Annotated in this window: 51 protein-coding genes, 5 tRNA genes and 1 pseudogene (1 of these 57 cut by a window edge); 46 read left to right on the top strand and 11 right to left on the bottom strand. The window is 72.6% G+C overall.

From position 1 onward, the window contains the following. Together IF83_RS32070 and IF83_RS0114330 are read right to left on the bottom strand one after the other, a co-directional pair. Positions 1–91: pseudogene (locus tag IF83_RS32070) on the bottom strand (roadblock/LC7 domain-containing protein); the annotation flags it as partial. Between the two features lie 9 nt (positions 92–100). Next, entirely contained in the window at positions 101–3,688 is a 3,588-nt protein-coding gene (locus IF83_RS0114330; RefSeq protein WP_030544543.1) for a sensor histidine kinase, read from the bottom strand. Positions 3,689–4,257: 569 nt separating this feature from the next. On the opposite strand from IF83_RS0114330, the gene IF83_RS0114325 reads away from it, so the two are divergent. From IF83_RS0114325 to IF83_RS0114290, 8 genes are all read left to right on the top strand, one after another. After that, positions 4,258–4,443, top strand: a complete 186-nt coding sequence (locus tag IF83_RS0114325; RefSeq protein ID WP_030544542.1) for a hypothetical protein — start codon at positions 4,258–4,260, stop codon at positions 4,441–4,443. Positions 4,444–4,558: 115 nt separating this feature from the next. Next, entirely contained in the window at positions 4,559–5,341 is a 783-nt protein-coding gene (locus tag IF83_RS0114320) for a fumarylacetoacetate hydrolase family protein (RefSeq protein ID WP_030544541.1), read from the top strand. Continuing rightward, positions 5,334–6,827 carry a glutamate--tRNA ligase gene (gene gltX / locus IF83_RS0114315; RefSeq protein ID WP_030544540.1) on the top strand — a complete coding sequence of 498 codons (1,494 nt, stop codon included), beginning with the start codon at positions 5,334–5,336 and terminating at the stop codon, positions 6,825–6,827. The genes IF83_RS0114320 and gltX overlap by 8 nt, the downstream gene beginning before the upstream one ends. Before the next feature lie 265 nt (positions 6,828–7,092). Next, positions 7,093–7,164: transfer RNA gene (locus IF83_RS0114310), tRNA-Gln, on the top strand. Positions 7,165–7,238: 74 nt separating this feature from the next. Continuing rightward, a tRNA-Glu gene (locus IF83_RS0114305) sits at positions 7,239–7,311 on the top strand. 62 nt (positions 7,312–7,373) lie between these two features. Continuing rightward, positions 7,374–7,446: transfer RNA gene (locus tag IF83_RS0114300), tRNA-Glu, on the top strand. A gap of 13 nt (positions 7,447–7,459) precedes the next feature. Beyond that, positions 7,460–7,531 (top strand) — tRNA-Gln (locus IF83_RS0114295). Positions 7,532–7,594: 63 nt separating this feature from the next. After that, positions 7,595–7,667 (top strand) — tRNA-Glu (locus IF83_RS0114290). A 159-nt stretch (positions 7,668–7,826) separates the two neighbouring features. On the opposite strand, the gene ndgR is transcribed toward IF83_RS0114290, so the two are convergent. Beyond that, a complete protein-coding gene (gene ndgR / locus IF83_RS0114285; RefSeq protein ID WP_019709872.1) occupies positions 7,827–8,555 on the bottom strand; it encodes an IclR family transcriptional regulator NdgR in 729 nt (242 codons plus the stop codon). A 232-nt stretch (positions 8,556–8,787) separates the two neighbouring features. Here ndgR and leuC point away from each other — a divergent pair, with 232 nt between their 5' ends. The 4 genes from leuC (at position 8,788) to IF83_RS0114265 (ending at position 11,986) form a co-directional block, all read left to right on the top strand. Beyond that, positions 8,788–10,212, top strand: coding sequence for a 3-isopropylmalate dehydratase large subunit (gene leuC / locus IF83_RS0114280; RefSeq protein WP_030544539.1), 1,425 nt, complete (start codon positions 8,788–8,790; stop codon positions 10,210–10,212). A 6-nt stretch (positions 10,213–10,218) separates the two neighbouring features. After that, positions 10,219–10,827: a 3-isopropylmalate dehydratase small subunit gene (leuD, locus tag IF83_RS0114275; protein WP_030544538.1), complete on the top strand. Its 609-nt coding sequence runs from the start codon at positions 10,219–10,221 to the stop codon at positions 10,825–10,827. Positions 10,828–10,987: 160 nt separating this feature from the next. After that, the gene (locus IF83_RS0114270; protein WP_030544537.1) at positions 10,988–11,221 is read left to right on the top strand and encodes an SCO5555 family protein; all 234 of its coding nucleotides are present in this window, start codon (positions 10,988–10,990) and stop codon (positions 11,219–11,221) included. Between the two features lie 126 nt (positions 11,222–11,347). Next, the gene (locus IF83_RS0114265; protein ID WP_030544536.1) at positions 11,348–11,986 is read left to right on the top strand and encodes an HU family DNA-binding protein; all 639 of its coding nucleotides are present in this window, start codon (positions 11,348–11,350) and stop codon (positions 11,984–11,986) included. A gap of 89 nt (positions 11,987–12,075) precedes the next feature. On the opposite strand, the gene IF83_RS0114260 is transcribed toward IF83_RS0114265, so the two are convergent. Together IF83_RS0114260 and cofC are read right to left on the bottom strand one after the other, a co-directional pair. Beyond that, complete coding sequence (locus tag IF83_RS0114260) at positions 12,076–12,333, bottom strand: hypothetical protein (RefSeq protein ID WP_030544535.1); 258 nt, start codon at positions 12,331–12,333, stop codon at positions 12,076–12,078. 25 nt (positions 12,334–12,358) lie between these two features. Beyond that, complete coding sequence (gene cofC, locus IF83_RS0114255) at positions 12,359–13,000, bottom strand: 2-phospho-L-lactate guanylyltransferase (RefSeq protein WP_037679969.1); 642 nt, start codon at positions 12,998–13,000, stop codon at positions 12,359–12,361. Positions 13,001–13,163: 163 nt separating this feature from the next. Here cofC and IF83_RS0114250 point away from each other — a divergent pair, with 163 nt between their 5' ends. The 3 genes from IF83_RS0114250 to IF83_RS0114240 all read left to right on the top strand — a co-directional run bounded on the left by IF83_RS0114250 (position 13,164) and on the right by IF83_RS0114240 (position 16,244). Continuing rightward, positions 13,164–13,928: a lysophospholipid acyltransferase family protein gene (locus tag IF83_RS0114250; RefSeq protein ID WP_030544533.1), complete on the top strand. Its 765-nt coding sequence runs from the start codon at positions 13,164–13,166 to the stop codon at positions 13,926–13,928. Next, a complete protein-coding gene (locus IF83_RS0114245) occupies positions 13,925–14,926 on the top strand; it encodes an NAD(P)H-dependent glycerol-3-phosphate dehydrogenase (RefSeq protein ID WP_030544532.1) in 1,002 nt (333 codons plus the stop codon). The genes IF83_RS0114250 and IF83_RS0114245 overlap by 4 nt, the downstream gene beginning before the upstream one ends. A 106-nt stretch (positions 14,927–15,032) precedes the next feature. Further along, positions 15,033–16,244: a D-alanine--D-alanine ligase family protein gene (locus tag IF83_RS0114240; RefSeq protein WP_030544531.1), complete on the top strand. Its 1,212-nt coding sequence runs from the start codon at positions 15,033–15,035 to the stop codon at positions 16,242–16,244. Between the two features lie 215 nt (positions 16,245–16,459). On the opposite strand, the gene IF83_RS0114235 is transcribed toward IF83_RS0114240, so the two are convergent. Next, the gene (locus tag IF83_RS0114235) at positions 16,460–16,972 is read right to left on the bottom strand and encodes a DUF3515 domain-containing protein (RefSeq protein ID WP_244177067.1); all 513 of its coding nucleotides are present in this window, start codon (positions 16,970–16,972) and stop codon (positions 16,460–16,462) included. Positions 16,973–17,023: 51 nt separating this feature from the next. Continuing rightward, positions 17,024–17,257, bottom strand: a complete 234-nt coding sequence (locus tag IF83_RS0114230; RefSeq protein WP_019709861.1) for an Lrp/AsnC family transcriptional regulator — start codon at positions 17,255–17,257, stop codon at positions 17,024–17,026. A gap of 217 nt (positions 17,258–17,474) precedes the next feature. On the opposite strand from IF83_RS0114230, the gene IF83_RS0114225 reads away from it, so the two are divergent. After that, positions 17,475–18,443 (top strand): thiamine-phosphate kinase, encoded by a 969-nt coding sequence (locus IF83_RS0114225; protein WP_030544529.1) that lies wholly within the window; start codon positions 17,475–17,477, stop codon positions 18,441–18,443. Positions 18,444–18,460: 17 nt separating this feature from the next. Further along, a complete protein-coding gene (gene thiD, locus IF83_RS0114220; RefSeq protein ID WP_030544528.1) occupies positions 18,461–19,273 on the top strand; it encodes a bifunctional hydroxymethylpyrimidine kinase/phosphomethylpyrimidine kinase in 813 nt (270 codons plus the stop codon). A gap of 93 nt (positions 19,274–19,366) precedes the next feature. Here the strand turns inward: thiD and rpmB are convergent, their stop codons facing one another. Next, positions 19,367–19,552, bottom strand: coding sequence for a 50S ribosomal protein L28 (gene rpmB / locus IF83_RS32065; protein WP_009714771.1), 186 nt, complete (start codon positions 19,550–19,552; stop codon positions 19,367–19,369). Positions 19,553–19,814: 262 nt separating this feature from the next. Here rpmB and IF83_RS0114210 point away from each other — a divergent pair, with 262 nt between their 5' ends. From IF83_RS0114210 to mutM, 10 genes are all read left to right on the top strand, one after another. Beyond that, positions 19,815–21,611 (top strand): DAK2 domain-containing protein, encoded by a 1,797-nt coding sequence (locus IF83_RS0114210; protein WP_030544527.1) that lies wholly within the window; start codon positions 19,815–19,817, stop codon positions 21,609–21,611. An 82-nt stretch (positions 21,612–21,693) separates the two neighbouring features. Then, positions 21,694–23,907: an ATP-dependent DNA helicase RecG gene (gene recG / locus IF83_RS0114205; protein WP_030544526.1), complete on the top strand. Its 2,214-nt coding sequence runs from the start codon at positions 21,694–21,696 to the stop codon at positions 23,905–23,907. A 206-nt stretch (positions 23,908–24,113) separates the two neighbouring features. Continuing rightward, on the top strand, positions 24,114–24,653 hold the full coding sequence (locus IF83_RS0114200; protein ID WP_030544525.1) for a hypothetical protein: 540 nt from the start codon (positions 24,114–24,116) through the stop codon (positions 24,651–24,653). 83 nt (positions 24,654–24,736) lie between these two features. After that, complete coding sequence (gene rsmD / locus IF83_RS0114195; RefSeq protein WP_030544524.1) at positions 24,737–25,348, top strand: 16S rRNA (guanine(966)-N(2))-methyltransferase RsmD; 612 nt, start codon at positions 24,737–24,739, stop codon at positions 25,346–25,348. After that, positions 25,345–25,854 (top strand): pantetheine-phosphate adenylyltransferase, encoded by a 510-nt coding sequence (gene coaD / locus IF83_RS0114190; protein WP_030544523.1) that lies wholly within the window; start codon positions 25,345–25,347, stop codon positions 25,852–25,854. The genes rsmD and coaD overlap by 4 nt, the downstream gene beginning before the upstream one ends. 97 nt (positions 25,855–25,951) lie before the next feature. Continuing rightward, a complete protein-coding gene (locus IF83_RS0114185) occupies positions 25,952–27,037 on the top strand; it encodes an ATP synthase F0 subunit B (protein ID WP_030544522.1) in 1,086 nt (361 codons plus the stop codon). 171 nt (positions 27,038–27,208) lie between these two features. Next, positions 27,209–27,838 (top strand): YceD family protein, encoded by a 630-nt coding sequence (locus IF83_RS0114180; RefSeq protein WP_030544521.1) that lies wholly within the window; start codon positions 27,209–27,211, stop codon positions 27,836–27,838. A 2-nt stretch (positions 27,839–27,840) separates the two neighbouring features. Then, positions 27,841–28,014 carry a 50S ribosomal protein L32 gene (rpmF, locus tag IF83_RS0114175; protein ID WP_030544520.1) on the top strand — a complete coding sequence of 58 codons (174 nt, stop codon included), beginning with the start codon at positions 27,841–27,843 and terminating at the stop codon, positions 28,012–28,014. 19 nt (positions 28,015–28,033) lie between these two features. Continuing rightward, positions 28,034–28,918, top strand: coding sequence for a ribonuclease III (rnc, locus tag IF83_RS0114170; RefSeq protein WP_030544519.1), 885 nt, complete (start codon positions 28,034–28,036; stop codon positions 28,916–28,918). Positions 28,919–29,126: 208 nt separating this feature from the next. Then, positions 29,127–30,041, top strand: a complete 915-nt coding sequence (gene mutM, locus IF83_RS0114165; RefSeq protein ID WP_030544518.1) for a bifunctional DNA-formamidopyrimidine glycosylase/DNA-(apurinic or apyrimidinic site) lyase — start codon at positions 29,127–29,129, stop codon at positions 30,039–30,041. Here the strand turns inward: mutM and IF83_RS0114160 are convergent. Continuing rightward, entirely contained in the window at positions 30,035–30,796 is a 762-nt protein-coding gene (locus tag IF83_RS0114160) for a CAP domain-containing protein (protein ID WP_244177065.1), read from the bottom strand. The two genes, mutM and IF83_RS0114160, sit on opposite strands and share 7 nt — an antisense overlap. A gap of 248 nt (positions 30,797–31,044) precedes the next feature. Between IF83_RS0114160 and IF83_RS0114155 the strand changes: the two genes are divergently transcribed. The 5 genes from IF83_RS0114155 to ftsY all read left to right on the top strand — a co-directional run bounded on the left by IF83_RS0114155 (position 31,045) and on the right by ftsY (position 38,728). After that, the gene (locus tag IF83_RS0114155) at positions 31,045–31,326 is read left to right on the top strand and encodes an acylphosphatase (protein ID WP_030544516.1); all 282 of its coding nucleotides are present in this window, start codon (positions 31,045–31,047) and stop codon (positions 31,324–31,326) included. Between the two features lie 367 nt (positions 31,327–31,693). Then, a complete protein-coding gene (locus IF83_RS0114150; protein ID WP_030544515.1) occupies positions 31,694–31,900 on the top strand; it encodes a hypothetical protein in 207 nt (68 codons plus the stop codon). Positions 31,901–32,115: 215 nt separating this feature from the next. Beyond that, positions 32,116–35,691 carry a chromosome segregation protein SMC gene (gene smc / locus IF83_RS0114145; RefSeq protein ID WP_030544514.1) on the top strand — a complete coding sequence of 1,192 codons (3,576 nt, stop codon included), beginning with the start codon at positions 32,116–32,118 and terminating at the stop codon, positions 35,689–35,691. Positions 35,692–35,916: 225 nt separating this feature from the next. After that, positions 35,917–37,335, top strand: a complete 1,419-nt coding sequence (locus IF83_RS0114140) for a sugar porter family MFS transporter (RefSeq protein WP_030544513.1) — start codon at positions 35,917–35,919, stop codon at positions 37,333–37,335. A 184-nt stretch (positions 37,336–37,519) separates the two neighbouring features. Then, positions 37,520–38,728 (top strand): signal recognition particle-docking protein FtsY, encoded by a 1,209-nt coding sequence (gene ftsY, locus IF83_RS0114135; protein WP_030544512.1) that lies wholly within the window; start codon positions 37,520–37,522, stop codon positions 38,726–38,728. 109 nt (positions 38,729–38,837) lie between these two features. Here the strand turns inward: ftsY and IF83_RS0114130 are convergent, their stop codons facing one another. Then, entirely contained in the window at positions 38,838–39,512 is a 675-nt protein-coding gene (locus tag IF83_RS0114130; protein ID WP_030544511.1) for a bifunctional DNA primase/polymerase, read from the bottom strand. 595 nt (positions 39,513–40,107) lie between these two features. On the opposite strand from IF83_RS0114130, the gene nsdA reads away from it, so the two are divergent. From nsdA to ffh, 5 genes are all read left to right on the top strand, one after another. Then, the gene (nsdA, locus tag IF83_RS0114125; RefSeq protein WP_030544510.1) at positions 40,108–41,595 is read left to right on the top strand and encodes a transcriptional repressor NsdA; all 1,488 of its coding nucleotides are present in this window, start codon (positions 40,108–40,110) and stop codon (positions 41,593–41,595) included. 250 nt (positions 41,596–41,845) lie between these two features. Next, the gene (locus IF83_RS0114120) at positions 41,846–43,132 is read left to right on the top strand and encodes an ammonium transporter (RefSeq protein ID WP_030544509.1); all 1,287 of its coding nucleotides are present in this window, start codon (positions 41,846–41,848) and stop codon (positions 43,130–43,132) included. After that, positions 43,129–43,467, top strand: coding sequence for a P-II family nitrogen regulator (locus IF83_RS0114115; RefSeq protein WP_030544508.1), 339 nt, complete (start codon positions 43,129–43,131; stop codon positions 43,465–43,467). Before IF83_RS0114120 ends, IF83_RS0114115 begins: the two co-directional genes overlap by 4 nt. 98 nt (positions 43,468–43,565) lie before the next feature. Further along, positions 43,566–46,145 carry a [protein-PII] uridylyltransferase gene (locus IF83_RS0114110; protein WP_030544507.1) on the top strand — a complete coding sequence of 860 codons (2,580 nt, stop codon included), beginning with the start codon at positions 43,566–43,568 and terminating at the stop codon, positions 46,143–46,145. Between the two features lie 83 nt (positions 46,146–46,228). Further along, positions 46,229–47,776, top strand: a complete 1,548-nt coding sequence (gene ffh, locus IF83_RS0114105) for a signal recognition particle protein (protein ID WP_030544506.1) — start codon at positions 46,229–46,231, stop codon at positions 47,774–47,776. Positions 47,777–47,899: 123 nt separating this feature from the next. Here the strand turns inward: ffh and IF83_RS0114100 are convergent, their stop codons facing one another. Beyond that, positions 47,900–48,760, bottom strand: a complete 861-nt coding sequence (locus IF83_RS0114100; protein WP_030544505.1) for a class I SAM-dependent methyltransferase — start codon at positions 48,758–48,760, stop codon at positions 47,900–47,902. Positions 48,761–49,413: 653 nt separating this feature from the next. Between IF83_RS0114100 and IF83_RS0114095 the strand changes: the two genes are divergently transcribed. The 9 genes from IF83_RS0114095 to lepB (IF83_RS0114055) form a co-directional block, all read left to right on the top strand. Beyond that, positions 49,414–50,004 carry a hypothetical protein gene (locus IF83_RS0114095; protein WP_030544504.1) on the top strand — a complete coding sequence of 197 codons (591 nt, stop codon included), beginning with the start codon at positions 49,414–49,416 and terminating at the stop codon, positions 50,002–50,004. 253 nt (positions 50,005–50,257) lie between these two features. Next, positions 50,258–50,707 (top strand): 30S ribosomal protein S16, encoded by a 450-nt coding sequence (rpsP, locus tag IF83_RS0114090; protein WP_030544503.1) that lies wholly within the window; start codon positions 50,258–50,260, stop codon positions 50,705–50,707. A 2-nt stretch (positions 50,708–50,709) separates the two neighbouring features. Continuing rightward, on the top strand, positions 50,710–50,949 hold the full coding sequence (locus IF83_RS0114085; RefSeq protein WP_030544502.1) for an RNA-binding protein: 240 nt from the start codon (positions 50,710–50,712) through the stop codon (positions 50,947–50,949). Between the two features lie 204 nt (positions 50,950–51,153). Further along, positions 51,154–51,729 carry a ribosome maturation factor RimM gene (rimM, locus tag IF83_RS0114080; protein WP_030544501.1) on the top strand — a complete coding sequence of 192 codons (576 nt, stop codon included), beginning with the start codon at positions 51,154–51,156 and terminating at the stop codon, positions 51,727–51,729. Further along, positions 51,726–52,541 (top strand): tRNA (guanosine(37)-N1)-methyltransferase TrmD, encoded by an 816-nt coding sequence (gene trmD, locus IF83_RS0114075; protein WP_030544500.1) that lies wholly within the window; start codon positions 51,726–51,728, stop codon positions 52,539–52,541. Before rimM ends, trmD begins: the two co-directional genes overlap by 4 nt. A gap of 148 nt (positions 52,542–52,689) precedes the next feature. Beyond that, entirely contained in the window at positions 52,690–53,034 is a 345-nt protein-coding gene (gene rplS, locus IF83_RS0114070) for a 50S ribosomal protein L19 (protein WP_019709833.1), read from the top strand. Positions 53,035–53,082: 48 nt separating this feature from the next. Further along, positions 53,083–53,880, top strand: coding sequence for a signal peptidase I (lepB, locus tag IF83_RS0114065; RefSeq protein ID WP_030544499.1), 798 nt, complete (start codon positions 53,083–53,085; stop codon positions 53,878–53,880). Then, complete coding sequence (gene lepB / locus IF83_RS0114060) at positions 53,873–54,973, top strand: signal peptidase I (RefSeq protein WP_030544498.1); 1,101 nt, start codon at positions 53,873–53,875, stop codon at positions 54,971–54,973. The genes lepB (IF83_RS0114065) and lepB (IF83_RS0114060) overlap by 8 nt, the downstream gene beginning before the upstream one ends. Then, positions 54,888–55,236 carry the 5' end (the start) of a signal peptidase I gene (gene lepB / locus IF83_RS0114055; RefSeq protein WP_078843477.1) on the top strand. It continues 611 nt past the right edge of the window, so only the first 349 of its 960 coding nucleotides appear in the window; the start codon lies at positions 54,888–54,890; the stop codon falls past the right edge of the window. The genes lepB (IF83_RS0114060) and lepB (IF83_RS0114055) overlap by 86 nt, the downstream gene beginning before the upstream one ends.

Genomic DNA, 55,236 nt, shown 5'->3' with positions numbered 1-55,236 from the left:
CGGCGGATACCACCACGGTGTGGGACACCCCGGGGGTGTTGTCCACGAAGTTGGTGATCAACCAGTTCAGGTTCTGCGCCGCCTGGCTCATCGGGCTCAACTAACGCTCCTGATGGTAAGTGGGACCAATGCCGTGCTCGCCGGGGCCCGGGTTGTGCCCGGCCTGGCGGCCCTGCTGGATACCCCGGCGGAGGTTGGTCAGACGCCCGCGCACGTCGGCGGGCGCCCGGGAAACCTGCGGACCGGGCTGGATCGTCTCCGGCTGCTGTGCCGTGCCCGCCACGAGGTTCGCCCGGGGGACCCGGCGCGGCAGTCCGGAGGTGGTGAGACCGCCGGCGGCGGGCTGGCGCACGCGCTCGGCCTGCCGGCCCAGCTCGTCGTTCGGGGACGAACGCCATACCGCGCCGTTGCCGCCCGGGCTCTCCGCACGGGACGCCTCCCGCCGCTGCGGGGGCGGCGGGACGGAGGCCGGAGCCGGCTGTTCCCGGCGGGGCTGCGGCTCCTGGCGGGGCTGCGGCTCCTCCCCGTCCTCCCCCGGCCGGCCGCCGCGGATCCCGCGGAACCAGTCGGACTCCAGCGCCTCGAAGAGCGGCGTACGGCCGTCACCCGGTCCGGACGCCGGGGGCAGTGCCTCCGGCTCCGCACGCCGCTGCTGCGGCGCCCGCTGCGGCGGCTGCTGCGCCGCTCCGGGCTGCTGCGCTCCGGGCTGCGGCGCGTTGTGGCCGGGTCGCGGGAACTGAGCGGTGTCGCCCGGGTCCCGGTCGCTGCGGACGGGGGGCCGGCCCTGGCCGTGGGGTGCCGGGTACTGGCCCGTGTCCTGCCACTGCTGCGGCGCCGGAGGCCGCTGCTGCTGCGGGGCACCGGGAGGCTGGGTGAAGTCGGGACGCGGGAACTGCGCCGTCGACTCCGCTTCCTCGTGGCCGCGCGGGGGCTCGGACCGGGAGCCCGGCCAGTCGTCACCGGAGGACCTGCGGGCCCCCCAGCTCGTCCCGGCGGGCTCGGCCGGCCGCTGCTCGCTCTGCGGGCGGGGCGGCCCGCCCGGCAGCTCGCCGGCGGGACCGCGCGGCGGTATCTGGGCCCGCGGGCCCTGCCCCGCGGGCCCGCGGCCCGGTGCCTGCCGCGGCGCGCCGGTGGGCGGCGCGACGGGCGGCTGGGAGGCGCCGGGGCCCGCGCCCTGCTGCGGAAGCGCGGGGCGGGGACGGTCGGGACGGTCGTCCGGAGCGGCCTGGCGCGCGGGGGCGCCGGCGCCCGGGGCCGGGGCCCCGAAGATGTTGTTCCCGCCGGGCCCGCCCGGTCCGCCGCGGCCCTGGCCCTGCGAGGGGTCGCCGTAGGCCGGGCCGCCGCCCTGCTGGGGGCGCTGCGGCGGCGGGCCGCTGTCGGGGCGTCCACCGGGACCACCGGACGGAGCACCGTCCCGGCCCGGAAGGGCGGGGCGGCCGCCGCCGGGCATCTGGCCGCGGGGCGCCATGCCGGCGAGCCGGTTGCCCTGGGGACCGCCGGTTCCGGCGCCGGAACCCTGGGAGGCCGGGTTCGCGTTCGGCTTGTTGCCGGGGGTCTTGCGGCTGCTCTGCGCGACGTCGACCGGCAGCATGACGAGGGCGGTGGTGCCGCCCGAGTCGGAGGGCCGGAGCTGGATGCGGATGCCGTGCCGCTGGGAGAGCCGGCCGACCACGAAGAGACCCATGCGGCGGGAGACGGAGACGTCCACGGTCGGCGGGCTGGCCAGCCGCTCGTTGATGTCCGCGAGGTCCTCGGGGGAGAGGCCGATCCCGGTGTCGTGGATCTCGACCAGCACCCGGCCGTCGGGCAGCGCGTGACCGGTGACCTTGACCTTGGTCTGCGGGGAGGAGAACGAGGTGGCGTTCTCCAGCAGCTCGGCGAGGAGGTGCACGAGGTCATTGACGACCCGGCCCGCGACCTCGGTCGAGGGCACGGAGCTCAGCTCGATCCGCTCGTACTGCTCCACCTCGGAGGCCGCCGCGCGGAGCACGTCGACCAGCGGGACGGGGCGGGTCCACCGGCGGCCCGGCTCCTCGCCCGCGAGGACGAGGAGGTTCTCGCCGTTACGGCGCATACGGGTCGCGAGGTGGTCCAGTTTGAAGAGCGAGGACAGCTGGTCGGGGTCGGCCTCGCGGCTCTCCAGCTCGGAGATGAGCGAGAGCTGCCGCTGGATGAGGCCCTGGCTGCGGCGCGAGAGGTTGGTGAACATCGCGTTGACGTTGCCCCGCAGCAGCGCCTGCTCGGCGGCGAGGCGGACCGCCTCGCGGTGCACGTCGTCGAACGCCGCGGCCACCCGGCCGATCTCGTCCTTGCTGTGCACACCGACGGAGGTGACGGAGGTGTCCACGTCCTGCGGGTCGGCATCGGAGAGCTGCTTGACCAGCTCGGGCAGCCGCTTCTGCGAGACCTCCTGGGCGGTGTCCTGCAGCCGGCGGAGCGAGCGGACCATGGAGCGGGCCACGACGAACGCGCCGACCAGCGAGACACCGAGGACCAGCAGGATGACCAGACCGTTGAGCAGGGCGTCCCGCTGGGCCTCCGACCGCAGCTCGCGCGCCTTGTCCTCCATCTCGGAGAGCAGCGTCGCCTCGATCTTGGACATCTCCTCGATCTTGGCGGTGTCCTGGTCGTACCAGTCCTTGTACGACCGGGTCTCGTTCGCGATCGGGCTGTCCGGCTTGAGCATCCGGGCCGCGTACTTGTCGGCCAGGATGATGTTGGCGCTGCCGCCGTCCTCCAGGGCTTGGAGGAGTTCCTCGGTGGTCTGCTTGCCGTCGTAGATCTGGCTGAATTGCGCGAGGGTGGACTCCTCGCTCAGCAGCGCGCTCTCACCGTAGAGGCGGTCGCTCGCGACCAGCTTCGGCTTGGGCTCGTTGGCGAGGGCCGCGGTGATCATCGCACGCTGGATGGACGCGTACTCCTTGGCGGAGGAGAACGCCGCGAGCGCGCGGGTGGCGCGGATCATCTCGGTGTTGCTGGTCGCCTGCGCCATGTCCTGCGAGAGGGAGAGCAGCGAGGTGATCAGCTGGTTGTACTGGTAGACGGTCAGCGCGATGTACTCGCTGTCCGCGTAGGCGTTGGAGCGGATCTGCTTGATCTGCTCCAGCTGCTTGAGGATGTTGACGAGCGAGGAGTTGACGCCCACCAGGGAGTCGTCGTCCGAGGACTCGATCTCCTGGGTCGCCTCGCGGAACGCCTGCTTGGCCCGGTCGGTCTGCTGCCGCGGGTAGACGACGTCGTCGTTCTTCTTGTCACCGGCCGCCAGCGGGCCGGCCGAGTGGTCGCGCTCCTCCTGGAGGGCGGACGCCAGCTCGGTGGCCTGCTTGGTCATCTCGGTCAGCAGCTGCATGTTCTCCAGCTGGTCGAGATCGTCCATCGAGGTGTCGATCCGCAGCGCGCCCAGGGTCGTCGCCGCGACCACGGGCAGGGCCAGCAGGGAGACGAGACGGGTGCTGATGCGCCAGTTGCGCAGAGCGAGCCGTGTGCCGGCGCTCGGATGGGGGACGTCCGGCGTGCCGGACCCGTCGCCCCCGCCCTGGCCCTGTGTCGGGGCGCCCCGGTCGGAACCGTGGTCGCCGGGTGTGGCTCCGGGGCCCTGGGCACGCTCGGACGAGAGGCCGCGGTCGGCCCCGCCATGCAGCTCCGGGTCCGCCGCAGCGCTGCTATCCCTCTTGAAACGTCCCTGCACTAGCGTCGCAACCTCTGGACCAGGCGTTCCCCCGTGTGAGCGGTGGAACGGTGTCGAGTCGTGGGAACCGGAGCCCCCATGGTGGTCGTGAGTGACCGGCGCGTCTCCCCCGGTTCTGGTTCGTACTGGTGAGACACCGCCGCGCGGCGCTTCTCTGCGCCAGTGGTGCGCGCCGGCTGGATGGTGCGGCGGTCCGTGAGATTCCAGCACAGAGAGGGATCTCCAACAAGGGCGGAGAACGGCTCCGTCGGGCGGGTGACGCTATGTGCGGGCCGGGTTACCCCACGTGGAAAGCAATGACATGGATAGCGGACAATTGCTGGCCAATCGGCCGAGAACGCCCTCTGTCCCGGTGGCCCCGATGAGGTGCGGAATGAGAGGTTCCGTCCACTGATGTCCTGATTCGCTGCCCGTAGAAATCCGTCCGATATGCCGCTTATGTTTTGGTGTAAGTGAGCAAAATCACATGGCATTCCTGGCTTTGTTCTACCGGCAGATGGGAACCGCGCGTCTAGCCTGCGTGTTGACAGGCAGGCCCGGAACGACAAGCACGAGGGACAGAGCGACCGGTGAAGACGACCATGATGTTCCGCAACATAGCGAACCCGCGACGCACCACGCTGGCGCACCTCGAGGACGCCGACGAACTGCGTCCCGCAGTCGTCGAGGAGCCGCAGCCGCAGAGCGCGTCCGAGCTCCCCGCCCGGACCGCCAACCCGCGCCGCACCGTCCTCGTGGACGCTCCGAACGGCTGATACCCCCGCGCGACCGCGCGCGTGACCCGGTCTCTCCGGTGAGCCCGCCGCCGCCGGGCGGGCGTTAGCCTGGGGCGTCAGTCTCCGGCCAGTGAGTGAGGGGCAGCGGCTTCCCGTGCGCATCGCCAGATTCTCCATCGACGGCAACGTCGCCTTCGGCATCGTGGAGGGGGAGCCGTCCGATCCGGACGGCCCCGTCCTCGACATCATCAAGGGCCACCCCTTCGCCGAGTTCGAGCGGTCGGGGAGGAAGGTGCCGCTGGCCCAGGTGCGGCTGCTGCCCCCGGTGCTCCCCAGCAAGGTGGTGGCGGTCGGGCGCAACTACGCCGAGCACGCCGCCGAAATGGGCGGCGAGGTCCCCGGGGTGCCCATCACCTTCTTCAAGCCCTCGACCTCCGTGACCGGCCCCGGCGATCCCATCCCGTACCCCTCCTTCTCCCAGGAGGTGCACCACGAGGCCGAACTGGCCGTGGTCATCGGGCGCATGTGCCGGGAGGTCCCCCGGGAGCGGGTCCAGGACGTCATCCTCGGCTACACCTGTGCCAATGACGTCACCGCCCGGGACGTCCAGCGCACCGAGGAGCAGTGGGCGCGGGCCAAGGGATTCGACGGCTCCTGCCCCCTCGGCCCCTGGGTGGAGACCGAACTCGACCCCGCCGACCTGGGCATCATGTGCACCGTCAACGGCGAGCAGCGGCAGCTGGGCCGCACGGGCGAGATGGTCCGGTCCGTCGCCGACCTCATCACGCACATCACCGAGGCGATGACGCTGCTCCCGGGCGACGTCGTCCTCACCGGCACCCCGGCCGGGGTCGGCCCCCTCAGCGTCGGCGACGAGGTCGCCGTCACCATCGAAGGCATCGGCACTCTCACCAATAAGGTGATCAAGCGTGGCTAGCGCACCCCTCCCGTACCCCGTACGCGTCCGTTTCTGCCCCTCGCCGACCGGCAACCCGCATGTGGGCCTGGTCCGCACCGCCCTCTTCAACTGGGCCTTCGCCCGGCACCACGGCGGCACCCTGGTCTTCCGCATCGAGGACACCGACGCCGCCCGCGACTCCGAGGAGTCCTACGCGCAGCTGCTGGACGCGATGCGCTGGCTCGGCCTGGACTGGGACGAGGGCCCCGAGACCGGCGGCCCGCACGCTCCCTACCGGCAGTCGCAGCGCATGGACATCTACGCCGATGTCGCCCGCCGCCTGGAGGAGGCCGGCCACGCCTACAAGTGCTACTGCTCCACCGAGGAGCTCGACGCCCGCCGCAACGAGGCCCGGGCCGCCGGCCGGCCCTCCGGCTACGACGGCAAGTGCCGCGCCCTCAGCCAGGAGGAGATCGCCGCCTACCGGGCCGAGGAGCGCACCCCGGTCCTCCGCTTCCGGATGCCGGACGAGCCGATCACCTTCACCGACCTGGTCCGCGGCGAGCTGACCTTCACCCCGGAGAACGTGCCCGACTTCGGCATCGTCCGGGCCAACGGCGCCCCGCTCTACACGCTCGTCAACCCCGTCGACGACGCGCTGATGGAGATCACCCACGTGCTGCGCGGGGAGGACCTCCTCTCCTCCACCCCGCGCCAGATCGCCCTCTACCGGGCGCTGGCCGAGATCGGCGTCGGCAACGGCACCGTCCCGCAGTTCGGCCACCTGCCGTATGTGATGGGTGAGGGCAACAAGAAGCTCTCCAAGCGCGACCCGCAGTCCTCGCTCAACCTCTACCGCGAGCGCGGCTTCCTCCCCGAGGGCCTGCTCAACTACCTCTCACTGCTGGGCTGGTCGCTCGCCGAGGACCGGGACGTCTTCTCCATGGACGAGATGGTCGCGGCCTTCGACATCGCGGACGTCAACGCCAATCCGGCCCGCTTCGACCTCAAGAAGTGCGAGGCGATCAACGCCACGCATCTGCGCGCCCTCCGCGCGGACGAGTTCGCGGACCGGCTGCTGCCCTTCCTCTTCCCGGAGGAGGAGCCCACCGCCGAGCAGCTGGAGCTGCTGGCCCGGGCCGCGCCGCTCACCCAGGAGCGGATGGTCGTCCTCGGCGAGGTCACCGGGATGCTCGGCTTCCTCTTCGTGGACCCGGACGAGTTCCGGGTGGACGAGGCCGACGCGGCCAAGGTGCTCACCCCCGAGGCGCGGCCCGTGCTGGAGGCGAGCGTCGAGGTGTTGCGCGACCTGAAGCAGTTCACCCCCGAGCCGATCCAGGCGGCGCTCCGCACGGCGCTGGTCGACGGCCTCGGGATCAAGCCGAAGCACGCCTTCACGCCGCTGCGGGTGGCCGTCACGGGCCGCAGGGTGTCGCCGCCGCTGTTCGAGTCCATGGAGCTGCTGGGGCACGACGAGACGCTGCGCCGGCTCACCGCCGCGCTGGAGCGGGTCAGCGCCTCCTGAGGCGCCCGCGGATTCCCGGGAGCCCGCCCGTACGGCAGACGCCGCGCGGGCGGGCTCCCGGCGTCCGGGCGGCGTTCCGCCGCTGACCCGCCGCGGTGCCGCGGCCGTGCCGGTCCCGGCCCACCGGCGGTGGGCGCGGCGGGAGATACCCGTTTTGGAGCGCTGTCCACGATCGGGTAATGTTCTTCCTGCGCCGCCCACCCGGGCCGATGGACCGGAGAGGCAGCGCGACAGAACAAAACCCCGGTCAGGGGTTGCGTTTTGGTGGGCTATGGTGTAATTGGCAGCACGAGTGATTCTGGTTCACTTAGTCTAGGTTCGAGTCCTGGTAGCCCAGCAAGAGATCCCCTGTGAACTCTCTTGTGCTTGCGGATGCTTTTCGCAGGCTTGTGCATGTGTGTGCAGTGACTAGCCCCCGTTGTGTAGCGGCCTAGCACGCCGCCCTCTCAAGGCGGTAGCGCCGGTTCGAATCCGGTCGGGGGTACAGATCCTTGCAGCCGGCCCCGTCAGGTAGCTTCTGGCGGAGCCGCGCCTCGGATCGCTGGGGCCCCCGTTGTGTAGCGGCCTAGCACGCCGCCCTCTCAAGGCGGTAGCGCCGGTTCGAATCCGGTCGGGGGTACTGGTCTATACCATGGGCTATGGTGTAATTGGCAGCACGAGTGATTCTGGTTCATTTAGTCTAGGTTCGAGTCCTGGTAGCCCAGCGCGTCACGCGCGTGTGTCTCCCGTCTCGGTGAATACCCCGACGATGAACACAGCGTCCGCAGGCCCCCGTTGTGTAGCGGCCTAGCACGCCGCCCTCTCAAGGCGGTAGCGCCGGTTCGAATCCGGTCGGGGGTACGCACAGCAGAAGGCCCTCCGCTTCGGCGGGGGGCCTTCTCGCATGCCTGGCCTCCACCCGGCCGTCCGGGGTGCCCGGCCTTTCCGGCAGTGCCGCGGGCCGGGGCCGCGCCGGTACGGCCGTCGCCATCGCCGTACCGGCTCCCCGCCCGCCGGTGGTCAGCCGCCGTTGCGCCGCAGGGCCTCGGTGAGCCGGCCCGCGGCGTCGATGACCGCCTGGGCGTGCATCCGCCCCGGGTGGCGGGTCAGCCGCTCGATCGGACCGGAGACCGAGACGGCGGCCACCACCCGGTTCGACGGTCCGCGCACCGGGGCGGAGACGGAGGCCACCCCCGGCTCCCGCTCGCCGATGGACTGGGCCCAGCCCCGGCGCCGCACCCCGGAGAGAGCGGTGGCCGTGAACCGGGCGCCCTGCAGCCCGCGGTGCAGCCGCTCCGGCTCCTCCCAGGCCATGAGGATCTGCGCCGCCGAGCCCGCCTTCATCGGTAGGGTGGAGCCGACCGGCACGGTGTCCCGCAGTCCGGACAGCCGTTCCGCCGCGGCGACGCAGATGCGCATGTCCCCCTGGCGCCGGTAGAGCTGCGCGCTCTCCCCGGTGACGTCCCGCAGATGCGTGAGCACGGGGCCGGCCGTCGCCAGCAGCCGGTCCTCGCCCGCCGCGGCGGCCAGTTCGGCCAGCCGCGGACCGAGGATGAACCGGCCCTGCATGTCCCTCGCCACTATCCGGTGATGCTCCAGGGCCACCGCCAGCCGGTGAGCCGTGGGGCGGGCGAGACCGGTCGCGGCGACCAGCCCGGCGAGGGTGGCCGGACCGGACTCCAGAGCGCTCAGAACCAGAGCTGCCTTGTCGAGAACGCCGACCCCGCTGGAGCCGCTAGAGTTGTCCATGCGTCGATATTCGCGTCTCAGAGTATGAAACGCAAGTTCACATTTCCCCGGAAGCCGCCAATCTGTAGGAGCGGCCCGTGGTGGAACGGCGGTTGGACATCCGGCGGACACCCGGCTCCGGGCAGGACCAGCGCCCGGGGGCACCGGTACGCGCACCCGCCCCGCGGATCACCGCAGGGACGGAACGACAAGCCGAGATGGGCCGGCAGAGCCGCCGGCCGGAGGGAAAGCGATGGGACGGACACTCGCGGAGAAGGTCTGGGACGACCATGTCGTCCGGCGCGCGGAAGGCGAGCCCGACCTTCTCTTCATCGATCTGCACCTGCTGCACGAGGTGACCAGCCCGCAGGCGTTCGACGGACTGCGCAAGAACGGCCGGCAGGTGCGGCGGCTGGACCTCACCATCGCGACCGAGGACCACAACACCCCCACCCTCGACATCGACAAGCCGATCGCGGACCCGGTCTCCCGGGTCCAGCTGGAGACGCTGCGCAAGAACTGCGCCGACTTCGGGGTGCGGCTGCACCCGCTGGGCGACGTCGAACAGGGCGTCGTCCACGTGGTGGGACCGCAGCTGGGACTCACCCAGCCCGGTATGACGGTGGTCTGCGGTGACAGCCACACCTCCACCCACGGCGCCTTCGGCGCGCTGGCGTTCGGCATCGGCACCAGCCAGGTCGAGCACGTCCTGGCCACCCAGACCCTGCCGCTGGCCCCGTTCAAGACCATGGCGATCACCGTCGAGGGCGAACTGCCCGCGGACGTCACGGCCAAGGACCTGATCCTGGCCGTGATCACGAAGATCGGCACCGGCGGCGGCCAGGGCTACGTCATCGAATACCGCGGCGAGGCCATCGAGAAGCTCTCGATGGAGGCCCGGATGACGATCTGCAACATGTCGATCGAGGCCGGCGCGCGCGCGGGCATGATCGCCCCGGACGAGACCACGTTCGCCTACCTCCAGGGCCGGCCCCACGCCCCGCAGGGGGAGGACTGGGACGCGGCCGTCGCCTACTGGAAGACGCTGCGCACGGACGAGGACGCGGTGTTCGACCACGAGGTCGTCATCGACGCCTCCTCCCTGGCGCCGTTCGTCACCTGGGGCACCAACCCCGGCCAGGGCGCGCCGCTGTCGGCCTCGGTACCGGACCCCGCCTCCTTCACCGACGCCAGTGAGCGGCATGCCGCGCAGAAGGCCCTGGAGTACATGGGCCTGAGCGCGGGACAGCCGCTGCGCGAGGTGGACGTGGACACGGTCTTCGTCGGCTCCTGCACCAACGGCCGGATCGAGGACCTGCGCGCGGCCGCCGCGATCCTCCAGGGGCGCAAGGTGGCCGACGGCGTGCGGATGCTGGTCGTCCCCGGGTCGGTGCGCGTGGCCCTGCAGGCGGTCGAGGAGGGCCTGGACAAGGTCTTCACCGCCGCCGGCGCCGAGTGGCGCCACGCGGGCTGTTCGATGTGCCTGGGCATGAACCCCGACCAGCTCCAGCCCGGAGAGCGGGCGGCGTCCACCTCCAACCGCAACTTCGAGGGACGGCAGGGCAAGGGCGGGCGGACCCACCTGGTCTCCCCGCAGGTCGCCGCGGCCACCGCGGTCCTGGGGCATCTGGCCTCCCCGGCCGACCTGTCCGACATCCCGGCTCTCGTGGAGGCCTGAGACATCATGGAAGCGTTCACCACCCACACCGGCCGGGCCGTACCGCTGCGGCGCAGCAACGTCGACACCGACCAGATCATCCCGGCGCACTGGCTGAAGAAGGTCACCCGCGACGGTTTCGAGGACGGGCTCTTCGAGGCCTGGCGCAGGGACCCGCAGTTCGTCCTGAACCAGGCCGAGTACCAGGGCGCGAGCGTGCTGGTGGCCGGGCCGGACTTCGGTACCGGCTCCTCGCGCGAGCACGCGGTCTGGGCTCTGCAGAACTACGGCTTCAGGGCCGTGCTCTCCTCCCGCTTCGCCGACATCTTCCGCGGCAACTCGCTGAAGAACGGGCTGCTGACGGTGGTCCTGCCGCAGGAGACCGTCGACACCCTGTGGGAGCTGGCCGAGGCCGACCCGCGGACTCCGGTCACCGTCGACCTCGTCGCCCGTGAGGTCCGCGCCCCGCGCCCGGACGGCACCGTCCTCACCGCCTCCTTCGATCTCGACGAGAACGCCCGCTGGCGGCTCCTGGAAGGGCTGGACGACATCAGCCTCACCCTGAAGAACGAGGCCGACATCGCCGCCTACGAGGCTTCCCGCCCCGCCTTCAAACCCGCCACCACCGTGGCCTGACCGGCCAGTTCGCGTCCTTCCCCGGTACGGCCCAGGCGCCGTACGGACCACAGCGCCCCCCGCCCCGCAGGCGGGGGGCGCCGGCGTGTGCGAGGCTCTTTCCCGAAACGGGTTGACACCCGGTGGGGCGACAACTCGCCGCAGATGGCACAATCTGTGCATGGAACGCGGCCCTCAACTCCCACTTCACGAGCTCGTCGCGGGCCGCCTCAAGGAAGCGCACGCACAGGTGCGTTCCCTGCAAGTCCCGGAGGACGAGCGGATGGCGCTCTCCCGGAAGCTGCTTGCCATCACGGCCGCGGCCAAACACGATCTCCCCGGCGCGGCACGGCGTCTGGAGCGCTTCATGCAGGACCTCGACGGCAGCCGATTACGCCCCGGCACACCTGCGTAACGGTCGAGATCCATTGCGGCACAAGGGTGATTAGACCGTTTCGTCTTTGATTTGCGGTATATATCTGCCTAACGTGCGAAATCGCCCGAACTGATTCGTTCAGGCAATGTCTCCGAAGGGGAAGACGTGAACAAGGCGCAGCTCGTAGAAGCGATCGCGGACAAGCTCGGTGGCCGCCAGAACGCCGCCGACGCCGTGGACGCGGTGCTGGACGCGATCGTCCGCGCGGTGGTCGCCGGGGACCGGGTCTCGGTCACCGGATTCGGCTCGTTCGAGAAGGTCGACCGTCCGGCCCGGTACGCCCGCAACCCGCAGACGGGGGAGCGGGTCCGGGTCAAGAAGACCTCCGTGCCCCGCTTCCGCGCCGGCCAGGGCTTCAAGGACCTGGTGAGCGGGAGCAAGAAGCTTCCCAAGGGAGGCGAGGTGGCGGTGAAGAAGGCGCCCAAGGGCAGCCTCACCGGCGGGGTTTCCGCGCGCGCCACCACCAAGGCCGCGGCGAAGAAGGCCGCCGCGAAGAAGGGGGCGGCGAAGAAGACCGCCGCCACCGCGCGCAAGACCGCCGCGAAGAAGGCGGCGCCCGCGAAGAAGGCGGCGACCGCCAAGACCGCCGCGGCCAAGAAGACCACCGCCAAGAAGTCGGCCACCGCCAAGAAGGCGACGTCCAAGACGGCTCCGGCCAAGAAGACCACCGCCAAGAAGGCGCCGGCCCGCAAGGCCACCGCGCGCAACACCGCCGCGAAGAAGACGGCCGTCCGCAGGAAGTAGGCGAGCCGTACGGCAGCCGTCCACCCCCACGCTGGGCCGGGCTCCTCGGGGAGCCCGGCCCGCGGCATGTCCGGGGCGCGCCTCGGCCGTCAGAACGTCTGCAGGGTCACCAGGGCGATCCGGGGTGCCCCGCCGGTGCGGTCCGCCCCCGCGGTCCCGGCCCCGGTGCCGCCCTCCTCCGCCGGTCCGTCCTCCGCCAGTTCGATCCGCACCCGCTGGCCCGGCCGCAGCAGCCGCAGCCCGCCGGCGTCGAAGGCGGCCGCGTCGAATTCCACGGGCGTGCCGTCGTCCAGCAGCACGCTCCCGCAGCGGGTTCCGGCGTCATAGGTGTAAGCGGTGGCCTGCATAAGGGCAGCGTAGCCGCCGGCGGCCCTACTCGGCGATCAGCGGGCGGCCGGTGAGAGCGGCCGTACGGAATCCCACGCCGAGCCGGAGAGCGGCCCGCAGATCCTCTCCGGTGTCCACGTCGCGCCGGACCGAATCGACCCCGGGCACGGTGATTTCCACGGCTCCGGACCGGCGGTGCCGATTCCGGGAAGGGCCGCCGAAAGCCGGGCCGAGTTCCGCCCCGGGAGCCGCGGAGAGAAAAGTCGTCCCCACTCCCTCGGCGTCCGCGAGAAATGCCCGGGGAAAGAGAGCGGCGGCCGAGAGGACCCGTGCCAGTTCCGGGGCGCGGAGCGCGGGGAGATCCGCGTTGAGCGCCGCCACGGGGGCGTCCGGGCGCCGGTCCCGCGCGGCCCGCGCCCCGTACGCCAGCGCGGCGTTGAGCCCCGCGCGCGGAGCGTCCGGGAGCACCCGCGCGCCGAGCTCCGCCAGTTCGGCCCCGGCCAGCGGATCGTCCGTGACGACCACCACATCGCCGACCCCCGGCGTGGCCGCCGCGGCCGCCACCGTGTCCTGCGCGAAGGCCAGCGCGAGCCCCGGACGCAGCTCCTCTCCCGCCGCCTCCGCCAGCCTGCTCTTGGCCACGGCCAGCGGCTTCAGCGGTATCACCAGTGACCAGGCCGTGCCCATGCCGCCTCCGTCCTCCGCCGGGCCTTCCCCCGCATTGTCACCCGCCACCGGAACGGGAGTGCGGAGACGGGGATACCGTGTGCTCGACAGAGCGGGGCCCTGGGGCGACACTTGTGCGGCTGCCCACCCGCAGCCCGACAGGTCCCACGAGGAGGATGTCCGAGTGTCCCGCCGCAGAATCGGCTTCTGGTACCGCTTGGCCGCGGCCATTGCGAAACCGCCGCTGCTCCTCTTCTTCAAGCGGGACTGGCACGGAATGGAGCACCTTCCGGCCGACGGCGGATATATCACCGCCATCAATCACAATTCCGCCCTGGATCCGCTCTCGTACGCGCACTTTCAGTACAACACCGGACGGGTGCCGCGATTCCTCGCCAAGGCACCGCTTTTCCGGGTCCCGTTCGTCGGCATGATCCTCCGCGGCACCGGCCAGATCCCCGTCTACCGGGAGTCGACCGATGCCGCCAACGCCTTCCGCGCCGCCGTCGACGCCGTCAACCGGGGCGAGTGCGTGGCCTTCTACCCGGAGGGCACCCTCACCCGCGATCCGGACCACTGGCCGATGCAGGGCAAGACCGGGGCCGCCCGGGTCGCGCTGCTCACCAAGGCGCCGGTGATCCCGGTGGCCCAGTGGGGCGCCAACGAGGCCGTGCCGCCGTACGCCCGGACGAAGAAGGTCCGGCTCTTCCCGCGCAAGACACTGCGGGTACAGGCCGGTCCGCCGGTGGACCTCTCCGAGTTCTACGGACAGGAGCCGACCGCCGAGGTGCTGCGCGCCGCCACCGAGACCATCATGGCCGCGATCACCGCGCTCCTCGCCGAGCTGCGGGGCGAGCCCGCGCCGGAACAGCTCTACGATCACAGCAGGGCCCGCGCCGAGCAGCGCGGGAGGCGGCAGGAACGGCACGGACGGGGGGATGGCGCGTGACGCGCTGCGCGGTCTACGGAACGGGATCATGGGGGACCGCTTTTGCCATGGTGCTCGGCGACGCCGGCTGCGAGGTGACCCTCTGGGGCCGCCGCGCGGAGGTCGTCGACGCCGTCAACTCCGGCCGCAGCAACCCCGGCTATCTGCCCGGCGTCGAACTGCCGCCGACCGTACGGGCCACGACCGATCCCGCCGAGGCCGCCCGGGGCGCCGAGTTCACGGTGCTCGCCGTACCCTCGCAGACCCTGCGCGGCAACCTGGCCGCGTGGGCGCCGCTGCTGCCGTCCGACACCGTGCTCGTCAGCCTGATGAAGGGCGTCGAACTCGGCACGGCCAAGCGGATGAGCGAGGTGATCGAGGAAGTCGCCGGTGTGCCGGCGGAACGCGTCGCCGTGCTCACCGGTCCCAACCTCGCTCCGGAGATCGCCGCCCGGCAGCCCGCCGCCTCGGTGGTCGCCTGCGCCGACGAGTCCGTCGCACGGCGGCTCCAGGCCGCCTGCCACACCCCGTACTTCCGCCCGTACACCAACACCGATGTCGTCGGCTGCGAGCTGGGCGGCGCCGTCAAGAACGTCATCGCGCTGGCCGTGGGCATCGCGGACGGCATGGGGCTGGGCGACAACACCAAGGCGTCGCTGATGACCCGCGGCCTGGCCGAGACCAGCCGGCTCGGGGCCGCCATGGGCGCGGACGCGCACACCTTCGCCGGGCTCGCCGGCATGGGCGATCTCATCGCCACCTGCTCCTCGCCGCTCTCCCGCAACCACACCTTCGGCACCAACCTGGGCCGCGGGATGACGCTGGAGCAGACCATCGCGGCCACCAAGCAGACCGCCGAGGGCGTGAAGTCCTGCGAGTCCGTACTGGAACTGGCCCGGCGGCACGGCGTCGACATGCCGCTGACCGAGACGGTGGTGGAGATCGTCCATGACGGCAAGCCGCCGATGGTGGCCCTCAAGGACCTGATGTCGCGCAGCGCCAAGGCCGAACGCCACTGACGGTTCCTCACCTCGTCCGGGCCGGTGCGGTCCCCGGATCCGTCCACGCCGATGCGGTACCGGTGGCTGCCGCGGCGCGGGGTGCGCAGGGTAGTCTCAAGCCGATATGAGCAGCGAGTCATCCACCCAGAACCCCGCGCCCGCCTCCTCCGGTGTCCCGGCCCGTGTCCCGGCCGGTGCCGCCGGCCGGAAGCCGCGCGTCGCCGTCGTGTTCGGCGGCCGCAGCTCCGAACATGCCATCTCGGTGGTCACCGCGGGCGCCGTGATGCGCGCCATCGACCGGAGCAAGTACGAGGTATTGCCGATCGGCATCACCACGGACGGCCGCTGGGCGCTGACCGCGGACGAGCCCGAGCGGATGGCGATCAACGGCCGCGTCCTGCCGAGCGTCGACGATCTCGCGGAGTCCGCCGAGGGCGGTGTGCTGCTCCCGGTCGACCCGGCCGGCCGCGAGGTCGTCTACACCGAGCCCGGGCAGGTGCCCAAGTCGCTCGGTGAGGTGGACGTCGTCTTCCCCGTGCTGCACGGTCCGTACGGCGAGGACGGCACCCTGCAGGGGCTGCTGGAACTCTCGGGGGTGCCCTATGTCGGCGCCGGAGTGCTGGCGTCCGCCGTCGGCATGGACAAGGAGTACATGAAGCGGGTCTTCACCTCCTTCGGCCTGCCAGTGGGCCCGTACACGGTGATCCGGCCGCGCGAGTGGGAGCAGGGCAGCGGCGCGGAGCGCGGCGCCGCCGCCCGTCAGAAGATCATCGACTTCGCCGCCGACCACGGCTGGCCGGTCTTCGTCAAGCCCGCGCGTGCCGGCTCCTCGATGGGCATCAGCCGGGTGAGCGGCCCCGAAGAGCTGGACGAGGCAGTCGCCGAGGCCCGCCGGCACGACCCCAAGATCCTGGTCGAGTCGCTGCTCCGCGGCCGGGAGATCGAGTGCGGGGTGCTGGAGTTCGAGGACGGTCCGCGTGCCAGCGTGCCCGCCGAGATCCCGCCCGTCACCGCGCACGACTTCTACGACTTCGAGGCCAAGTACATCGACTCGGCGGCCGGGGTGGTCCCCGCGCCGCTCACCCCCGAGGAGACCGCCCGGGTCAGGGAACTGGCCGTGCTCGCCTTCGACGCGGCGGCCTGCGAGGGCCTGGTCCGCGCCGACTTCTTCCTGCAGGAGAACGGCGAGTTCGTGATCAACGAGATCAACACCATGCCGGGCTTCACCCCCATCTCCATGTATCCGCGGATGTGGCAGGAGAGCGGCGTGAGCTATCCCGAGCTGGTGGACCGGCTGATCCAGGCCGCCCTGCGGCGGCCGACCGGGCTCCGCTGAGCCGCCCGCCGCGGCGGGGCGCCAGTGCTGTGACCGGGAAGGCCCACCGGCCCGCGACGCCCGGCACCCGTCCGCGAGCTCTCGGCACGGGGGACAACCCGGCGCGCCGCGTGGCCGCACCGCTCCTGTACGTCCGGTGCGCGGGCGGCGCTCCGCCCTGCGACGCTCCCCGGTTGCCCGGAGGACGCGGGAGGTGCCTCCGGCGCCGGACGCCGCTAGTCTCCCGTCGAACCCGCCCCGTCATCGGACTGGAGCGCGTCCGGGATGGTCTTCTTGACGGCGTCGGCGAGGTCCGTCAGCGGGTTGACCTCGGGCCGGTACTCCCGGGGGACGGTCACCTCGACGTAGGCCTTGCGCAGGGTGGTGGTGAAGCGGTACCCGTTCTCCTGCTTCTCGGGGAGCCAGAGCACGCCGTTCACCTCGATCCCCTCGGCCGTGGGGTTGTACCGCTCGGTCCCCGGTGTGAGGACCTCGGGACGGGACACCCCGCAGCGCAGCTGGACGGCGGGGTCGCCCCAGTCGGCGGCGAACTCGGAAGGGGGCTCGTCGGCGCTCCGTTCCAGTCCGTCCACCTTCTCCGGAAGTTCCTGGTACAGGGCCCGGCAGAGCTTCGCGGTCTTCGGCGAGGGGGTGGGCACCGGACGGCCGCTGTCGGCGGCGGAACAGCCCGCCGCGGTCACGGAGATGACGACGGGCAGCCAGAGGAAACGGCGGAAGAGGGTGGTCACCCGATCGAGACTACCCAGCCGGTCCGGGCGCATGCCGGGCGCCCCGGGGCCTCAGAAGTGGACGACGGGGCAGGTCAGGGTGCGGGTGATGCCGTCGATCTGCTGCACCTTGGCCACCACGAGGCGGCCCAGCTCGTCGACGGTGTCGGACTGGGCACGCACGATGACGTCGTACGGACCGGTGACGTCCTCTGCCTGGATGACCCCGGGAAGCTTGGAGACCAGTTCGGCGACCGACGAGGCCTTGCCGACCTCGGTCTGGATCAGGATGTACGCCTGTACCACGGAACCTCCAGGGCGGCTACGAGGATCATGTGGGAAGAAGGGACGCCACGGTACCGCGCCGCCGGGCGGCGCGGGGAGACCCCGCACGGCCTGTGGCGCCCCCCGCCGCCCGGCGGAACACACCAAGGACCGACACCGCCGGCGCCGCGGCCGGCAGGGGAGACCGAGCACCGGACCGGGGCCGCAGCGCCCGCCGGGCGGAGATAGGGGCACAGGAATGAAGGGCACCGTGGGGGAGTTGGGCGAGTTCGGCCTCATCAGGGAGCTGACCTCGCGGCTCACCACCACCCCGGCCGTGCGGCTGGGGCCCGGCGACGACGCGGCGGTCGTCGCGGCACCGGACCGGCGGGTCGTCGCCAGCACGGACATCCTGCTGGAGGGGCGGCACTTCCGCCGCGACTGGTCCACGGCCTACGACGTCGGCCGCAAGGCAGCGGCGCAGAACATGGCGGACATCGCGGCCATGGGCGCGGTGCCCACGGCGCTGCTGCTCGGGCTCGTCGTCCCCGCGGAACTGCCCGCGACCTGGCCGGCCGAGCTGATGGACGGACTGCGCGACGAGTGCCAGGTGGCGGGGGCCGCGGTGGTCGGCGGCGATGTGGTGCGCGGCGAGACGATCACGGTCTCCATCACGGCCCTCGGCGACCTGCGCAACGCCGAGCCGGTGCTGCGCTCCGGCGCGCGGCCCGGCGACGTCGTGGCCGTCACCGGCTGGCTGGGCTGGTCCGCCGCGGGGCACGCGGTGCTCTCCCGCGGTTTCCGCTCGCCGCGCGCCTTCGTCGAGGCGCACCGGCGGCCGGAACCCCCGTACCACGCCGGTCCCGCGGCGGCGGCGCTCGGCGCCACGGCCATGACCGACGTCAGCGACGGCCTGATCGCCGACCTCGGGCACATCGCGGAGGCCAGCGGGGTCCGGATCGACGTGCGCTCCGGTGCCGTCGACATCCCCTCGCAGATGTCCGACATCGGACAGGCCGTGGGCGTCGATCCGCTGCACTGGGTGCTGAGCGGAGGCGAGGACCACGCCCTCGCGGCCGTCTTCCCGCCGGAGACCAAACTGCCCGCCCGCTGGCGGGTGATCGGCGAGGTGCTGGGCCGCTCGGCGCTGCCCCAGGTCACCGTGGACGGGGCGCCCTGGGAGAAGGCGGGCTGGGACCACTTCGGCGAGGACGGGGACGCCGGGTAGATTCCCTGACCGTGGACATATCACCGCGGCCGCTTCCGGCCTCGCAGACACCCCCGCTCGTACTCACCGTCGCCGGGTCGGACTCCGGCGGCGGGGCGGGCATCCAGGCCGACCTGAAGACGATGCTCGCCCTCGGCACCCACGGCATGAGCGTGATCACGGCCGTGACGGCCCAGAACTCGCGCGGTGTGCAGGGCGCCTGGGACCTGCCCGTCGAGGCGGTACGGGCCCAGTTCCGCAGTGTGGTGGACGACATCGGTGTGCACGCCGTGAAGACCGGGATGCTCTCCTCGGCCGAGCTCGTGGAGGCCGTCGCGGAGCTCCTCGGCGGCACCGGGGCGCCGGTGGTCGTGGACCCGGTCGGGGTCTCCAAGCACGGCGATCCGCTGCTGGCCGCCTCGGCGCTGGAGTCCGTACGGACCCGGCTGCTGCCGGCCGCGACCGTCGCCACCCCGAATCTGCCCGAGGTCGAGCAACTCACCGGAGTCCGCGTGGAGCGCGAGGAGGATCTGCGCCGGGCCGCCGACGCGGTGCTCGCCCTCGGCCCGCGCTGGGCGCTGATCAAGGGCGGTCATCTGCCGGGCGAGGCGGTGGATTTGCTCACCGACGGCCGGGAGGAGCACCGGCTGCGCGCGGCCCGGCACGACAACCGGCACACCCACGGCACCGGCTGCACCCTCGCCGCCGCCATCGCGGCGGAGCTGGCGAAGGGGGCGGAGGTCCCCGCAGCGGTCGCGGCGGCCAAGAAGTACGTCACCGGGGCGATCGCCGCGGGCTTCCCCCTGGGATCGGAGATCGGCCCCGTGGACCACGGCTGGCGGTTCCGCTGAACCGGGCGCGGCCCCGGGCATGCGAAAAGCCGGTCCGCCCAGGAGGCGGACCGGCTTCGGCAACCGGCCAAGGGCTGCGCTGCGACGGAAACGTCAGCGCGAGACCTTGCCGGCCTTGATGCACGAGGTGCAGACGTTGAGCCGCTTCGGCGTCCGACCGACCACAGCGCGCACCGTCTGGATGTTGGGGTTCCAACGACGGCGAGTGCGGCGGTGCGAGTGCGAAATGTTGTTGCCGAAGCCCGGCCCCTTGCCGCAGACGTCGCAGTTGGCAGCCACGGGTCACTCCAAAGACTTCAGATGCACGTACGGTGAATTCCCGGCTTACCGGGGATCGAAGTCGATGACCGGTGCCGCCGGGGGGAATGTCCCGACTCGGGTCGGGCAACCGGAGCAGCATACAACGACCGCTCCCGTACAACGAAACTACCATGGGCGCCCGGCCCCCCTCCCGGGCGGAGCCCGTTCCGCGGCTACGCTGCCGACGGCTCCCCGCCCCGGCCTGAGGAGGACATCGGTGCCCGACACCCTCGACGCCACCATGGTGCGCACCTGGTGCGGACTGGCCCTGGAGGCGCTGGGGAAGGCCCGGGAGAGCATCGACGCGATCAATGTCTATCCGGTCGCCGACGGGGACACCGGGACCAACCTGTACTTCACCGTCGAGTCCGCGGCCCAGGCGGTCGAGGCGGTCTTCGCCGCCCACGCGGAGCCGGCGGCTGTCCCGGCCGGGCCCGGCACCGCGGTGCCGGCGCTGCCGGACGCGCTGCGCGCCATGACGCACGGCGCCCTGATCGGCGCCCGCGGCAACTCCGGCACGATTCTGTCGCAGATGCTGCGCGGACTGGCCGAGGTGCTGGCCGTGCCCCGGGAGGCGACCGGGGAGACGGCCGGGGAGGTGGCCGCGGAGCCCGGCGGCCGGGCCGGTGGCGAACGGCTGCGCCGGGCCCTGCGGCAGGCCGGCGAGGCGGCGTACCGGGCCGTCGCCCACCCGGTCGAGGGAACGATGCTCACGGTGGCCGCGGCCGCGGCGGAGGCCGCCGAGCGCGCCGGGGGAGGCGCCGCCGAGGTGGTGCGGGCGGCGTACGAGGGGGCGCGTGCGGCGCTGGAGGAGACCCCCGGGCAACTGGAGGTCCTCGGCCGCGCCGGTGTGGTCGACGCGGGCGGATACGGGCTGGTGACCGTCCTCGGCGCGCTGATGGAGGCCGTGACGGGGGAGAGTCCCCGGCCGAAGGGGCGACGGGGCCGGTCCGGCCGCGCTCCGGGCCCGCCGGCCGGACAGCCCCCGGCGGCCGCCCCGGCGGGCTCGGACATCCCGTACGCCGGAGCAGGGGAGGACGGCGGTCCGGCGCCCGCGGAGACGACCCTCCCGGAGACGCCCCGCGGCGGTGCCGGCGCCGGTGCGGAGCCCGCCGTCTGCGACGGCGCGGGACCGGCCTTCGAGGTCATGTACCTCCTGGAGGCCGGCGACGAGGCCGTGGAGACCCTGCGGGAACGGCTGGACCCGCTCGGCGACTCGCTGGTCGTGGTCGGCGGCGACGGGCTGTGGAACGTCCATGTGCACGTCGACGACGCCGGAGCCGCCGTCGAGGCCGGGATCGAGGCCGGACGGCCGTACCGGATCCGCGTCACCCACTTCGGTTCCGACGCCCACCGCGCCCAGCAGCCGCCGCGCGCCCAGCGCGCCGTCGTCATGGTGGTCCCGGGCGACGGGCTGGCGGAGCTGTGCCGCGAGTCGGGCGCGACGGTGGTCACCGTGCGCCCCGGGGAGCCGCCCGCGGCCGGTGAACTGGTGGAGGCCCTCCGCCGGGCGCACGCCCGCGAGGTCGTGCTGCTGCCCAACGACACCGCCCTGCGGCACACGGCCGCCGCGGCCGCGGAGCAGGCGCGGGTGGAGGGCATACGGGTCGCCGTCATCCCCACCCGTTCGCCGGTCCAGGGCATCGCCGCCCTGGCGGTGCACGGGCCGGACCGCCGCTTCGACGAGGACGTCGTCGCCATGACCTCCGCCGCCGGGGCCACCCGCCACGCCGAGCTGGTCGTGGCCGAACACCGGTCCTGGACCATGGCCGGCGTCTGCCAGGCCGGTGACGTCCTGGGACTCATCGACGGCGATGTCGCCGTGATCGGGCAGGACCTCGCCGTGACGGCGGAAGCCGTCCTGGAACGGATGCTGGCCGCGGGCGGCGAGATGGTCACCCTGGTGCTCGGCGCCGAGGCGCCCGACGCCCTGGCGGACCACCTGGAGGACCGGGTGCGCCGGGGACACCTGGCCGTCGACACCGTCGTCCACCGGGGCGGCCAGCCCTCCGTTCCGCTGATCATCGGCGTCGAGTGACCCCGGCCCCGCCCGGCCCGCCCGGCCGTTCCGGGCGGGAGACGGCTGCGGCTGACCCCGGCTGTCGCACCCATGGTGTGCAATGGACGGCGTGCCCGCCCTGGACGAACCCCTGAGGAAGACGGTCGGCGGCAACACCGCGAAGGTGTTGGCCGAGCAGCTGAACCTGCGTACCGTCGGCGACCTGCTGCACCACTACCCGCGCCGCTACGCCGAGCGCGGGGAGCTCACCCGTCTCGCCGACCTCCCGCTCGACGAACACGTGACCGTCGTCGCCGAAGTCGCCGACGCCCGGCTGCTGACCTTCAACAAGGGCAAGGGCGTGCGTCTGGAGGTCACCCTCACCGACGGCAGCGGCCGGCTCCGGCTGGTCTTCTTCGGCAGAGGGGCCCACCACCACCAGCGGGAGCTGGTGCCCGGCCGGCGCGGCATGTTCTCCGGCAAGGTAGGGGTCTTCAACCGCGCCCGGCAACTGGCACACCCGGCGTACCAGTTGCTGGCCCGCGACAGCGACCCGCGGGACGCCGAGGCCTGGGCCAACGAGCTGATCCCGCTCTACCCGGCCTGCGCCAAGATGGAGTCCTGGAAGATCTCCCAGTCCGTCGGCACCCTGCTCGACACCCTGGAGGCCTCCGGCTGGGACCGTATCGTGGACCCGCTGCCGGAGAGCCTGCGCCGTGAGCGCGGCCTCGCACCGCTTCCCGAGGCCTTCCGCCAAGTGCACCGGCCCGCCACCAAGGCCGACATCGCGCGCGCCCGGGAACGCCTCAAGTGGGACGAGGCCTTCGTGCTGCAGACCGCGCTGGCCCGCCGCCGGCACGCCGAGTCCCAGCTGCCCGCCGTCCCCCGGGTCCCCCGCCCGGACGGTCTGCTCACCGCCTTCGACGCCCGGCTGCCGTTCACCCTCACCGAAGGCCAGCGGCGGGTCTCCGCCGAGATCTTCGCCGACCTGGCCGCCGAACACCCCATGCACCGGCTGCTCCAGGGCGAGGTGGGCTCCGGCAAGACCCTGGTCGCGCTGCGCGCCATGCTGGCCGTCGTCGACACCGGCGGGCAAGCCGCGCTGCTCGCGCCGACCGAGGTGCTGGCCCAGCAGCACCACCGTTCCATCACGGAGATGATGGGCGAGCTGGCGGAGGGGGGCATGCTCGGGGGCGCCGAACACGCCACCAAGGTCGTCCTGCTCACCGGCTCCATGGGCGCCGCCGCCCGCCGTGCCGCGCTGCTCGACCTGGCCACCGGCGAGGCGGGCGTCGTCATCGGCACCCACGCCCTGATCGAGGACAAGGTGCAGTTCCACGATCTGGGGCTCGTCGTGGTGGACGAACAGCACCGCTTCGGCGTCGAACAGCGCGACGCCCTGCGCTCCAAGGGCAAGCAGCCCCCGCACCTGCTCGTCATGACGGCCACGCCCATCCCGCGCACCGTCGCCATGACGGTCTTCGGCGACCTGGAGACCTCGGTCCTCGACCAGCTGCCCGCGGGCCGGTCCCCGATCGCCAGCCATGTCGTCCCCGCCGGGGAGAAACCGCACTTCCTCGCCCGCGCCTGGGAACGGCTGCGCGAGGAGGCGGAGGCGGGGCACCAGGCGTACGTGGTCTGCCCCCGCATCGGTGACGAGGAGGACGGCCCCGCCCCCGCGCGCCGCAAGGCCGCACCGGCGGAGGAGGACGAGGAGCGCCGCCCGCCGCTCGCCGTCCTGGACATCGCCGAACAGCTCGGGCGCGGACCGCTGGCCGGGCTGCGGGTGGAGGTCCTGCACGGCCGGATGCCGCCCGAGGCCAAGGACGACGTGATGCGCCGCTTCTCCGCGGGCGAGGTGGACGTCCTGGTGGCCACCACGGTCGTCGAGGTCGGTGTGAACGTCCCCAACGCCACGGTGATGGTCATCATGGACGCGGACCGGTTCGGGGTCTCCCAACTGCACCAGCTCCGCGGCCGGGTGGGCCGCGGCAGCGCGCCCGGCCTCTGCCTGCTGGTCACCGAGATGCCCGAGGCCGCCCCCGCCCGGGCCCGGCTGGGGGCGGTCGCCGCCACCCTCGACGGCTTCGAGCTGTCCCGGATCGACCTGGAGCAGCGCCGGGAGGGCGATGTGCTCGGCCAGGCCCAGTCCGGGGTCCGGTCCAGTCTGCGGATGCTGGCCGTCATCGAGGACGAGGACGTCATCGCGCAGGCCCGGGAGGAGGCGTCCGCGCTCGTCGCCGCCGACCCGGAGCTGGAGCGCCACCCGGAGCTCAGGACCGCCCTCGACGCCCTGCTGGACGCCGAGCGCGAGCAGTTCCTGGACAAGGGGTGAGCGGGGCCCGGGACAAGGGCTGAGCGGGGCCCGGGAAGAGCCGGCACCGAGGCTGCCGGGGGCCGCGGTCCCGGCGAACAGCCGCCGCTCCGGGCCCCGTTGCATCCGCCCAGTACCCGGCGTTGTCAGTGCCCGATGGGAGAATGGACCCAGTCCGGACCGGTCCCGACGGGGATCGGCGGATTCGGATCCCTGGGGGCTGATTCATGGCATTCCGGCATCTCAACGAACTGCCGCTCGGTGACAAGATCTTCCGCATCGAGCTCGCCAGCGACGACGACTCCACCGTGACCCTCACGCTCACCGGCTGGCAGGAGGACGCCCCGGAGACGCTCCTCGCCTCCGGCGCCCTCACCCTCCCGCTCACCGACGTCCCCGCGCTGCGCATCGCGCTCAACCGGGCGCTGCGCGCCCTCGCGCTCGTCGCCGACGTGGCCGAGCCGATCCCCGACCGCGACGTCCTGCGCGAACTGTTCCCCGGCCACGGCGCCCCCTGGGTGCCCCAGCACGAGGAGGACCTCACCCAGCGCTTCCACGCCGGCGAGACCATCGCCCGGATAGCCGCCCGCTTCGGTCGCACCCCCGACTCGGTGCGGACCAAGCTCCGCGAGCTGGGCCACGATCCCCGCCGCCCCGACCACTGCCCGCCCGACGGCTGCCTGTCCTGGTCCCGGTACGCCTCCCCGGCCCTGGTGGGAGCCGGTGCGCCCGCCGCGCCGGAGGCGGAGGCGGCGCAGGAGGGCTGACGCCCTATCGTGGGATCAAACCAGCGCACCGGGGCGGCGGCCGGCAGCGGCCGCCGCCCCGGTCCACCACGAAGGGCCCCACGATGACCCGCGTGATCGCCGGAGCGGCCGGCGGCCGCCGCCTGGCCGTACCCCCGGGCACCGGCACCCGCCCCACCTCCGACCGGGCGCGCGAAGGGCTCTTCTCCACCTGGCAGTCGCTGCTGGGCGGCCTCGACGGCCTCCGCGTGCTCGACCTCTACGGCGGTTCCGGCGCCGTCGGCCTGGAGGCCCTGTCCCGCGGCGCCGCCCATGTGCTGCTCGTGGAGTCCGACCCGCGGGCCGCGCGCACGATCCGGGAGAACGCCCGCGCGGTCGGTCTGCCGGGGGCGGAGATCCGCGCCGCCCGGGCCGAGCAGATCGCGGCCGGACCGCCGCCGGAGCAGCCGTACGACGTGCTCTTCCTGGACCCGCCCTACGCCGTCACCGACGACGATCTCCGGGAGATCCTGCTCACACTCGGTGCCGGGGGGTGGATCGCCGAAGAAGCCCTGGTCACGGTGGAACGGAGCACCAGGGGCGGGGAGTTCGGCTGGCCGGAGGGGTTCGAGGCGCTGCGGGCGCGCCGCTATGGAGAGGGAACCCTTTGGTACGGTCGCGCCGCCTCGATACGCACGGTCGTCCGCACGGACGTTCCGTCGGCGAGTGAGTCATGACCGGACCGGAGAGTGAGGGACCTGTGTTGCGCCGTGCCGTCTGTCCGGGGTCCTTCGACCCCGTCACCAACGGGCATCTCGACATCATCGGCCGGGCGTCCAAGCTGTACGACGTCGTGCACGTGGCCGTGATGATCAACAAGTCCAAGCAGGGCGTCTTCACCATCGACGAGCGGCTGGACCTGCTCCGCCGGACCACCGCCGAGTACGGCAACGTCGAGGTCGAGTCCTTCCACGGCCTGCTGGTCGACTTCTGCAAGCAGCGCGACATCCCCGCGATCGTCAAGGGACTGCGCGCGGTCAGCGACTTCGACTACGAGCTCCAGATGGCCCAGATGAACCACGGCCTCTCCGGGGTCGAGACGCTCTTCGTCCCCACCAACCCCACCTACAGCTTCCTCTCCTCCAGCCTGGTGAAGGAGGTCGCGGCCTGGGGCGGCGACGTCTCGCACCTGGTGCCGCCGATCGTGCTGACGGCCCTCACGGAGCGGCTCGGCAGGCGTTGACGGACCGGCGGCCTGCGCCGCTGTCGGCAGACGGCCGGATGGACGTACAGTCGTCCCATCCGTGAACCCGTCCCGGTCCAGAGAGTTGCGAGCATCCATGGACGTGCAGAAGAAGCTCGACGAGGTCGTCGACACCGTCAGAGGCGCCCGGTCCATGCCCATGTCGGCGTCCTGCGTGGTCAACCGCACCGAACTGCTCGCCCTGCTGGAGGAGATCCGCGAGGCCCTCCCCGGCTCCCTGGCCCAGGCGCAGGAGGTGCTGGGCGGCCGCGAACAGGTGGTCGAGGAGGCCCGGCGCGAGGCGGAGCGCGTCATCGAGTCCGCGCACGCCGAACGCGCCTCGCTGATCTCCGGCACCGAGATCGCACAGCAGGCGCGGCTCGAGGCCGACCGCATCCTCGGGGAGGCCCGCCGCGAGGCCGAGGAGATCCGCGCCGAGGCGGACGACTACGTCGACAGCAAGCTCGCCAACTTCGAGGTCGTCCTGACGAAGACCCTCGGATCCGTCGACCGGGGCCGCGAGAAGCTCCTGGGCCGCGGCCCGGGCCTCGACGAGCAGGGCTACGCCGACGAGGAGGCCCCGGAGCGCAGCGCGGACCCGGCCACCCTGCGGGACCGCGCGGACGCCTATGTCGACGCCAAGTTCGGCGCCTTCGAGGCCGTCCTCGCCAAGACCCTCGAAGCGGTCGGCCGGGGCCGGCAGAAGCTCCAGGGCCGGCAGGCGATCGACGACCTGGGCGCGCACATGGCCGCGCAGGACGGCGTCGACCACCAGCGGACCAGCGACGCCGACTTCCTGGCGGGCCTGGCGGGCCCGCAGCCGGACGGACAGCCCGGGCAGCCCGCGCAGGAGCCCGCGCCCGCGGACCAGCGCGACTACTACGCCCCCGCCGCCGGCTACCAGCAGGACCCGTACGGCTACCAGGGCGGCTACCAGCAGGAGCAGCCGCAGCAGCCCGCCCCGGCCGACGCCTATGGCTACCCGCAGCAGGACCCCTACGCGCAGCCGGCCTACGGACACCAGCAGCAGGGCTACGGCGGCCAGGAGACGTACGGGCAGCAGTACCAGCAGCAGAGCGGCGGCCGCCCGCAGCAGGACCCCACCGCGCTGGACGAGACCAGTCTCTTCGACACCAGCATGATCGACCTCGACCGGCTGCGGCAGTACGAGCAGGGCCGCTGACCCACCCCGCGCCCACCGCCCGGCCCGCCGCCCCGCGGCCCGTCCGGAGCCGATTGGGTCTGCGGCGAGCCGTCCAGTATCCTGGCTGTTCGGTCGCGTACGTCCGCGATCCCGGCTGCCCGCACATCCGCGGCGGGCCGCCCGTACCGCCACCGTGGAAAGCAGGAAGCCCTGAACGCCCGCCCCGACCACCGCAACCCGCTCGTGTTCGACACACATGAGCTGGGCCGTCGTCCCGGTGCGATGCAGCGGCTCTCCCGCTCCGTCGAAGCACCCGCGGACCTCGGCATCGAGGTCATCGGGGTACCCGCCGGGGCGACGGTGGAGCTCGATCTCCGTCTGGAGTCGGTCATGGAGGGGGTACTGGTCACCGGTACCGCCCGTGCGCCGCTCTCGGGGGAGTGCGTAAGGTGTCTGGAGCCGGTCGAGCGTGAGCTCGAAACGGATTTCCAGGAAATGTTCTCCTACTCCGACGCCGACAGCCGGACCCGCCACGAGGCGGAACCGGAGGACGACGCCGAGGAGGAGACGTTCTTCGTCGAGGACGGCTTGATCGACCTCGAACCCGTGCTGCGGGACGCGGTGGTGCTCGCACTGCCGCTGCAGCCGGTGTGCCGGGAGGACTGCCCCGGTCTGTGCCCCCAGTGCGGAGCACGGCTCGAGGACGACCCGGACCACCACCACGACGCCGTCGACATCCGTTGGGCGGCACTGCAGGGACTCGCCGACACCGTCAAGGGCGGCGGGAAGGACAACGTGAGCGGCGCCGAAGCGGGCGCCGACGAGAAGCAGGAGAAGTAGCCGTGGCTGTTCCGAAGCGGAAGATGTCGCGCAGCAACACGCGCCACCGCCGGTCGCAGTGGAAGGCTGCGGTCCCCACCCTGGTGTCGTGCGAGCGCTGCCATGAGCCCAAGCTGCAGCACATCGCGTGCCCCAGCTGCGGGACCTACAACCGTCGTCAGGTCCTCGAGGTCTGATCGGCGGGTGAGAGGCTCTATGTCGGACGCCGGCGCATCCCCCCGCAAACGCGGGGGCGAATCGGCTCAGGCGGACACGGCCTCGTCGCACACGCTGCTGGAAGGGCGGCTCGGCTATCGGCTCGAGTCCGCCCTTCTGGTGCGTGCGCTGACGCACCGCTCGTTCGCGTACGAGAATGGCGGGCTGCCCACCAACGAGCGGCTGGAGTTCCTCGGGGACTCCGTGCTCGGCCTGGTGGTCACCGACACGCTGTACCGCATCCATCCGGACCTGCCGGAGGGCCAGTTGGCCAAGCTCCGGGCCGCGGTGGTCAACTCGCGCGCGCTGGCGGAGGTCAGCCGCGGCCTCGATCTGGGCTCCTTCATCCGGCTCGGCCGGGGTGAGGAGGGCACCGGGGGCCGGGACAAGGCATCCATCCTCGCCGACACCCTGGAAGCGGTGATCGGCGCGGTCTATCTCGACCGGGGACTCGACGCGGCCGCGGAGCTGGTGCACCGGCTCTTCGACCCGCTGATCGAGAAGTCCTCGAACCTGGGCGCCGGCCTGGACTGGAAGACCAGCCTCCAGGAACTGACGGCGACTGAGGGCCTGGGCGTCCCGGAGTATCTGGTCAGCGAGACCGGACCGGATCACGAGAAGACCTTCACGGCTGCTGCCCGCGTCGGTGGTGTCGCGTACGGCACCGGCACCGGCCGCAGCAAGAAGGAAGCGGAGCAGCAGGCGGCCGAGGCCGCCTGGCGCGCGATCAGCGAGGCCGCGGAGGCCGCCGAGACCGCGGCCGCGGCGACGGCGTCCGAGGTCGCCGGCGCCCGTGCCGCCGCGGGAGGGGATGGCGAGGCCGCCACCGCCGACGGCGCCCCGGCCGACGGCACCGCGGAGGGTGCCGAGCGCGCCGCCCGCTGAACCACCCGCAGCACACGCGCGGCGACCGCCGCGGGGAGTGAACGTCACGGGCCCACCGGCAGGCGCCGGTGGGCCCGTGACGTACCCGCCCGTACCAACCGCAGACCGCAGACCGCAGACCGTAACCGCAGACCGCCCGCCCCGCCCGCACCCGCCGCCACCCCGCGGCGTGCGGCGCGCACCGGCCGGGCCCGGAGGAGGAGAAGCCGTGCCCGAGCTGCCCGAGGTCGAGGTGGTCCGGCGCGGCCTGGAGCGCTGGGTGAGCGGCCGCACCGTGGCCGCCGTCGAGGTGCGCCACCCGAGGGCCGTGCGCCGCCACATCCCCGGGGCGGAGGATTTCGCCGCCCGCCTGCGCGGTGCCCGGTTCGGGCCGGCGTACCGCCGCGGCAAGTACCTCTGGCTGCCGCTGGGGACCGTGCCCGCCCAGGACCCGGACGCCCCCGCGGCCGGCACCTCGCTCCTCGGCCATCTCGGCATGAGCGGCCAGTTGCTCGTGCAGCCGGCCGGCGCCCCGGACGAGACGCATCTGCGGGTCCGCGTCCGTTTCGCCGACGCCCTCGGCACCGAACTGCGCTTCGTCGACCAGCGCACCTTCGGCGGCCTCTCCCTGCACTCCTGGGTGCCCGGCGATCCGGAAGGGCTGCCGGACGCCATTGCCCACATCGCGCGCGACCCGCTCGACCCGGCCTTCGACGAGGCGGCCTTCCACGCCGCGCTCCGCCGCCGCAGGACGACCGTCAAACGGGCGCTGCTGGACCAGACCCTGATCAGCGGGGTCGGCAACATCTACGCCGACGAGGCGCTGTGGCGCGCGCGGCTGCACTACGACCGTCCCACGGCGTCCCTCACCCGCTACCAGAGCACCGAACTCCTCGGCCACGTGCGGGACGTCATGCACGCGGCGCTCGCGGCCGGCGGCACCAGCTTCGACAGCCTCTACGTCAATGTGAACGGCGAGTCGGGCTACTTCGACCGTTCCCTGGACGCCTACGGCCGTGAGGACGAGCCGTGCCGCCGCTGCGGCACTCCGATGCGCCGCCGTCCGTGGATGAACCGGTCCAGCTACTACTGCCCGCGCTGCCAGCGCCCGCCGGCCCGGCGCCGGGCCGGAAGCTCTCAGTAACCGAAGTCCTGCGTCCACCAGGGGCCGCCGTCCCCGAAGTGCGCGCCGACGCCGAGGGTGCGGTAGTCGCAGTTGAGGATGTTCGCCCGGTGGCGGGGGGTCTCCATCCAGGCGTCCATCACCGCCTCCGCGGTCGCCTGCCCGCGGGCGATGTTCTCGCCGCCCAGGGCGCCGATGCCGAGCTTCCCGGCGCGGTCCCAGGGGGTGGCGCCGTCCGGGTCGGTGTTCGCGAAGAAGTCCCGCTCGGCCATGTCCCGGCTGAACGCCCGGGCCAGATCGGCCAGTGCGGGATCGGCGGCCACGGGGGAGCAGCCGGCCTGCCGCCGCTCCCGGTTCACCAGGGCGAGCACCCGGGCCTCGGCCGCACGCTCCGCGCCGGACTCCGCGGAGCCGGCCCGCCGGGTGTCCGCCTCGGCCGGCGCGCCGCCTGCCCCACGGGACGGGACGGCCCCGTCCGCAGGGGAAGCGGCGGGGCCCTCGGCGGGCGGCCGGGGAGAGGGCGCGGCCGGCGGCGCGCCCGACGCGGGAGAGGTCCCGTCCGCGGGAGCCCGCGTGCGTCCGGTGTCCGGTTCCGCGGGGGCGCGGTCCGGCACGGCGGGATCCGCGGTATCCGCCGACCCGGGCTCCGGGTCCGCCGGAGCGCCGGACCGCACGGGCCCGGCCGGCTCCTCGGAGCCGCCGAAGACATAGGCGCCCCCGCCGGGCAGCAGCCCGGAGGTCACCGCGACCACCCCGACCGCGACAGCCGTCGACATCCCCAGCAGCCCTGTCCGGACCGGCGCCCGGTTCCGCCGCCCCGGCCGGTCCGGGGCCGCGGCCACCCGGTCCGGACCGGGCTCCGGAGCCGCGGACTCGCTGCGTCGCCGGCGGCCCATGACCCACCCCCCGCTGTACGCGTCACCCATCTCACTCGTATGAGTGAGGTCTTGTTGACCGGCGACTGTACGCCATGGTGTGGGGACGGGATGTGCCCTCCCGGCATCCGCCGGGTTAGCGTGCGGCCATGGAGGAAGACGTCCGTCTCACCGTCTGGGTCCGCGGCCACGTCCAGGGTGTCGGTTTCCGCTGGTCCACCCGGGCCAGGGCCCTGGAGATCGGCCGCCTCACCGGATTCGCCTCGAATCTCGGCGACGGCCGGGTGCAGATCGTCGCCGAAGGGCCCAGAGATCACTGCGAGCGTCTGCTCGACTGGCTGCGCACCGGGGACACGCCCGGCCGGGTCGACGGTGTCACCGAGATATGGGACACATTCCGGGGCGGCTATCCGGACTTCGGTATCCGCTGAGTCGCCCGCCCGCGATCCCGCGGCCGCTGACGGAAAAGGGCCGGGGATCACGGTGAGAGACGGCGATGACCTGGTGGTTGCCAAGAACGCGCCGCCATGCAAGGCTGCGGCCATAAGGATGATCTCCGCTCCCCGCGGGTCTTCCGGAGAGAGCAGCGCCGCATGTCGGTAACGGCGCGCCCCCGGGACGCCCGGCGATACGGGGTGTGATCGTGTTGACCGTCAAACCATTTGGTGAGACTCTGGAATCCCCGCGCACCCCACCTGTTCAGCACCAGAAATGACGGTGGTGGCAGGCCCCGCGGGTGCGACTAGCTCACGACCCACACCGCATCGGTCGGTCACTCAGTGTGGAGGACCATCCATCATGGCAAAGGCGCTTCTCGGTTACGTCGGCGGTTCCGACCCGCGACTCATCGCCGAGATGCGACGGCTGCAGCAGCGAGTTCAGGACCTGGAATCCGAGATCGTACGGATGCAGGCCGAGAACGACGCGCTGTCCGCCGCCGCTCATCACGGTGAATCGCTGCTCGAAAGCTTCGATGTATCCAAGGCGGAGCCCGCTCTTACCTGACGCCGGGCTTCCGGCCGGTCCGGCGGCCGGACACCGTTGAGAATCTGCAAGGGACGCTTCGGCGTCCCTTCTTCTTTTCCGTCCGTTCGCTGTGTTCTCCACCCTGGTGTGCCCGGCGTACTCCCGTGTGAAACCGAAAGGAGCGCCGCGGGACGGCGAAGTGGGGCGCACGGGAGTGGGTGACGCGGGCGCGCCGGAAGGTAGAGTCCAGCGGCGTGCACCTCAAGAGTCTGACCCTGCGCGGGTTCAAATCCTTCGCGTCGGCCACGACACTCCGTTTCGAGCCGGGCATCACCTGTGTGGTGGGCCCGAACGGCTCCGGGAAGTCCAATGTCGTGGACGCCCTGTCCTGGGTGATGGGTGAACAGGGCGCGAAATCACTGCGCGGCGGAAAGATGGAGGACGTGATCTTCGCCGGCACCACCGGCCGCCCGCCGCTGGGGCGGGCCGAAGTGTCCCTCACCATCGACAATGCCGACGGGGCACTTCCCATCGACTACGCCGAGGTGACGATCACGCGGATCATGTTCCGCAACGGCGGCAGCGAATACCAGATCAACGGGGACACCTGCCGGCTTCTCGACATCCAGGAATTGCTGTCCGACTCCGGTATCGGCCGCGAAATGCATGTGATCGTCGGCCAGGGGCAGTTGGACTCCGTTCTGCACGCCGATCCCATGGGGCGCAGGGCCTTCATCGAGGAGGCGGCCGGAGTTCTCAAGCACCGCAAGCGCAAGGAGAAGGCGCTGCGGAAGCTGGACGCGATGCAGGCCAACCTCGCGCGGGTCCAGGACCTCACCGACGAACTGCGGCGGCAGCTCAAACCCCTCGGCCGGCAGGCGGCCGTGGCCCGGCGGGCCGCCGTCATCCAGGCCGACCTGCGGGACGCCCGGCTCCGTCTGCTCGCCGACGACCTGGTCACCCTGCGCGAGGCGCTGCGCGCCGAGGTCGCCGACGAGGCGGCCCTGAAACAGCGCAAGGACGCGGCGGAGGCCGAACTGCGCGCCGCCCAGCGGCGTGAGGCCGAACTGGAGGACCAGGTACGGCGCCTGGCGCCCAGGCTGCAGCGGGCCCAGCAGAACTGGTACGAGCTGTCACAGCTCGCCGAGCGGGTACGCGGCACCATCAGCCTCGCCGACGCCCGGGTCAAGAGCGCCACCACCGCCCCCGCGGAGGAGCGGCGCGGCCGGGACCCGGAGGACATGGAGCGGGAGGCGGCCCGGATCCGTGAACAGGAGGCGGAGCTGGAGGCAGCGCTGGAGGCCGCGGAGCGGGCCCTGGAGGACACCGTCGCCCACCGGGCCGATCTGGAGCGCGAACTGGCGCGCGAGGAGCGCCGGCTGAAGGACGCGGCCCGCGCCATCGCCGACCGGCGGGAGGGCCTTGCTCGGCTGCACGGACAGGTCAACGCGGCGCGGAGCCGGGCGGCTTCCGCCCAGGCGGAGATCGGGCGGCTGGCCGAGTCCCGGGACGACGCCCTGCGCCGGGCCACCGCCGCCCAGGAGGAGTACGAACAGCTCCGGGCCGAGGTGGACGGGCTGGACGCGGACGATGCCGAGCTGGCCGGCCGCCACGAGAACGCCAAGCGTGAACTGGCCGCCGCCGAGGACGCGCTGAACGGCGCGCGGGAGGCCGTCACCGCCGCCGAGCGCAAGCGCGCCGCGACAGCCGCCCGGCACGAGGCCCTGTCCATGGGGCTGCGCCGCAAGGACGGTACCGGGGCCCTGCTCGCCGCGGTGGACCGGCTGCCCGGCCTGCTCGGCCCGGCCGCCGAACTCCTCACCGTCGAACCCGGATACGAGGTGCCGGTGGCCGCGGCGCTGGGTGCCGCGGCCGACGCCGTGGCCGTCGACGGCCCCTCGACGGCGGCGGACGCGCTGCGTCTGCTGCGCAAGACGGACGCCGGCCGCGCGGCCCTGCTGCCGGCCGGCGCCGCGAGCGAGCCGGACCCGCCGGCGGACGGGGCGCTCCCCGCAGGGCACCGGTACGCCGCCGGTCTCGTGACCGGACCGCCCGGACTGCTGCCCGCCGTGCGCCGGCTGCTGCGCGGGGTCGTGGTGGTCGGCACCCTGGAGGACGCGGAGGACCTGGTCGCCGCTGAACCGGGGCTGACGGCGGTCACCGCCGAGGGCGATCTGCTCGGCGCCCACCTCGCCCAGGGCGGCTCCGCCGGCGCGCCCAGCCTGCTGGAGGTGCAGGCGTCCGTGGACGAGGCGGCGGCGGAGCTGGCCGAGCTGGCCGTACGGTGCGAGGAGCTCGCCGGGGAGCAGCGGCGGGCGGGGGAGCGGCGCACCGCTTGTGCGGCCCTCGTCGAGGAATGGGCGGCCCGGCGGAGTGCCGCCGACCGGGAGAAGTCCACCGTGGCCCAGTCGCTGGGCCGTCTGGCGGGCCAGGCCCGGGCCGCGGCGGGCGAGGCGGAGCGGGCCTCCGCGGCCGTCGAGCGGGCCGAGGAGGCGCTGCGGCGCGCCACCGAGGAGGCCGAGGAGCTCACCGAGCGGTTGCTCACGGCCGAGGAGGCGGCGCTCGCGGACGGGGCCGAGGAGGAGCCCGACACCTCCGCCCGGGACCGGCTGGCCGCCGACGGCGCCAACGCCCGGCAGACCGAGATGGAGGCCCGGCTCCAGGTCCGTACCCATGAGGAGCGTGTCAAGGGGCTCGCGGGGCGGGCGGACGCGCTGGACCGGGGGGCGCGCGCCGAGCGGGAGGCGCGGGCCCGGGCGGAGCGGCTGCGGGCCCGGCTGCGGCACGAGGCGGAGGTCGCCGCCGCGGTCGCGGACGGCGCCCGGCAGTTGCTGGCGCACATCGAGGTGTCGCTCGTACGGGCCGAGGAGGAGCGGGCCGCGGCCGAGCGGGCCAAGGCCGGCCGTGAGGCGGATCTGGCCGCGGAACGCCACCGGGGCCGGGACCTCAAGAGCGAACTGGACAAGCTGACCGACTCCGTGCACCGGGGCGAGGTGCTGGGTGCCGAGAAGCGGCTGCGGATCGAACAGTTGGAGACCCGGTCGCTGGAGGAGCTCGGGGTCGAGCCGGAGGTGCTGATCGCTGAGTACGGGCCGGACCAGCTCGTGCCGCCCTCGCCGCCCGCGGAGGGCGAGACGCTCCCGGAGGATCCGGAGGACCCGCGCAACCGGCCGGTGCCCTACGTGCGGGCGGTCCAGGAGAAGCGGCTGAAGGCGGCCGAGCGGGCGTACCAGCAGCTGGGCAAGGTGAACCCGCTGGCTCTGGAGGAGTTCGCGGCGCTGGAGGAGCGGCACAAATTCCTCACCGAGCAGCTCGACGACCTGAAGAAGACCCGGGCGGACCTCCTTCAGGTCGTGAAGGAAGTCGATGAGCGGGTCGAGCAGGTGTTCACCGAGGCCTTCCGTGACACCGCCCGCGAGTTCGAGGGAGTCTTCTCCCGGCTCTTCCCCGGCGGCGAGGGGCGGCTGCTGCTCACCGATCCGGAGAACATGCTGACGACCGGCGTGGACGTCGAGGCCCGGCCGCCCGGCAAGAAGGTCAAACGGCTCTCCCTGCTGTCGGGAGGTGAACGCTCGCTGACCGCGGTGGCGATGCTCGTCTCCATCTTCAAGGCGCGTCCCAGCCCGTTCTATGTGATGGACGAGGTGGAGGCGGCGCTCGACGACACGAATCTGCAGCGGCTGATCCGGATCATGGAAGAGCTCCAGGAGAGCTCCCAGCTGATCGTGATCACCCACCAGAAGCGGACGATGGAGGTCGCCGACGCCCTCTACGGCGTCTCCATGCAGGGCGACGGGGTCTCCAAGGTCATCAGCCAGCGGCTGCGCTGACCCCCGCCGGCCGCCGCCGGACGGCGGGCCTCCGGGTGACCGGAAGGCCGCGCATGACCTCCGAGCGGACGGGGAAGCCGGTGAACGGCACCCATTTGACTTCAGGAATTGAACACATAGTCTCGGCTGAGTTCAATCTGCCTTCAAGTGGTGTCCTTCGGTGGTGCAGACCACAGGAGGCCCCGACCCCCTACGCCCGGGACGCCGCCGGGCTCAGGAGAGAACGTGTCCACCACACAGCTTGCCGAGGGCCGCAGAGCCCACCCGGAACACATCGGCCATGTCATCTTCATCACGGCCTCCGCCGCGATGGGCGGTTTCCTCTTCGGTTACGACAGCTCCGTCATCAACGGCACGGTCGTGGCGATCCGCGACCGGTTCGGCGTCGGCTCGGAACTCCTCGCCCAGGTGATCGCGGCCGCTCTGATCGGCTGTGCCATCGGCGCCGCGGCCGCCGGCCGGATCGCGGACCGCGTCGGCCGGATCCGCGTGATGCAGATAGCCGCCCTGCTCTTCACGGCCAGTGCGATCGGCTCGGCCCTGCCCTTCACCATCTGGGACCTCGCCTTCTGGCGGGTGCTCGGAGGTGTGGCCATCGGTATGGCCTCGGTCATCGGCCCGGCCTACATCGCCGAGGTCGCCCCGCCCGCGTACCGGGGCCGGCTGGGCTCCTTCCAGCAAGCCGCGATCGTCATCGGCATCGCCGCCTCGCAGCTCGTGAACTTCGGCATCCTCACCTTCGCCGACGGCGATCAGCGAGGCGGCCTCGCCGGTCTGGAAGCCTGGCAGTGGATGCTCGGTGCCGAGGTCGTTCCCGCCCTCCTCTACGGACTGCTGACCTTCGCGATCCCGGAGTCCCCCCGCTTCCTCATCTCCGTGGGCAGGACGGAGCGGGCCCGGAAGGTCCTGCGCGAGGTGGAGGGCGGGAACGTCGACCTCGATCTGCGTCTCTCCGAGATCAACGAGGCGATGCGCACCGACCGCAAGTCCACCTTCAAGGACCTGCTGGGCGGCCGCTACAAGCTGCTGGCGATCGTCTGGGTCGGTATCGGGCTGTCCATCTTCCAGCAGCTCGTCGGCATTAACGTGATCTTCTACTACTCGGCCTCGCTCTGGCAGTCCGTGGGCATCGACCCGACCAGCTCGTTCCTCTACTCGTTCACCACGTCGATCATCAACATCATCGGCACTGTGATCGCGATGGTCTTCGTCGACCGCTTCGGCCGCAAGCCGCTGCTGCTCGTGGGCTCCGCCGGCATGGCGCTCTCCCTGGGCCTCGCCGCGTGGGCGTTCTCGTACAAGACCGGCACCGGCGCGGACATCTCCATGCCGGACGCGCAGGGCACGGTGGCGCTCGTCGCGGCCCACTCCTTCGTGCTGTTCTTCGCCCTGTCCTGGGGTGTGGTGGTCTGGGTGCTGCTCGGTGAGATGTTCCCCAACCGGATCCGTGCCGCGGCGCTCGGCATCGCCGCCTCGGCGCAGTGGGTCGCCAACTGGCTGATCACCGTGAGCTTCCCGAGTCTGTCGGACTGGAACCTCTCCGGCGCGTACGTGATCTACACGGCTTTCGCCGTGCTCTCGATCCCGTTCGTCCTCAAGTGGGTGCCCGAGACCAAGGGCAAGTCACTGGAGGAGATGGGCTGACGGTTCCTGCGCCGGGCGCTCTCCTCCCCTCCTCCGCATCCGGCGCTCCGCACACGGCGGCCCCCGGCACGGCTCGCGCTCCGAGCCGTGCCGGGGGCCGCCGGCACGTCCGGGAGAGGTGACGGCCGACGCGCGGCGACCGGCGGGGACGGGAGGCGGGACGGTGGCCGATACTGGGGAAGTTATGGAATTCGTCATCCTTGCTGTAGTCATCGCCCTGGTCGCGATCGGCGCGATCACCGGTCTGGTGGTGACCAGCCGCCGGAAGAAGCGGCTGCCTCCCCCGCCGCCGAGCGCGCCGACCATTACGGCCCCGCCCGCCGAACCGCGTGTCGGTGAGGAGGCCGGGCCCCCCACCGCCGAAGAGCGCCGGACCATCGAAGAGGTGGGGCTGCCGGGCGCCGGTGCCACCGTCGCCGAGGCTCCGGTGGCCGTTCCCGTACCCGAGGCCCCGCCCGTCGAGGTGCCGGCCCCGACCGCCGGCCGGCTCGTACGGCTGCGCGCCCGGCTCTCCCGTTCGCAGAACTCCCTGGGCAAGGGCCTGCTCACGCTGCTCTCCCGGGAGCACCTCGACGAGGACACCTGGGAGGAGATCGAGGACACCCTGCTCACCGCCGATGTCGGCGTCGCCCCCACCCAGGAGCTCGTGGAGCGGCTCCGGGAGCGGGTGAAGGTGCTCGGCACCCGTACCCCGGAGGAGCTGCGCGCCCTGCTGCGCGAGGAACTGCTCACCCTGATCGGCACCGAGGCCGACCGTTCCGTGAAGACCGACGGCGGCCTGGAGACCCCGGCCGTCGTGATGGTCGTCGGCGTCAACGGCACCGGCAAGACCACCACCACGGGCAAGCTCGCCCGGGTCCTGGTCGCGGACGGGCGCAGTGTGGTGCTCGGCGCGGCCGACACCTTCCGTGCCGCCGCCGCCGACCAGCTGCAGACCTGGGGGGAGCGGGTCGGCGCCCGGACCGTCCGCGGACCCGAGAGCGGGGACCCGGCGTCCGTCGCCTTCGACGCGGTGAAGGAGGGCATCGCGGAGGGCGCGGACGTGGTCCTCATCGACACCGCCGGCCGGCTGCACACCAAGGCCGGTCTGATGGATGAGCTGGGCAAGGTCAAGCGAGTCGTGGAGAAGCACGGGCCGCTGGACGAGGTGCTGCTGGTCCTCGATGCCACGACGGGCCAGAACGGTCTGGTGCAGGCCCGGGTCTTCTCCGAGGTCGTGGACATCACCGGGATCGTGCTGACCAAGCTCGACGGCACGGCCAAGGGCGGCATCGTCGTCGCCGTGCAGCGCGAGCTGGGGGTGCCGGTGAAGCTGGTGGGCCTCGGGGAGGGCGCCGACGACCTGGCGCCCTTCGAGCCGGAGGCCTTCGTCGACGCGCTCATCGGGGACTGAGCCGGACCGGCGGAACGGGCCGTCCTCCGGCCCGGGTACGGCGAATGCGCCGTTTCCCGGGCCGGAGGGCGGCCCGTTCCCGCTTCGCGAAGGGCGTACCCGGAAGGGCTCAGTGAGCGGCGGAGCGGTGACAGAAGTAGGCGAGGGTGCCCAGCAGCAGCCGGGCGTGCGGCGGATGGGCGGCCGTGTCGAGCTCCGGCGGCCGCAGCCAGCGGACGGGACCGAGCCCCGCGAGATCGGAGGGCGGCGCGGTGATGTGGCTCCCCGGCGCCAGGCAGCGCAGGTCCAGCCGGGCGCCGTCCCAGCCCATGCGGTAGAGGAGGCCGGGAAGTTCGGCGAAGGCGCCGGGCGCCACGAAGAACTGGGCGCGGCCGTGCGGGGTGACGGCCACGGGGCCGAGCGGCAGCCCCATCCGCTCCATCCGGACCAGCGCGTGCCGGCCGGCCGGCTCGGCGACCTCGATGACGTCGAACGAGCGGCCCACCGGCAGCAGTACGGCGGCACCGGGCACCTCGTCCCACGCGGTGGCCACCTCGCGGAGTGTCGAGCCGGCCGGTACCGCCCGGGCATGGCGCAGCGGATGGGCCCCCGGGGCCGGGCAGCGCGGTGCGCCGCAGGAGCAGCGGCCGGCGGTGTCTCCGGAGGCGGCCTTGGCCCGAGCCCCGGGGGTCACATCCCATCCGTGGAGGCCGGTGTACTCCGCCACCACCGTGCACTCCGACGCGCGGCCGCGGCGCCGCGTGCCCGGACGCAGGTCCCGGATGCCGCCGATCGTGAAGCCCATGCCCTCTCCAACGGGTCGCTCGAAGCAGTGGTTACGCAGAGGATGTGCCCTATGACCGTCTGTCGCGACGGTCGGCGCTGTATACGGCTCGGTGGTGTGCGGCGGGTGGTGACCAGTCCGGTGCGCGCCCCCGTCGGCAACCGCCCTCCCAGTCGGATTGCCAGTGTCAAGTGAATCGCGAAGGGGGTGGCAAATGTTCATCCGAAGGGGTGGCGAATGGTGGCGTTTCCCGGTGTCAGCTCGTCACACAGGTGATCGTAGGATTACTCTCGGTGCGCACGGTCCTGTGGGGGCGGTGCCGGGCCGGTGGGGCGCGGGTTGCCGCTATGGACGGTTTCTTTCGACTTCTATCGGTTTTCTCCGGTTCGGGCGGTCATCTGTCCGCCCGCCGGTGCGGGGAGGACCGGGAGCCGTCCCCAGGTGTCCGTCGCCGTCTGAATCCGCCGGCGCCGGGGTATGCCGGTGACAGGTCAGCCGCCGGGCCGGCCGTCCGGCACGCCGGGTCCGCCGACGGTACGTCCCGGTGCAGGGGCGGAAGGGGGCGGCTTCCCGGGATCGGCGCGCGCACAGCAGCGGCAGAACGGGGGCATTCCAGTTGGAGACCGGTGGCAGCGGCACGCAGGCCGGCAAGCGCCCCAATGAACCACTGGGGTCGTGGTTTCTGCGCAGCGGCTGGTCCAAGGGCGAACTCGCCCGCCAGGTGAACCGCCGGGCCCGGCAGCTGGGCGCCCACCACATCAGCACCGACACCTCCCGGGTGCGCCGCTGGCTGGACGGGGAGCAGCCCCGGGAACCCATTCCGCGGATCCTCTCCGAACTGTTCTCCGAACGTTTCGGCTGCGTGGTCGCGACCGAGGATCTCGGGCTGCGTACCGCGCACCCCTCTCCGTCGGACTCGGTGGTGGACCTTCCCTGGAACGGACCTCGCACGGTCGCCCTGATCAGCGAGTTCTCCCGCAGCGACCTCATGCTCGCCCGCCGGGGTTTCCTCGGCAGCTCCCTGACCCTGGCCGCGGGCCCCTCCCTCGTCGAGCCGCTGCAGCGCTGGCTGGTGCCCACCCCGGCCGGCCGGCCGGAGGAAGCGGCGGTGCCGGCGCGGGACCGCTCCGGGCGGCCGGCGGCCCGGCTGTCCGGGCCTGAGCTGGACCTGCTGGAGACGGCGACCAGGATGTTCCGGCAGTGGGACGCGCAGTGCGGCGGCGGCCTGCGCCGCAAGGCGGTCGTCGGCCAGCTGCACGAGGTCACCGATCTGCTGCACGAACCGCACCCGGCGCCGGTCGCCCGCAGGCTGTTCGGCATCGCGGCCGAACTCGCCGAACTGGCGGGCTGGATGAGCTACGACATCGGTCTCCAGCCCACCGCGCAGAAGTACTTCGTGCTGGCGTTGCACGCCGCCAAGGAGGCGGGGGACAAGCCCCTGGGTTCCTACATCCTCTCCAACATGAGCCGGCAGATGATCCATCTGGGCCGGCCGGACGACGCGCTGGAGCTGGTCCATCTCGCGCAGTACGGCAGCCGGGACTGCTCCACCCCGCGGACCCAGGCCATGCTGTATGCGATGGAGGCCCGTGCCTACGCCAACATGGGAGCGCCCGCCAAGTGCAAACGCGCCGTCCGGATGGCCGAGGAGACCTTCGCCGAGGCGGCTCCGGGTGACGGCGACCCGGACTGGATCCGTTTCTTCTCCGAGGCGGAACTGAACGGCGAGAACGCCCACTCGTACCGTGATCTCGCCTACGCGGCCGGCCGCAGCCCGGCCTACGCCTCGCTGGCCGAACCTCTGATGGAACGAGCCGTGGAGCTTTTCGGTCGGGACACGGAACACCAGCGCTCCTATGCGCTCAATTTGATCGGTATGGCCACCGTTCATCTGCTGAAAGAGGAACCGGAGCGATCAGCAATGCTCGCCGAACGGGCGCTCGGAGTCGCCCGGCACGTGCGTTCGGAACGCGTGAACACCAGGCTGCGGAAGACCGTGGACCATGCCGTCCGTGAATTCGGCTCAGTGGCGGAAGTCCTCCGCGTCACCGACCGGCTGGCCCTCGAACTGTCCGATTCCGCCGAGGCCCCGCAGGCCGTCTGATCGCCGGGGCCGGCCCGCCCGGCAGTGCCCGTCCGCCGTGTTCCGGCCACCCCGCGACCCGCGCCGGAGCCTGTCCCGAACCGCCCGGCGACGTCCCGCGGTTCATCCGCGCGTAACACGCGCGAGGCCTTCGTCACGGCGCCGAAACACCGTGCGGCATCGGTGGAAACGGCGCTGCGTCAATCTCTAGGCGAAAACCGGCCCATCCCAGTTCCATCCCGCACGGGCCGTCGCTTCTAGGAGATCGACATTGAATGGCGCAGATACCGCATTCGTCTTGATCAGTGCCGCGCTCGTGATGCTGATGACACCGGGCCTGGCTTTCTTCTACGGGGGCATGGTGCGGGTCAAGAGCGCCCTCAACATGCTCATGATGTCCTTCGTGTCGCTGGGCATCGTCAGCATCCTCTGGGTGCTGTACGGCTACTCGCTCACCTTCGGTGACGACATCGGCAGCGGCCTGCTGGGCAACCTCGACCACATCGGCCTCTCCGGCATCGACGCCGAGACGCTCACCGGCGGCAAGGAGGGCATCCCGGTCCTCGCCTTCGCCCTCTTCCAGCTGATGTTCGCCGTGCTGACGCCCGCCCTGATGAGCGGCGCGCTCGCGGACCGCGTGAAGTTCAGCGCCTGGTCGCTGTTCATCGCGCTCTGGGTCACCGTGGTCTACTTCCCGGTCGCTCACTGGGTGTGGCAGGCCGACGGCTGGCTGTTCCAGCTGGAGGTCATCGACTTCGCCGGCGGAACCGCCGTCCACATCAACGCGGGTGTCGGCGCCCTGGCCGCCGTCCTCGTGGTGGGGAAGCGCATCGGCTTCAAGAAGGACCCGATGCGGCCGCACAACCTGCCGCTGGTGATGCTCGGCGCGGCCCTGCTGTGGTTCGGCTGGTTCGGCTTCAACGCCGGCTCGGCCCTGGCCGCCAACGGGACCGCGGCCACCATGGCCCTCAACACCCAGGTCGCCACCGGCGCCGCGATGCTCGGCTGGCTCGCCTACGAGCGGATCCGGCACGGGGCCTTCACCACGCTCGGCGCCGCCTCCGGCGCGGTCGCGGGCCTGGTCGCCATCACGCCCGCCGGCGCCCACGTGAACGCGCTCGGCGCCATCCTCATCGGCGTCGTGGCCGGTGCCGTCTGCTCCTGGGCCGTCAGCCTCAAGTACAAGCTGGGCTACGACGACTCCCTCGACGTCGTCGGCGTCCACCTGGTCGGCGGCCTCATCGGCACCCTGCTGGTCGGCGTCCTCGCCGTCGACGGCGTGGGCGGCATGAGCCAGCTCGGCAAGCAGGCCATCGGCGCCTTCTCGGTCATGGCCTTCTCCTTCGTCGTCTCCTGGCTGCTGGCCAAGCTCGTCGACATGACGGTCGGCTTCCGGGCCAGTGAGGACGACGAGACCTCCGGGCTCGACCAGGTGTTCCACGCCGAGACGGGCTACGACTTCAGCACCGTGGGGGGCACGCCCACCGGCCGTAGTACGGTGCCGGACCTCACGGAGACGGGTGCGGCGGCGCCGCGGAACAAGAAGGTGGACGCATGAAGCTCATCACGGCGGTCGTGAAGCCGCACCGGCTGGACGAGATCAAGGAGGCCCTCCAGGCCTTCGGCGTCCAGGGCCTGACGGTCACCGAGGCCAGCGGCTACGGCCGGCAGCGCGGCCACACCGAGGTGTACCGCGGCGCCGAGTACACCGTCGACCTGGTCCCCAAGGTCCGCATCGAGGTGCTCGTCGAGGACGGCGACGCCGAACAGCTGATCGACGTCATCGTCAAGGCGTCCCGGACCGGCAAGATCGGCGACGGCAAGGTGTGGTGCGTCCCCGTCGAGACCGCGGTCCGGGTACGGACCGGGGAGCGCGGACCGGACGCGCTCTAGGCCAGGCCCCGGGCGGGTCCGCGAGACGGACGCGGGCCCGCCCGGCACCCGGCACCGCACGACCGGCCCGCACAGGGCCCGAACAGCAAGGGGAACCGGTGACGGACGGCGTGGACATCACAGCGGACGCGGCCGGCCCGCCGCCCGGCGGCTACGCGGCGGCACGCACCCGGCTGCTCCGGCAGGAGACGCCGTCCGGGCCCGGCCGCCGCACCGCCCTGGCCCGCCTCACCGACGACTGGCTGGCCGCGCTGTTCACCGCGAGCGCCACCGGCGTCGCCGACCGGAACGGACAGCCGGCGGACCCGCCCTCCGGCCGGCCCCGGGCACCGCGCCCCGCGCCCCGGCGGGGAGCCGCCCTGGTGGCCGTCGGGGGCTACGGGCGGGGGGAACTCTCCCCCCGCAGCGACCTCGACCTGCTGCTGCTCCACGACGAGACGGCCGATCCGGCGGCCGTGGCAGCCCTCGCCGACGGCATCTGGTACCCCGTCTGGGACCTCGGGCTCGCCCTCGACCACTCCGTGCGCACGACCGCCCAGGCCCGCACCACGGCCCGCGAGGAGCTCAAGGTGCAGCTCGGCCTCCTGGACGCGCGGCACATCGCCGGAGACCCGTCGCTGACCACCGCGCTGCGCACGGCCGTCCTCGCCGACTGGCGCAACCAGGCACCGAAACGCCTGCCCGAACTGCGCGAGCTGGGCGAGGAACGCACCCGGCGTCACGGCGAACTCCAGTTCCTGCTGGAGCCCGACCTCAAGGAGGCGCACGGCGGCCTCCGTGACCTGACCGCGCTGCGCGCCGTCGCCGCCTCCTGGCTGGCCGACGCCCCGCGCGAGGGACTGGCCGAGGCCCGGACCCGGCTCCTCGACACCCGTGACACCCTCCATCTGGCCACCGGCCGCGCCACCGACCGGCTCGCGCTCCAGGAGCAGGACCAGGTCGCGGCCGACCTCGGACTGGCGGACGCCGACGCCCTGCTCCGCCGGCTCTACGAGGCCGCGCGCACCGTGGCCTACGCCGACGACGTGACCTGGCGGGAGGTCGGCCGCGTGCTGCGCTCCCGCGCGGCGCGCGGCGGACTGCGCGGACTGCTCACCGGCGGCCGCCCCGGCCGGGGCCGCGCCCCGGGAGCGTCCGGCGACACGGCCGGCCGCACCCCGCTCGCCGAGGGCGTCGTCGAACAGGACGGCGAGGTGGTGCTCGCCCGCGCCGCTCGTCCCCAGCAGGACCCGGTGCTGCCGCTGCGCGCGGCCGCCGCGGCGGCCCAGGCGGGGCTGCCTCTCTCACCGCACTCCGTACGGCGCCTGGCCGCCGCGGCCGGCCCGCTGCCCGTGCCCTGGCCCGCCGAGGCCCGTGAGCAGTTCGTCACCCTGCTGGGTGCCGGCCCGCCCACCGTGGGGGTGTGGGAGGCCCTGGAGGCCGAGGGCCTGATCACCCGGTTGCTGCCCGACTGGGAGCGGGTCCGCTGCCGCCCGCAGCGGAACGCGGTGCACCGCTGGACCGTTGACCGCCACTGCGTCGAGACCGCCGTGCGCGCCGGCGCCCTCAGCCGCCGGGTCGGCCGCCCCGACCTGCTGCTGGTCGGGGCCCTGCTGCACGACATCGGCAAGGGCTGGCCGGGCGACCACTCCGTCACCGGTGAGGTCATCGCCCGGGACGTGGCCGCCAGAATCGGCTTCGGCGCGGCGGACACCGGGACCGTCGCCGTGCTCGTCCGCCACCACCTGCTGCTCGTCGACACGGCGACCCGTCGCGACCTGGACGACCCCGCCACCGTCCAGGCGGTCGCGGACGCGGTCGGCAGTGCGGAGACGCTCGAACTCCTGCACGCCCTCACCGAGGCGGACGCCCTCGCCACCGGCCCCGCCGCCTGGAGTGCCTGGCGGGCGTCCCTCGTCACCGACCTCGTCCGCCGCGCGACCGCCGTCCTCGCCGGCGAACCGCCGCGGCACCGGGACGACGGCGGCTCGCGCGAGGGGACGACGGCCGGGCAGTGGCGGCTCGCCGCGGAGGCGCTGCGCACCGGCGGTCCGGTGCTCACCCTGAGCCCCGGCTCGCCGGAAGAGGCCCCGGCCGCCTCCGGCGACGCACCCGGACCCGTCGGCGTGGAGCTGCGCATCGCCGTCCCGGAGCGCGCCGGTCTGCTGCCCGCGGCCGCGGGCGTGCTGGCCCTGCACCGGCTCGCCGTGCGCTCGGCCGACCTGCGGCTCCTGGAGCCGGCGGCGGAGCGGACCGTCGAGGGCGCGGACGGCCCCGCCCTCCTGCTGAGCTGGCGGGTCGCCGCCGAGTACGGCTCGCTGCCGGACGCGGCCCGGCTCCGCGCCGACCTGCTGCGGGCTCTGGACGGATCGCTCGACATCGCCGCCCGCCTCGCCGAGCGCGAGGCCGCGTATCCCCGCCGCCACGGAGTACGGCCCCCGCCGCCCCGGGTCACGGTGGCCCCGGCGGCCTCCCGGCACGCGACCGTTCTGGAGGTGCGGGCCCAGGACGCGCCGGGGCTGCTGCACCGTATCGGGCGCGCCCTGGAGGACGCGGGGGTACGGCTGCGCAGCGCGCACATCAGCACGCTCGGCGCCAACGCGGTCGACGCCTTCTACCTCACCGGCGCCGACGGCGCCCCGTTGCCCGGGAGCCGGGCGGCGGAGGTGGCGCGCGCCGTGCAGAACGCCCTGGGGTGAAAGCGGGGGAGACCGCAACGGGAACGGGCGGATACCCTGGGGGTCAGTTGCCCGCCCCACCGATCCGAGGATTCGCGACCGCCGTGTTCGACACTCTTTCCGACCGCCTCGCAGCGACGTTCAAGAACCTCCGGGGCAAGGGCCGCCTGTCCGAGGCGGACATCGATGCCACCGCCCGCGAGATCCGCATCGCGCTGCTGGAGGCGGATGTCGCGCTTCCCGTGGTGCGGGCCTTCATCAAGCAGGTCAAGGAGCGGGCGCTGGGCGCGGAGGTCTCGCAGGCCCTCAACCCCGCCCAGCAGGTCATCAAGATCGTCAATGAGGAGCTCGTCGGCATCCTCGGCGGCGAGACCCGCCGGCTGCGCTTCGCCAAGACCCCGCCCACCGTGATCATGCTGGCCGGTCTGCAGGGTGCGGGCAAGACCACGCTCGCGGGCAAGCTCGGCCGCTGGCTGAAGGGCCAGGGCCACACCCCGCTGCTCGTGGCCTGTGACCTCCAGCGCCCGAACGCCGTCAACCAGCTCTCCGTCGTGGCCGAGCGCGCGGAGGTCGCCGTCTACGCGCCGGAGCCGGGCAACGGTGTCGGCGACCCGGTGAAGGTGGCCCGGGACTCCATCGAGTTCGCCAAGGCCAAGCTGCACGACGTGGTCATCGTCGACACCGCCGGCCGCCTCGGCATCGACGAGGAACTGATGCGGCAGGCCGCCGACATCCGCGACGCCGTCACCCCGGACGAGATCCTCTTCGTCGTCGACGCGATGATCGGCCAGGACGCGGTGAACACCGCCGAGGCGTTCCGCGACGGCGTGGGATTCGACGGCGTGGTGCTCTCCAAGCTCGACGGCGACGCGCGCGGCGGTGCGGCCCTGTCCATCGCCCATGTCACCGGCCGCCAGATCATGTTCGCCTCCAACGGCGAGAAGCTGGACGACTTCGACGCGTTCCACCCGGACCGCATGGCGTCCCGCATTCTCGGCATGGGCGACATGCTCAGCCTGATCGAGAAGGCCGAACAGACCTTCAGCCAGGCCGAGGCCGAGAAGATGGCCGGGAAGCTGGCCAAGGGGCCCAAGGAGTTCACCCTCGACGATTTCCTGGCCCAGATGGAGCAGGTCCGGAAGATGGGCTCGATCTCCAAACTGCTCGGCATGCTGCCGGGCATGGGGGAGATGCGGGAGCAGATCAACAACCTCGACGAGCGGGACGTCGACCGCACCGCCGCGATCATCAAGTCGATGACGCCGGGCGAGCGCCAGGACCCGACCATCATCAACGGCTCCCGCCGGGCCCGGATCGCCAAGGGCTCCGGTGTCGAGGTCAGCGCCGTGAAGAACCTCGTGGAGCGGTTCTTCGAAGCCCGGAAGATGATGTCCCGGATGGCCCAGGGCGGCGGCATGCCGGGGATGCCCGGGATGCCGGGCATGGGCGGCGGCCCCGGCCGGAAGAAGAAGCAGCAGAAGCAGGCCAAGGGCAAGCGCCGCAGCGGCAACCCGATGAAGCGGAAGGCCGAGGAAGAGGCCGCCGCGGCTCGCCGCGAGCAGCAGGCCGCGAACCCGCTGGGTCTGCCGCAGGGCGGACAGGAGCAGCAGGACTTCGAACTGCCCGACGAGTTCAAGAAGTTCATGCGCTGACGCCCGGCCCGGCCGGTCGGCCGGGGCAGGGCCGGCCGGGCGAAGTGCCGCCTGAACGCCGGAAGGACGAGGGCTCCTCGAGCCCTGCCTCCTCCCCTCGGTCCTCGCCCCTCGTTCCCGGGCTCAGACCCGGGCGACGAGGTAGCGGAAGACGTTCGGCATCCACACCGTGCCGTCCGGCCGGCGGTGCTGGTGCAGCGCCTCGGTGAGCTCCTTCTCGACCTGGTCGCCGTCCGTGGCCGCCACCGCCTCGTCGAACAGCCCGGTGGAGAGCAGTCCGCGCACGGCGCTGTCCAGGTCGGCGTAGCCGAACGGACAGGAGACGCGCCCCGAACCGTCCGGCCGCAGTCCGGCCCGGTGCGCCGACTCCTCCAGGGCATCGCGCCCGTAAGACCGCCGCCGGCCCGGCGCGTCCCCATAGCCGGGGCCGAGCGCCGGCGGGCGGCCTGCCAGCCGGGTCGCCACCCGCAGCACCGAGGAGGTCGCGCAGCGCTCGGGCGGTCCCCAGCCCGTGAGCACCACCGGGCTGCCGCGCTCGGCGAGAGCCGTCGCCGCGGTCAGGGCCGGCCCCAGATCCTCGTCGGCGCACGACTGCGGGTCGAAGACGGTCACGAGCGTGAACGGCCGCCCGTCCTCCGCGATGGCCTCCGGCCCGCCCTCGTACAGGCGCGGCGCGCCGCCCGGCGGGTGCTCCGCGGAGTCCGGCGCCAGCCGCTTGCGGGCCAGCGCGAGCCGGTACGGGTCCGGGTCCGTGCCCGTGACGGCGGCCCCGCGGCCGGCCGCCATCAGCAGGGCCAGCCCCGAACCGCAGCGCAGCCCCAGCACCCTGTCCCCGGCCCCCGTCTCCAGCCGTTGGTGGACGGCCTCGTAGAGCGGCACCAGCATCCGTTCCTGGATCTCGGCCCAGTCCCGCGCACGGGCCCGCGCACCCTCGGGCGCGCGGGTGGGGGAGACGTGGTGCCGCTGTACGAGCGTGGGTGTCATCGAAGCGCCCCAATCCGCCGAGAGCTCAGTCCTGTGGTTGCCCGCCCCTGGTCGAGCCGCACCCCATCCCCTCGCCGGAGGACTCCGCTTCGCTGCCTGGTCCATGGGTCCACGGGGATGCGCGGCGATGTTCCTGGCTCCCTCGGCGCACGCCGCTGCCGGCCGTTCGCGGCGTGCCCGGGGACCACCGATTCCCTTCTCAGGGTGCCACCGCCGTACCGAGTCCGCCATGCCACGGACGGGTGCTTCCGCCCGGGACGCGGCATTTCCGCCGCCGTCCCCGGAGCGGGGTACGCCGTCCCCGGGTGCGGGAGCCGCGGGCCCGCGGGGCCGGTACGGTGGAGGAGGACGGGCCCGGTACGCTCGCGGACGCCGACGGGCCCCTCGCGGCCCACCGCTCCGAGCCCGGTTCGACGCGCGGCGGGGCCGTGTACGGGGAGCGGCGCCACCGGCGGGAGGCGCACGGGCTGTTCCCGAGCCGGGGTTACGCGCAGGTAGGTACGTACCGGGTTGTTGGGAGCCGTACGACTTCTCCGCAGATCAGCGCACCCGCCCTCGTCGCCCCGCAACAGCGCTGTACTGACTGGTACGTGCAAATTATTTGGGATGCCCGGTATCGGAACACCAGGGGGCCCCGGCTCGTTGTTCACGACGTGAGCACGACACCACCTGTTCTCGCCGCGGAGCTGGCGCAGGCGTGGGCCGACATTCAACGGCACCACCCCGAGCTGCCGGATCTCGCCGCGCCCGAATCCCTGATCGGAGAGTCCTCGTCCGCCTGCGGCGCGGAGCTCTCCTTCGAACGACTGCTGCACGAGGCAGTCCACGGCATCGCCGCCGCCCGCGGTATCCGCGACACCTCGCGGGCCGGCCGCTACCACAACCGCAGATTCCTCGCGGTGGCCGAGGAGCTCGGGCTCGATCACTCCGAGGAGCCGCATCCCAGCAGCGGCTTCTCGCTGGTGGTCCTCACCCCCGAGGCGAAACGGCGGTACCGGCCCACCATCGAGCGGCTGAACCGTGCGCTGAAGGCGCACTCCGCCGCGACGGCGGGGGACGCCGGCCGCAGTTTCCGCGGCCCCGCGGCCCGGCACGGCTCGTCCGGCGGCGGAGTCCGGGTCAAGGCGGTGTGCGACTGCGGGCGCAACGTCCGGGTCGTGCCGTCCGTGCTGGCCCAGGCCCCGATCGTCTGCGGTGGCTGCGGCAAGCCGTTCAGAATCCCCGAAGCGGCCGCCGCGGCCTGACGCCGCCGCACCGCACCGCCCCGCCTCCGGCTCCCGGCGCGTCGGGCACCGGCCCCCGGGTGTGCCCGGGGTGCCCGCAGGGGCGTGCGGCGGCGCCTCCGGGGTATGGCAGAATGGGCCGTTGAGTACTCGGCAGCCGGTCCGGACCCCTCTCTCCCTCGGCTGACGCGTCCATCGAGCGCTCGGAATCCCGCAACCCCACGTGGGAGGCCGTGATGCTCAAACACGTCATAGAGCAGGAGACACCACTCCCGTGGCAGTCAAGATCAAGCTGAAGCGCCTGGGCAAGATCCGGTCGCCTCACTACCGCATCATCGTCGCCGACTCCCGTACCCGCCGCGACGGCCGGGCCATCGAGGAGATCGGTCTGTACCACCCGGTGCAGAACCCGTCCCGCATCGAGGTCGACTCCGAGCGCGTCCAGTACTGGCTGAGCGTCGGCGCGCAGCCGACCGAGCCGGTCGCGGCCATCCTCCGGGTCACCGGTGACTGGCAGAAGTTCAAGGGCCTCCCGGCCCCCGAGCCGATGCAGGTCCCCGCGCCCAAGGCCGACAAGCGCGCCCTCTTCGAGGCCGCCGCCAAGGACGCCGGTGACGAGCCCAAGGGTGAGGCGATCACCCCGAAGGCCAAGAAGTCCGACAAGAAGGCGGATGAGGCTGCCGCTCCGGCGGACGCCAAGTCGGCCGAGTCCACCGAGGCCTGATGATGCTCGAGGAGGCCCTCGAGCACCTCGTGAAGGGCATCGTCGACAACCCCGACGACGTGCAGGTCGCCTCGCGCAACCTGCGCCGGGGGCGGGTACTGGAGGTTCGGGTGCACCCCGAGGACCTCGGCAAGGTGATCGGTCGCAACGGCCGTACCGCCCGCGCCCTGCGGACCGTCGTGGGCGCCCTCGGCGGCCGCGGTATCCGCGTCGACCTCGTCGACGTGGACCAGGTTCGCTGACAAGTACAGCACCGGCGCGGGCCGGGGAGGGCCACGGCCCGCCCCGGCCCGCGTCCGTCCGTGTAAGGGAGAGCGGACCAGAACAGGGCGACGGAGACCGTGCCGCGCGGACAGCGGCCCGGCTCCGCGGCCATCCACCGGGAAAGACGGCGGCGTGAGCGGCCACCGCGACAGGCGGCGGCCCCGCCGCAAAAGAGAGGCGCAGTGCAGCTGGTAGTCGCGCGGATCGGCCGCGCCCACGGAATCAAGGGCGAGGTCACCGTCGAGGTGCGTACGGACGAGCCGGAACTCCGGCTGGCCCCCGGCGCCGTCCTGGCCACCGAGCCGGCCTCCGCCGGGCCGCTCACCATCGAGACCGGCCGGGTGCACAGCGGCCGCCTGCTGCTGCGCTTCGCCGGCGTACGGGACCGCACCGGCGCCGAGGCGCTCCGCAACACCCTGCTCATCGCCGAGGTCGACCCGGAAGAGGTTCCGGAGGACCCGGACGAGTACTACGACCACCAGCTGATGGACCTCGACGTGGTCACCACCGACGGCACCGCGGTCGGTCGGATCACCGAGATCTCCCATCTCCCGTACCAGGATCTGCTGGTGGTGGAGCGGCCCGACGGCAGCGAGGTCCTGATCCCCTTCGTCTCCGAGATCGTCCCGGAGGTGGACCTCGCGGAGCAGCGCGCCGTGATCGACCCGCCGCCCGGCCTGCTCGACGAGTCAGGGGCCGAGATCGCGGGCGGCCGGAGGACCGCGCCGGCGAGCACGGAGGACGGGACCGGCGCATGAGGCTCGACGTCGTCACCATCTTCCCGGAGTACCTGGAACCGCTGAACCTCTCCCTGGTCGGGAAGGCCCGGGCCCGCGGGCAGCTCGACGTCCGGGTGCACGACCTGCGGGAGTGGACGCACGACCGGCACAACACCGTGGACGACACCCCGTACGGCGGTGGCCCCGGCATGGTCATGAAGCCGGAGCCGTGGGGGGAGGCGCTCGACGCCGTCATCGCCTCGGGCGCCGAGGGGGAGCGGCCGGTCATCGTCGTTCCCACCCCCGGCGGCGAGCCGTTCACCCAGGAGCTGGCCGTCCGGCTCGCGGAGCGGCCCTGGCTCGTCTTCACCCCGGCCCGTTACGAGGGCATCGACCGGCGGGTCGTCGAGGAGTACGCGGGCGAGTACGAGCTGCTGGAGGTCTCCATCGGTGACTACGTCCTGGCCGGCGGCGAGGCACCCGTGCTGGTGATGACCGAGGCGATCGCCCGGCTCCTCCCCGGGGTGCTCGGCAACGCGGAATCCCACCGCGACGACTCCTTCGCGCCCGGCGGGATGGCCGGACTGCTCGAGGGACCCGTCTACACCAAGCCGCCCGTATGGCGCGGCCGCGGCATCCCCGAGGTGCTGCTCAGCGGCCACCACGGCCGGATCGCCCGCTGGCGGCGCGACGAGGCCCTGCGCCGCACGGCCGGCAACCGGCCCGATCTGATCGCCGGCCGGGACCCCGCCGCGTTCGACCAGGACGACCGCAGGATCCTCGCCGAACTCGGCTGGGACGTGACGGCGGACGGCCGATTTGGGCGGGCGCCCACCCCCGTGGAAGAATGAGCCGCTGTTGTGCGTCCGGCGCGCGCCCCTGCCACAGGGGGAACGACGCCCGCCCGCCGCACTCACCGCCGGAACCGGCGGCACCCCGCATCTCGCACCCTTACGTACCGCTGATGACCTGTGGCATCGGCGAGGAAAGCAGACGGTCATGAACCTTCTCGACAGCGTCGACTCCGCATCGCTGCGCAGCGACGTCCCCGCGTTCCGCCCCGGCGACACCGTGAACGTCCACGTCCGCGTCATCGAGGGCAACCGCTCCCGTGTCCAGCAGTTCAAGGGCGTCGTCATCCGCCGTCAGGGCTCCGGAGTGCGCGAGACCTTCACGGTCCGCAAGGTCAGCTTCAGCGTCGGTGTGGAGCGCACCTTCCCGGTGCACACCCCGATCGTCGAGAAGATCGAGGTCGTGACCCGCGGTGACGTCCGCCGCGCCAAGCTGTACTACCTGCGCGAGCTCCGCGGCAAGGCCGCGAAGATCAAGGAGAAGCGCAGCTGAATCTTCGCCGGAAGTCCACCCGGCCCGGCCGGTTAGGCTTTTGGGGCGATGGACACCGACGAACACCTTTCCGAGCGCGACCGCTCTGCCGCATCCCCCGAGGGGCGGCAGCCGCGGTCGCGCTCGGCGCGTTCCGGCCCGGAGGGCCCGGCGCGGCGCTCCGGCCGCGTTTCGTGGCGGCGGGTCGGGGGCCTGGTCGCCCTCTCCGTCGCCGGAGTCCTCCTGCTCAGCGCCTGGGTCGTACAGCCCTTCCTCATTCCCAGCGGCTCGATGGAGCCCACGCTCCGGACCGGCGACCGCGTGCTCGTGAACAAGCTCGCCTACGGATTCGGCAACGAACCGGGCCGCGGAGACGTAGTGGTCTTCGACGGCACCGGTTCGTTCGTCCACGACGGGCGCTCCGGTGGCGTGCTGACCGGACTGCTGCGTGAGGCGGCAGCCGCCGTGGGACTCGCGGAGCCGGACGAGACCGACTACGTCAAGCGCGTGGTGGGCATCGGCGGTGACCGGGTCACCTGCTGTGACGAGCGGGGAAGGATCAAGGTGAACGGCGTGGCCCTCGACGAGGACTATCTGCTACCGGGCGACAGCCCGTCCCAGGTGCCCTTCGACATCGTCGTGCCATTGGGCAGACTCTGGGTCATGGGCGACCACCGCAGCGACTCCCGCGACTCCCGCGACCATCTCGGTGAGCCCGGCGGCGGCACGGTACCCGTCAGCCGGGTGATCGGCAGGGCCGACTGGATCGGATGGCCGGCCCGGCACTGGACGTCCCTCACCACACCGGACGGTTTCGCACGCGTGCCCGACGCGCCGGCCGCCGGGCGGGGAGGCGGCCATGGGTAACCGCGGAAAACCCCGGGGCGGCCCCGACCGCGACATGCGCCTGCCCACGGGCTCGCGTCCCACGGGCGGGCGGCTGACCGGCGGGCGGGCCGAACGGCGCCGGGCCGCCCAGCGCATCAAGCGCCGTCGCCGGCGCTCGGCCATCCGGGAGGTGCCGATCCTCATCACCGTGGCCGTGCTGATCGCACTGGGGCTCAAGACCTTCCTCGTGCAGGCGTTCGTCATTCCCTCGGGCTCGATGGAGCAGACCATCCAGATCGGCGACCGGGTGCTGGTGGACAAGCTGACGCCGTGGTTCGGCTCGAAGCCGCAGCGGGGGGACGTCGTGGTCTTCAAGGATCCGGGCGGATGGCTGGAGGGGGAGCAGATCAGCACCGAGGAGGACCCGGTGGGGATCAAGCAGGGGAAGCAGCTGCTGACCTTCATCGGCCTGCTGCCCTCGGACGACGAGCAGGACCTGATCAAGCGGGTCGTCGCGGTCGGCGGGGACACCGTGCGGTGCTGCGATCCGGACGGCCGCGTCACCGTCAACGACACGGCGATCAACGAACCGTATCTCCACCCCGGCAACTCACCCTCCGAGCAGCGGTTCGAGGTGTCGGTCCCGGCGGGCCGGCTCTTCGTCATGGGAGACCACCGGTCGAACTCGGCGGACTCCCGCTTCCATCTGCAGGAGACCGCGAACGGTACGGTCCCGGAGGACCTGGTGGTGGGCAGGGCCCTGTGGATCGCCTGGCCGTTCGACCACTGGAGCGGGCTGGAGGAGCAGGAGACCTACGCCTCGGTGCCCGACCGGAGCGGCGCGGCGACACCCGCGGCCGCCCTGGTTCCGCGGAGTGACAGGCCAGGGGCCCATACTGGGGTCTCCGGGCCCGAGCCGGCCCGGGAACGACAAGCGATGATCCATCTCCCGATCCCTGCGGAACTCCCGCTCGTTATGGGAGTGGTGGGCCTGCGCCGTGCGCGGGCCAAGCGGCAGTGCGGAGTGAGGAGTGGATGTGGGGGACGTGGCCGTCGGCGCACGAACCGGTCAGGACGAACCCGAGGAGCGCCCGGAGGACGGGGAGCGCTCCGCAGACGGAGACGGCGGTGAGGAAGACGCGGTGAGAGGGAAGAAGCCTCGTTCCTTCTGGAAGGAACTGCCGATCCTCATCGGGATCGCGCTGCTCCTGGCTCTTCTCATCAAGACCTTCCTGCTGCAGGCCTTCTCGATCCCCTCCGACTCGATGCAGAACACCCTGCAGCGCGGGGACCGGGTGCTCGTGGACAAGCTGACCCCGTGGTTCGGCTCCGAGCCCGAGCGCGGGGAGGTCGTCGTCTTCCACGACCCGGGCCGCTGGCTCGGGGAGATGCCGG

This window comes from Streptomyces albus subsp. albus (assembly GCF_000719865.1).
GTDB classification, from domain to species: Bacteria; Actinomycetota; Actinomycetes; order Streptomycetales; family Streptomycetaceae; genus Streptomyces; species Streptomyces albus_E.
The sequence above is the reverse complement of the archived record's forward strand: the minus strand, read 5'-3'. Positions and strand labels throughout refer to the sequence as shown.

Coding starts and splice junctions, on each gene's coding strand:
- ndgR (WP_019709872.1), bottom strand. CDS start 8,555: ATGGACAACTCTAGCGGCTCCAGCGGGGTCGGCGTTCTCGACAAGGCA.
- leuC (WP_030544539.1), top strand. CDS start 8,788: ATGGGACGGACACTCGCGGAGAAGGTCTGGGACGACCATGTCGTCCGG.
- leuD (WP_030544538.1), top strand. CDS start 10,219: ATGGAAGCGTTCACCACCCACACCGGCCGGGCCGTACCGCTGCGGCGC.
- IF83_RS0114270 (WP_030544537.1), top strand. CDS start 10,988: ATGGAACGCGGCCCTCAACTCCCACTTCACGAGCTCGTCGCGGGCCGC.
- IF83_RS0114260 (WP_030544535.1), bottom strand. CDS start 12,333: ATGCAGGCCACCGCTTACACCTATGACGCCGGAACCCGCTGCGGGAGC.
- cofC (WP_037679969.1), bottom strand. CDS start 13,000: ATGGGCACGGCCTGGTCACTGGTGATACCGCTGAAGCCGCTGGCCGTG.
- IF83_RS0114240 (WP_030544531.1), top strand. CDS start 15,033: ATGAGCAGCGAGTCATCCACCCAGAACCCCGCGCCCGCCTCCTCCGGT.
- IF83_RS0114225 (WP_030544529.1), top strand. CDS start 17,475: ATGAAGGGCACCGTGGGGGAGTTGGGCGAGTTCGGCCTCATCAGGGAG.
- IF83_RS0114210 (WP_030544527.1), top strand. CDS start 19,815: ATGGTGCGCACCTGGTGCGGACTGGCCCTGGAGGCGCTGGGGAAGGCC.
- recG (WP_030544526.1), top strand. CDS start 21,694: ATGGACGGCGTGCCCGCCCTGGACGAACCCCTGAGGAAGACGGTCGGC.
- IF83_RS0114200 (WP_030544525.1), top strand. CDS start 24,114: ATGGCATTCCGGCATCTCAACGAACTGCCGCTCGGTGACAAGATCTTC.
- rsmD (WP_030544524.1), top strand. CDS start 24,737: ATGACCCGCGTGATCGCCGGAGCGGCCGGCGGCCGCCGCCTGGCCGTA.
- coaD (WP_030544523.1), top strand. CDS start 25,345: ATGACCGGACCGGAGAGTGAGGGACCTGTGTTGCGCCGTGCCGTCTGT.
- IF83_RS0114185 (WP_030544522.1), top strand. CDS start 25,952: ATGGACGTGCAGAAGAAGCTCGACGAGGTCGTCGACACCGTCAGAGGC.
- rnc (WP_030544519.1), top strand. CDS start 28,034: ATGTCGGACGCCGGCGCATCCCCCCGCAAACGCGGGGGCGAATCGGCT.
- IF83_RS0114160 (WP_244177065.1), bottom strand. CDS start 30,796: ATGTCGACGGCTGTCGCGGTCGGGGTGGTCGCGGTGACCTCCGGGCTG.
- IF83_RS0114155 (WP_030544516.1), top strand. CDS start 31,045: ATGGAGGAAGACGTCCGTCTCACCGTCTGGGTCCGCGGCCACGTCCAG.
- IF83_RS0114150 (WP_030544515.1), top strand. CDS start 31,694: ATGGCAAAGGCGCTTCTCGGTTACGTCGGCGGTTCCGACCCGCGACTC.
- ftsY (WP_030544512.1), top strand. CDS start 37,520: ATGGAATTCGTCATCCTTGCTGTAGTCATCGCCCTGGTCGCGATCGGC.
- IF83_RS0114130 (WP_030544511.1), bottom strand. CDS start 39,512: ATGGGCTTCACGATCGGCGGCATCCGGGACCTGCGTCCGGGCACGCGG.
- IF83_RS0114115 (WP_030544508.1), top strand. CDS start 43,129: ATGAAGCTCATCACGGCGGTCGTGAAGCCGCACCGGCTGGACGAGATC.
- IF83_RS0114100 (WP_030544505.1), bottom strand. CDS start 48,760: ATGACACCCACGCTCGTACAGCGGCACCACGTCTCCCCCACCCGCGCG.
- IF83_RS0114085 (WP_030544502.1), top strand. CDS start 50,710: ATGCTCGAGGAGGCCCTCGAGCACCTCGTGAAGGGCATCGTCGACAAC.
- trmD (WP_030544500.1), top strand. CDS start 51,726: ATGAGGCTCGACGTCGTCACCATCTTCCCGGAGTACCTGGAACCGCTG.
- rplS (WP_019709833.1), top strand. CDS start 52,690: ATGAACCTTCTCGACAGCGTCGACTCCGCATCGCTGCGCAGCGACGTC.
- lepB (WP_030544499.1), top strand. CDS start 53,083: ATGGACACCGACGAACACCTTTCCGAGCGCGACCGCTCTGCCGCATCC.
- lepB (WP_030544498.1), top strand. CDS start 53,873: ATGGGTAACCGCGGAAAACCCCGGGGCGGCCCCGACCGCGACATGCGC.